26 protein-coding genes are annotated in these 41767 nt (G+C 35.8%); 20 read left to right on the top strand and 6 right to left on the bottom strand.

Annotated features, from left to right (window positions below):
• The 4 genes from RMN97_RS01035 to RMN97_RS01020 form a co-directional block, all read right to left on the bottom strand.
• The coding region (locus RMN97_RS01035; RefSeq protein WP_309612666.1) for a hypothetical protein at positions 1-2735 on the bottom strand (2735 nt) is incomplete at its 3' end.
• Between the two features lie 643 nt (positions 2736-3378).
• Positions 3379-6186, bottom strand: a complete 2808-nt coding sequence (locus RMN97_RS01030) for a T9SS type A sorting domain-containing protein (protein ID WP_309612665.1) — start codon at positions 6184-6186, stop codon at positions 3379-3381.
• 580 nt (positions 6187-6766) lie between these two features.
• A complete protein-coding gene (locus tag RMN97_RS01025; RefSeq protein ID WP_309612664.1) occupies positions 6767-7888 on the bottom strand; it encodes a GTP cyclohydrolase in 1122 nt (373 codons plus the stop codon).
• Positions 7888-8850, bottom strand: coding sequence for a transporter (locus RMN97_RS01020; RefSeq protein WP_309612663.1), 963 nt, complete (start codon positions 8848-8850; stop codon positions 7888-7890). The genes RMN97_RS01025 and RMN97_RS01020 overlap by 1 nt, the downstream gene beginning before the upstream one ends.
• 125 nt (positions 8851-8975) lie before the next feature.
• Here RMN97_RS01020 and RMN97_RS01015 point away from each other — a divergent pair, with 125 nt between their 5' ends.
• From RMN97_RS01015 to RMN97_RS00970, 10 genes are all read left to right on the top strand, one after another.
• Positions 8976-9227 (top strand): DUF4834 domain-containing protein, encoded by a 252-nt coding sequence (locus tag RMN97_RS01015; RefSeq protein ID WP_309612662.1) that lies wholly within the window; start codon positions 8976-8978, stop codon positions 9225-9227.
• Between the two features lie 57 nt (positions 9228-9284).
• A complete protein-coding gene (locus RMN97_RS01010) occupies positions 9285-11786 on the top strand; it encodes a YfhO family protein (RefSeq protein WP_309612661.1) in 2502 nt (833 codons plus the stop codon).
• A gap of 37 nt (positions 11787-11823) precedes the next feature.
• Positions 11824-11973, top strand: a complete 150-nt coding sequence (locus tag RMN97_RS01005) for a hypothetical protein (RefSeq protein ID WP_309612660.1) — start codon at positions 11824-11826, stop codon at positions 11971-11973.
• Positions 11973-12443, top strand: a complete 471-nt coding sequence (locus RMN97_RS01000; protein WP_309612659.1) for a hypothetical protein — start codon at positions 11973-11975, stop codon at positions 12441-12443. The genes RMN97_RS01005 and RMN97_RS01000 overlap by 1 nt, the downstream gene beginning before the upstream one ends.
• Before the next feature lie 4 nt (positions 12444-12447).
• Entirely contained in the window at positions 12448-13752 is a 1305-nt protein-coding gene (locus tag RMN97_RS00995; RefSeq protein WP_309612658.1) for a glycosyltransferase family 4 protein, read from the top strand.
• Between the two features lie 21 nt (positions 13753-13773).
• Entirely contained in the window at positions 13774-15240 is a 1467-nt protein-coding gene (locus tag RMN97_RS00990) for a polysaccharide biosynthesis C-terminal domain-containing protein (RefSeq protein ID WP_309612657.1), read from the top strand.
• Between the two features lie 235 nt (positions 15241-15475).
• Entirely contained in the window at positions 15476-17233 is a 1758-nt protein-coding gene (locus RMN97_RS00985) for a DUF885 domain-containing protein (RefSeq protein WP_309612656.1), read from the top strand.
• A 42-nt stretch (positions 17234-17275) separates the two neighbouring features.
• Positions 17276-18127 carry an SRPBCC domain-containing protein gene (locus RMN97_RS00980; protein WP_309612655.1) on the top strand — a complete coding sequence of 284 codons (852 nt, stop codon included), beginning with the start codon at positions 17276-17278 and terminating at the stop codon, positions 18125-18127.
• Between the two features lie 43 nt (positions 18128-18170).
• Entirely contained in the window at positions 18171-18611 is a 441-nt protein-coding gene (locus RMN97_RS00975) for a VOC family protein (protein ID WP_309612654.1), read from the top strand.
• A gap of 81 nt (positions 18612-18692) precedes the next feature.
• Positions 18693-20018, top strand: coding sequence for an amidohydrolase (locus RMN97_RS00970; protein ID WP_309612653.1), 1326 nt, complete (start codon positions 18693-18695; stop codon positions 20016-20018).
• Positions 20019-20054: 36 nt separating this feature from the next.
• Here RMN97_RS00970 and RMN97_RS00965 read toward each other — a convergent pair whose 3' ends face one another.
• Complete coding sequence (locus RMN97_RS00965; RefSeq protein WP_309612652.1) at positions 20055-20762, bottom strand: hypothetical protein; 708 nt, start codon at positions 20760-20762, stop codon at positions 20055-20057.
• A 129-nt stretch (positions 20763-20891) separates the two neighbouring features.
• A complete protein-coding gene (glmM, locus tag RMN97_RS00960; protein WP_309612651.1) occupies positions 20892-22283 on the bottom strand; it encodes a phosphoglucosamine mutase in 1392 nt (463 codons plus the stop codon).
• 179 nt (positions 22284-22462) lie between these two features.
• Between glmM and RMN97_RS00955 the strand changes: the two genes are divergently transcribed.
• The 10 genes from RMN97_RS00955 to gltB all read left to right on the top strand — a co-directional run.
• Positions 22463-23053, top strand: coding sequence for an acyl carrier protein phosphodiesterase (locus RMN97_RS00955; protein ID WP_309612650.1), 591 nt, complete (start codon positions 22463-22465; stop codon positions 23051-23053).
• Positions 23054-23062: 9 nt separating this feature from the next.
• On the top strand, positions 23063-24781 hold the full coding sequence (gene ggt, locus RMN97_RS00950; RefSeq protein ID WP_309612649.1) for a gamma-glutamyltransferase: 1719 nt from the start codon (positions 23063-23065) through the stop codon (positions 24779-24781).
• 77 nt (positions 24782-24858) lie between these two features.
• Positions 24859-26679, top strand: a complete 1821-nt coding sequence (locus RMN97_RS00945) for a chloride channel protein (protein WP_309612648.1) — start codon at positions 24859-24861, stop codon at positions 26677-26679.
• 270 nt (positions 26680-26949) lie between these two features.
• Positions 26950-29781 (top strand): excinuclease ABC subunit UvrA, encoded by a 2832-nt coding sequence (uvrA, locus tag RMN97_RS00940; RefSeq protein ID WP_309612647.1) that lies wholly within the window; start codon positions 26950-26952, stop codon positions 29779-29781.
• Between the two features lie 139 nt (positions 29782-29920).
• Positions 29921-30643 (top strand): TIGR00730 family Rossman fold protein, encoded by a 723-nt coding sequence (locus tag RMN97_RS00935; RefSeq protein ID WP_309612646.1) that lies wholly within the window; start codon positions 29921-29923, stop codon positions 30641-30643.
• A gap of 84 nt (positions 30644-30727) precedes the next feature.
• On the top strand, positions 30728-32161 hold the full coding sequence (locus RMN97_RS00930; protein WP_309612645.1) for an MBOAT family O-acyltransferase: 1434 nt from the start codon (positions 30728-30730) through the stop codon (positions 32159-32161).
• Complete coding sequence (locus RMN97_RS00925; protein ID WP_309612644.1) at positions 32161-33048, top strand: hypothetical protein; 888 nt, start codon at positions 32161-32163, stop codon at positions 33046-33048. Before RMN97_RS00930 ends, RMN97_RS00925 begins: the two co-directional genes overlap by 1 nt.
• A complete protein-coding gene (locus RMN97_RS00920; RefSeq protein WP_309612643.1) occupies positions 33045-35858 on the top strand; it encodes an aminopeptidase in 2814 nt (937 codons plus the stop codon). The genes RMN97_RS00925 and RMN97_RS00920 overlap by 4 nt, the downstream gene beginning before the upstream one ends.
• A 187-nt stretch (positions 35859-36045) precedes the next feature.
• Positions 36046-38457, top strand: coding sequence for a thiamine pyrophosphate-dependent enzyme (locus RMN97_RS00915; protein ID WP_309612642.1), 2412 nt, complete (start codon positions 36046-36048; stop codon positions 38455-38457).
• A 235-nt stretch (positions 38458-38692) separates the two neighbouring features.
• Positions 38693-41767, top strand: a 3075-nt coding sequence (gene gltB / locus RMN97_RS00910; protein WP_309612641.1) for a glutamate synthase large subunit, incomplete at its 3' end; no start/stop codon positions are given.

Here is a 41767-nt window from a genome sequence, read left to right as displayed (position 1 = left end):
AAAGCAGTTCCGCCTGTTGGTGTTGAATACCATTGTAGTGAAGCTCCTGTGGCTATTAAATTAGCAACCGTAGCCGAATTACAAAATGCTTGAGCTGTTGCTGTTGGTGCAGCCGTTGTATTTATGGTTACTGCAACCGTTGTTCGTGGACTCTCAATTAAATTAACGGTTTGTGATACATAATAGTTTGCTGTAACTAATGCTGTAGTGGATGCTAATGCTGTTCCGCCTGTTGGTGTGGAATACCATTGTAATGACGTTCCTGTGGCTACTAAATTAGCAACCGTAGCCGAGTTACAAAATGTTTGAGAAGATGCTGTCGGTGCTGTTGGTGGTGATGCAACTGTTCCTGTAGCAAAAGTAATAGTTGTAATTCCTGTACCACTATAATTTGAGGCTCCAATAGTATATGTAGTAGTCGTTTTAATTTCTGTTGGTGTTCCAGATAAAACACCATTTGATAAATTAAAACCCATCCCTATTGGTAAATTTGGTGAAATTGTATAAGGTTCTACTGAAGAAATTTTACGAATGCGTTGTGTGTAAGAATCTGCTACATAAACATTTCCCGAAGAATCAGTTGTTACCCCTACTGGAAAATAAAAAGAAGAAACATTTCCAAATCCATCTACATATTGACTTGATCCATTTCCTGCATAGGTACTTACTAATCCGGTGTTTGAAACTTTTCTAACAACTGAATTGAAATAATCTCCAATATAAAAATTAGCCGATCCATCAATAGTAATTCCTATAGGACTATTAAAATAAGCGGCAGTCCCCTGACCGTCTGCATAACCACCTAAACTTCCTGCGAAAGTGCTTACTGTTCCATCAGTAGCAATTTTTCGGATTCTATTATTTGTTGTATCAGCAACATATAAAATTCCAGTTGCATTATCGATAACTATTCCCTGCGGATTTTTAAATCTTGCTACTGTTGATGCTCCGTCAGCATAACCTGAAAGAATATACCCAGCTACAGTAGTTACTAAACCAGTACTACTTATTTTACGAATACGATTATTTTTCGTATCAGCCACATAAATATTTCCAGAATTATCAATGGTTAAACTATATGGGTTATTAAATTTTGCCGAAGTTCCTTGACCATCAAGATAACCTGCTGTTCCATCACCCGCAATAGTTGTTACTACACCTGCACTAGTTATCTTACGAATTCGATTATTAAAAGTATCTGCTATATAAATATTATCCGAAGCATCAACTGCTATTCCTTTTGGATTATTAAATTGAGCCAATATACCTTGTCCATCTAAGAATCCTGGTAGAGCAGCATCACCAGCAAAAGTTGAAACTAAACCTGAAGGTGTGATTTTTCGTATACAAGAATTAAAATCATCAATAACATAAGTTATGCCCGTTGTTGTAACAGCTACCGCAACAGGACTATTGAACATTGCCATTGTTCCTCCTTGACCATTTTCAAGTCCGCGAACAGCAGATCCAGAAAAAGTTGAAGTATCTCCTGTGGCAGCTATTTTTCGAATACAATTATTAGCTACATCCGCGACAAACACATTACCAGAAGAATCTGTTGCAATTCCTTCAGGATATTTAAATGAGGAACTTGTTCCTATACCATTTGTAAAACCAAAAGCACCATTGCCAGATAAAGTAGAAACCAAACCAGTACTAGTTATTTTTCGAATACAATTGTTGTTATAATCAATTAAATACAAATTTCCAGTCGCATCATTAGATAATCCTCTTGGAGCATTGAATTGAGCAGCTGTACCTTGCCCATTCACTAATCCTGGACTACCAGTGCCTGCAAATGTTGTTACGGAACCAGTATTTGATATTGCTCTGATTCGATTATTAGAAGTGTCACCTACATATACAATTCCAGATGAAGTAACCACTACGCCTGTAGGGTTATTAAATTTTGCAGCTGTTCCTTGGGCATCAAGATAGCCAGGAGTTCCATCACCTGCAATTGTAGTCACTGTTCCTGAACTAGTTATTTTTCTGATACGATTATTAGTTGCATCTGCAACATAAATGTTTCCAGAAGTATCTACGGTCAAACCTTTTGGGCTTGAAAATAAAGCCACAGTATTTAGTCCATCTAAAAAACCAGAAGTAGATATATTTCCCGCAAGTGTTGAAACTAATCCTGTTGATGAAATTTTACGAATAGCAAAAGAATTAATCTCAGTTACATAAACATTTTCAGATGTATCAACAGTTATTCCATAAGGGACATTAAATTGCGCAATGTTAGCTGCTCCATTTGCAAATCCGGCTACACCAGTTCCAGCATAAGTTGATACTAAGCCAGATGAAGTTATTTTACGAATGCAATTATTTTGACTATCAGCCACATATGTATTACCTGATGCCGAAACAGCTACTCCTGTCGGACTATAATATTTTGGAGAGGCAGTAGTCCCATCCATATAACCAGCAACTCCATTACCAGCAATTGTTGAAACATTTGTTCTAACAATTGGCAATCCTCCAATATTAGTTGGGGATAATGGAGCTATTGCGTTATTGATGTTATAGAAACTTTGGACTCCTGTGTAAGATATATTTGGAGCTTGTGCAAAAAGAAACGAACTTGATACTATAATAAAAAGTAAACATAAGTATCTTTTTAAATTTAACCTTAGTTCATTTTGTGGATGTGCCCCCAAAAAAATGTAATCTTCAATAGTTACATTTATCATTTTTACTGTATACAAATATGTGTCATTACTCTTTTTCATTTTCGATTTGGATTTGCAATGATAATAATTTTTAACTTTTAAATACTTTTAAATCAAAAGATTGACAAACTTTAACATTTAAAAAAAGTAGGTTTTTTATTAAAAATTATTTATCAATAGTTATTAACAAAATATTATTTTTACTATACCGTATATTTTTAACTTTTTTATTTATAATTATTATGTTCTATTAGTTAAATTTTTTAATATTTTTTAAAATTTTAATATATTTTATAAATTATAAAATTGAAGAAAATTCGTCTAATTAAGTAATTTATCCACAAAGTGTAAAAATATCTGTTGAAATACATTCTTTTTTAATTAGTAAGTATTTTATCGTTAAATGCAAATGTCACTCTTTTTGCTAAAAAGAAATTATACTTTTATCATTGTTTATTACATAATTTGAAGATGAAATATAAAACCTCATTTTTCCGAATTCTATAAAACAATATTATTCATTTAATCGTTTAAAATACAAATAAAATCGATGAAATACATTATTTAACTTATTATTAAAGAAGTATTCTTATATTTTAAACTAAAATTTAAGTGTCACAGTATCAATAATTTGATTTTTGGGCATAAAAAAACCTCTTCGTTTCCGAAGAGGTTTTTAGGTTATATTATTAACCCAATCTAATTATCGTTTAATCACTCGCTGAGTCTTTACTTCTGTACCTTGAGATACACTTACATTGTAAATTCCTGAAGGATAATTATCTCCTAGTTCGAAATTGTCAATCTCTGACATTTTCACAGAACGTGAATCAATGGTTTTTCCTAACATATCAAAAACCTTGATTTGAAGATCTTCTTCACTAACCGATATAACATTTAGCTTGAAGTTATCAGCAGTTGGATTTGGATAAACTTTAATAACAACCTTAGTAGGAGCTTGCTTAGCAACAGGAAGCGAACAATCACCAGGTAACGGTGTATTATCCGAACAACCCGCTACAGCATCAATTGTACCTACGCTTGTAGTGTCAAGTACATTATTTACATAGGAACCAAAAGTATATTTACTAACATTATCTGGTCCTGTATAAACTGCTTCAATAATGGATTTTGTATCATATTTCACAGAAACAACATAGGTAGCGCCTGGCGTTGCACCTGTCACCACATATCTTGCATCTTTATTACCGTTTATCATACTTCCAGTGAAAGTAACGCTTCCACAAGCACTTGTTGTTAACCGCACATTTTGAGTGTTTTGTATAGAAAACAGTTTGTTCAAATCACCATCATTTGATTGTTTTACAACTATTACAAAGTTACTTGAAGGAGCTACTACATTTGAATAGTAAAAGAAAACTCCAGGAATAGCATTGTTTACCGTGCGACCGCTAAGTTTAGTACAAGCGGTAGTTAATCCCGTAGCTGTACCGGTTACAAAATTACAACAAGTGGTTTGCGTTGGGAAGATATGACTCGTAATACAAGATCCTACCGTAAACGTAGCTTGACAAGTAGTTGTTAATGGTGCACAAGAACTAGTATAAGTGAAAGTAACTGTTTTTGAGTCTCCACATGCTAATGGTGCGCCTGTACTATTATTTGTTAATGAACCGTTACATCCTCCGCTAGCAGTAGCTGTAGCTAACCATGCTGCATAAGCAGCATTAACCGCTGCTTGTGTTTGGCCACCAGCAATTGAACTATTCGTCGGACAAGTCAATGACACAGTTGGTGAATTAGGAAGCGTAAATGTAGCCTGACAAGTAGATGTCAATGGCGCACAAGAACTAGCATAAGTAAAAGTAACCGTTCTTGATCCTCCACAAGCTGGTGGAGCTCCTTGACTATCATTTCGTAATGTACCATTACAGCCACCAGTTGCTGAAGCCGTTGCTAACCATGTTGCATAAGCTGCATCAACCGCTGCTTGTGTTTGACAGGCTGTAGTTGTAGTATTAGATGGACATGTCAAAGTTACAGTCGGTGAATTAGGAACCGTAAATGTTGCCTGACAAGTTGAAGGTGTTTCAGAACATGTATTGCTATAACTAAATGTAACCGTTTTTGAACCTCCGCATGCTAGTGGTGCTCCAGTGCTATTATTAGTTAAAGATCCTCCGCATCCACCACTCGCAGTTGCAGTTGCTAACCATGCTGCATAAGCTGCATCAACCGCTTCTTGTGTTTGACAAGCTGTTGTTGTAGTATTAGATGGACAAGTTAAAGAAACTGTCGGTGAATTAGGAACTGTAAATGTTGCTTGACAAGAGGATGTCAATGGCTCACAAGAACTAGTATAAGTAAAAGTTACTGTTCTTGATCCTCCACAAGCTGGTGGTGCTCCTTGACTATTATTTGTTAATGAACCATTACATCCACCACTTGCAGTAGCTGTTGCTAACCATGTTGCATAAGCTGCATCAACCGCTGCTTGTGTTTGACAAGCTGTAGTTGTAGTATTAGATGGACAAGTTAAAGAAACTGCTGGCGGAGCCTGAACTGAGAAAGTTCTTGTACATGTCTCTCTCTGATCGCAGTCATCTGTAACAGTCCAGGTAACTTCTCTACTGCCTCCACAACGTGGTGGTGCAGTTGGGTTTAAAGGTGATCTTACAGCAACTCCATTTGTCCCTCCAGAAAAACTAAATGTTCCTAACCAGGCGTTGAAAAGGGAATTAACCCCATCCTGAGTTAAACAAGACCCAGCAGTAGTAGTGGTCGGACAAGTTAATATAATAGGATTTGCTGGCGGCGCAGTAATGGTTTGTGACGCTGTAGTAACACAACCTTCTGCGGATTCCACACTTACAGTATAAGTGATACCGACTACGCTACCCGCAAGCCCAGGAAATACTCCGGTTGAATTTGTTGGCCCACTTGGTAAAAGCGTATAATTATATGTTCCAACATCCGAAAAGGAACCTATAACAGTGAGAGTAGATGTCTGACCTGCACACAAAATAGGTGAAAACGAGGCTGTGGCAGCGACTTTAGAAACCGATACTGATTTACTACAGTCACAAATTGTACGTATTGGTGCACTTTCAGTACCTATATTACTTGACGTATTTACTACATCCAATCGCAAATTAAATTCTGAAGTTGAACTCCCAGGAAATAAAATTAATGTTTGTGTTGTTCTATTCGTACCCGCATTGTAAACTACAGGACCATAACTTCTAATAAAAGCCCCTGAAGAATTAGATTGAAAGGAATACGTGAAATTCGAGTTAGTAGTAGCATTTACTAAATTTGGCGAACCACTTCTAGCTACGTCTACATTTATAATGATATCTCCCGAGGTATCATTTGGATCAGCTACAGCACAGGCTTCAAGCGGACCAATAAGGTTACACGCTGGCACTAATGTGCCTTGGGCAGAAACTTTCTGGGAAACGAATCCCATGAAAAGCATAAAAACCATAACGTAACAACAATATAGGTTGTTGCGTCTTTTTTGTAAATCTTGCAATGTTGAATTTTTCATGTTTAAATATTTAATTTGTTAAAGGTTTATAATTGAAACTGATTTGATACAAGAATACGTTTTGCTTGCGCTTCTTGAATCGGGTGGATTAATTACAGTTAACTTATATTGAAATTCCATTTTAACGCAGGATGCTGTGCTAAAAATAAATTGGTAAAAAGAAGAAATAGCAGAAGCTAAAGAGAATTAGAAAAAACACTTTTCTTTCGAGAAGTATTTTTAACAGGGTGTTTTTCATTTTGTGAAGTGTGATCCCGAATATGACAACCGGGAAAGCTAAATAAGATACTTTTTTTCATAATGATAAATGTGTTAAGATTACACAACATTATGAGTAGGGTTAGTTTAGCGCTTTGGGGTAAATTTAGAGTTCTTAAACTCTACTTTAAAGGTTAGTAAATAGGTGGTTAAGATATTTATCCAAAAGGGCATAACAAATTTATACAGATTCGTGAAAAAAAGTTAAAAAAAACACAATTATTGTACGAAATGTCAACTTTTATCGACGAACTGCACATTCTTAACAAAACTAGCGTCTTATTTGTAAAGAATTATGAATAAAACTTGATTTTTAACCCAATTATACTAACTCCAACCTATAGGTTCGTCGTCTTCTAAAAGTTACCGGATCAAAATGCTTCCACATATTATGAATGGCGTGATTGTCTTCAAGTTCAGGAGTTCTGATGCAGTTTTGAATTCCTTTCTCCGAAAAAGTAGTGTAGTATTCATTAAAGATAATAGCAGTAACGCCTTTGCTTTGATATTCCGGATCAATACCTATTAAATAGAAAAGCACGTCCTTGCTTTCTTTTTTCGCTTTAAGCAAATGATAAAATCCAAATGGAAATAACTTGCCCTTTGCTTTTTGCAATGCTTCTGAAAAACTTGGCATTACAATACTAAAAGCGACCATAGTGTCGTCTTTATCCATTACGAACTTAATATATTCCGGATTGATAAAGCTTATGTATTTTTTCTTGAAGTATTCTTTCTGAACATCGGTAACCGCAACAAAAGAAGACAAGCTAGCATAAGAGGCATTAAACAAATCAAACATTTTGTCCACATAAGGCATGATGTCCTTATTATTAGTAAAATTCAACGGCTTTAATTCGTAGCGCTTTTTGACTAATTCGTTTGCCTTTAAAAAAAGTTCGGTTTTAACATTTGAAAAAGGGAATTTATTTTCAAGATACTCTTTCTCTTTTACATAGCCCAATTGCTCTAAATGTTTTGAATAATAAGGAAAGTTATACCACGTAATCATGGAACCTATTTCATCAAATCCTTCGGTAAGCACTCCCACTTTATCCAAATTTGAAAAACCCATTGGTCCTTCAACATATTCCAAATTGTTTTTTTTCCCTAATTCGTATACTTTCTCCAACAAGGCTTTGGTCACTTGGACATCGTCGATAACATCCCACCAACCAAAGCGCACTTTCTTTTTTTGTTGATTATTGACCTCATCCCAATTAATAATCGCAGCAATTCTACCCACCACTTTATTGTCTTGGTAAGCCAAATAGAAGTTTGCTTCCGCAGATGTAAACGCCGGATTTTTGGTTTTATCAAAGGTATCCAACTCATCATTGATTAACGGCGGAACCCAATACCGATGGCTTTTGTATAAGGCAAACGGAAAAGCAACAAACTCCTTGAGTAACTTTTTTGAATTGGCTTCAACTATGGTAATCATTATTTGGTCTTTTCTAATTCTACTTCGTCTTTGCGTTTTTTGCCTTTATCTCTTTTGGATTTTTTGTCTTTCTTAGATTTCTTTTCGCCTTTTATTCTTTTATAATTAGTTTCATAATTACTATCGAAACGCCAAGCCATTCCAACATTTGCCAAAAGCAACGACGGAGTATCCTTCACATTTTTGCTAAAAGAAGCGTCCAATTGAATGTTTTCGCGAACCAGATAAGCAGCGCCAAGTCTAAAAACAGTATCAGCATACCAATCACTTTTGTATCCTTGAAATTCCAGAAATCCTGACCAGCGCATATTAAATCCTCTTGTCATAGTAGATATAATTCCCAAAGTCGGATAATCGGTCATATACTTATCGGCAATAATGTTGTTAACCCAAACCCATTTAGTTCCAAAATGATTTTGAGTAATAACCATCACTTTTGGGCTTATTTTTCGGTCAGTAGGAAACGTATATGGATTATTTCCCAAATTAAAATTAACTCCAGCATAAACCGCAACAGCCGGAATAAATTGTTTAAAGCTGAACTTGTGATTGGCTTTCCAACTATAGATATTCGGTTTGTCTTGTTTAATAAATGGATCATAAACCAAGTATTTTGCGCCAACTGTGATTTGCTTAAATCCGCCGCGAGTATCACTAACCAAAGGCGCCTCATACCAATCGTATTGATATTGTGTGTTTAAAGTGAATTCAAATTGATCAAAAAAAGCACCGTATCGTACATCGAGTTCCGTTCCAAAACCATTTGCTTCATAACGCGATAAATTATGTTCTTCTTTTATGCCATACAATCCCGCTTCCGCTTGAATTACCGTTTTCCCAACTGAAAATGCCGACATCGATTCTCCCGGTCTATTGGAATTAATTATGTCGGTATATTGTGCATACTGAGTAGCCGAAATCAGCAAAAAGCAAACTAACAGAAATGTTTTCAAATTCATCATACGTCAAGAAATTTAAGCATTACAACTTAGTCTTTCAAAAGTAGTATAATTTATTATTTATTTAAGAAGTCAAAGCGAAATTTAAATTGTGGAATTTAGTATTTTTGACAAAAAATATTTATTCAATGGAAACTGCATCTTTTCAGGGACTTATAGACGTTATTTTATTCATTATCATTTTCTATTATGTAGTGAAGTTTTTAGCGCGTTTGTTTTTACCTGTCTTAGCCAAAAAAGTAGTTGAAAAGGCTTCACAACAATTTCAGCAACAGCAAGAGAATTATCAAAACCAAAATACCACTCAAAATCAAACAAGTGAAAAGCCCAAAGAGAAAAAAATCGTTGGTGATTATGTTGATTTTGAAGAAATAGAATAATTTAGTTTTCAGTTCTTAACTATGAACCAGAAACTATAAACCATCAACCAGATTTAAATGAAGCAACTTCAAAAGTTCTATCCGCATCTATTAGCCATCATTGGTTTTATAGTTATCTCATTAGTCTACTTCTACCCTATTTTGCAAGGCAAAAAAATCTACCAATCCGATATTGCAAAATATACGGGAATGGCGAAAGAACAAATTGATTTCAGAGCCGAAAATCACACCGAACCCTATTGGACCAATTCGTCTTTTGGTGGCATGCCAACCTATCAATCGGGTGCTAATTATCCGAATGATTATATTGGAATGCTGGATAATGCTATTCGGTTTTTGCCTCGTCCGGCGGATTATTTATTCCTTTACTTTTTAGGATTTTATGCTTTGATGCTAGTCTTTAGAGTTGACCCATTAAAGGCATTTTTTGGCGCGCTCGCTTTTGGATTATCAACGTATTTGATTGTTATTATTGGCGTCGGACACAATGCCAAGGCACACGCTATTGGGTATATGCCATTTGTTGTAGCCGGATTTATTTTGGTTTTCAAAAAGAAATATTTGCATGGCGGAATTTTAACCATGCTCGCAGTTGCTCTCGAAATTACGGCAAATCACTTTCAAATGACGTACTATTTGTTACTGCTTTTGATTGTGATGAGTGGCTACTTTTTATACCGACTTATTCAGGAAAAGGATTTAAAATCATTACCGAAAATCATCGGAACATTTGTTGTTGCTGTAATTTTAGCTGTTGGCGTGAATGCCACGAGCTTGATGGCAACCAAAGAATATGCTGATTTTAGTACACGTGGCAAAAGCGAGTTAACGTTCAATGCTGATGGTTCTAAAAAAGAAAGCAACATCGCGATGGACAGAAGCTATATCACCGAATATAGTTATGGTATTGTGGAAAGTTTGAATTTGTTTTCACCGCGATTATTCGGTGGCGGCAACAATGAAAAGCTTACTGAAGATTCGCATGTTTATAATTTCATGCTCAACTATGGTGCATCTCCTGAAGAAGCTCGAGAACTTACCGATAATTATGCAGTTACTTATTGGGGCGACCAACCTCAAGTTGCTGCTCCGGCTTACATTGGCGCTGTGGTTTTCTTCCTTTTTGTCTTGGCATTATACCATGATAAACGCAAAATAAAATATGCTTTCCTTGCCGGAGCAATATTTTCTTTACTACTTTCCTGGGGGAAAAATTTATCCTTCTTGACCGATTTCTTTATTGATTGTGTTCCGATGTATGACAAGTTTAGAGCGGTTTCTTCTATTCAGGTTTTACTTGAATTGTGTGTGCCGGTTTTAGCTATTATGGGATTACAATCTTTCTTTACCAATGAAGAAAATCGTTGGAAAAGCTTATGGAAAACAGGAGCAACAACTTTAGGGATTATAGTATTGCTATTTGTATGTAAAAGCATGTTCAACTTTGCTGGCGAAATTGACCACCAATTAATAGATGCGCTAAAACAACATCCGGACAAATCATTTGGAACTCAATTCATAGATGCGTTAAGAGAAGACCGAAAAGATTTGTATTCAGCCGATTTGTTGCGTTCCGGATTCTTGATTGCCATTTCGTTTGGCGTACTTTATTTCTATATGAAAAACAAATTAGCAGCCAATACAGCCGTGATTTTGGTTGGCGTGTTTATGGTTGGCGATTTGTTCTTTGTGGATAAAAATTATTTAAGTAACGATGGACAACAATTCAGAAGTGCTTATGAAATTGACAATCCGTATCAGCCAACTCAAGCCGATTCTTTAATACTTCAGGACACAACTCATTTCAGGGTTTATGAATTAGCTGGTGGCATTTATAGTCCGCGTTCGTCTTATTTCCATAAATCTATTGGAGGTTATAGTGCAGTTATGCCAAGACGCTTTAAGGAAGTCTATGAACATTTGTTTGAAAAAAGTATGGGCGATTTGGGTAGCATTATCGACCCGCAAACACTTTCGATTACCAAAAGCATTCCCGTTATCAATGCATTTAACATCAAATATCTGATTGTTGGAACAGAAAAAGGCGATGTTCCAATTGTAAATCCGTTTCACAATGGTAACGCTTGGTTTGTGAAAGAATTGAAATATGTAAATTCAGCGGACCAGGAAATTAAGGAATTTGGAAAAATTGAAACCAAAGATTTTGCTACACTAAATGAGTACGAATTTGGTGCATGGCGAAAAACAGATCCAAAAACTTTTCCAAAAGATAGTTTAGCAACAATTAAACTCGATTTATACAAACCAAATCATTTAATCTATACTTCGAATAATGCAAATGAAGGTTTCGCAGTCTTCTCTGAAATTTATTATAAAGATGGTTGGAAAGCAACTATTGACGGAAAAGAAAGTGCTATTTTTAGAGTAGATTACACTTTACGCGGAATGGATATCCCAAAAGGAAAACGTACCATCGAATTCAAGTTTGAGCCACAGGTTGTAAAAACAGGAAGTACAATTGCGTTGTTCAGTTCTATTTTAATGTTCATCGTGATTATTGGTGGCGTTTATTTTGATAGAAAAAAGAAAATAGAGTAAAGAAAATAGATAAATTTGTTTTGTTAACTTTTGCAACATGAAAGATAAATCTAAAATTCCTGTAAAATCAAAAAAGATTGATACCAAAATGAATTCAATTTATATTGAGCGTTTAGAGCGTTTTATGGCTTTGGTTGAACTTTCCTTTGCGCTTAAAAATGCTCCTAGAATTTCTAAAGAAAAATAATGCTCCCAGAAATTGTAAATATTTGGCAAAAATTAAAAGAAAATAATGTTCGCTACTTAACTATTGGTGGCTTAGCAGTTAATATTTATGGTTATACTCGAAATACTGGCGATGTTGACCTTTTAATTGATGACACTATTGAAAACCGAAAAAATCTTCGCAAAGCTTTTGCGGCAATAGGAATTGGTGACTTTATAGAAATAGAAACGATTCAATTTGTTCCTGGATTTACCGATTTTACAATTTCATATGATTTACGTTTAGACATAATGACGTCTATTAAAGGATTAGAAAATGAAAACTTTAATACACTTTTAGAAAATGCTACGATAATATTTCTAAAAGAAACTCCAGTTTATTTTCTTGATTATGACAGTCTGATTATTGCTAAAAAAGCAACTAATCGATTGAAAGATCAATTAGATATTGAAGAGTTAGAAAAATTAAAGCGAAATAAAAATAATTCGTGAATTTGTGGTAAATCAAACAAAACCTAAAAAACTGTTAATCATCACTTATTATTGGCCGCCAGCTGGTGGTCCCGGAGTGCAGCGTTGGTTAAAGTTTGTGAAATACTTGCCCGAGTTCAACATTCAGCCGATTGTTTATATTCCCGAAAATCCTACCTATCCAATTATTGATGAAGGTTTGCAAAGTGAAGTTTCGGACAGCACCATTATCCTAAAAAACAAAATCTTCGAACCCTATGGTTTGGCTTCTTTTTTTGGCAAATCCAAAACCAAAAAAATCAGTTCCGGAATTATTCCAAATCAGAAAAAACAATCTTTTTTAGAGAAAACGTTACTTTGGGTTCGTGGCAATCTTTTTATTCCAGATGCGCGTTTTCTTTGGGTAAAACCTTCGATAACCTATCTGAAAAAATACGTCGAAGAAAATAATATAGACACGATTGTCACTTCTGGTCCGCCGCATAGTCTGCACTTAATTGGCTTACAATTAAAAAAAGATTTAAACATAAAATGGTTCGCGGATTTTCGTGATCCGTGGACAACCATTGGTTATCATAAAGCTTTGAAATTGTCTTCTTATGCCGAGAAGAAACACAAAGCATTAGAAGCAGAAGTATTGAATTCTGCTGATACAATAATCGTTACCAGTAAAACTACCAAAACCGAATTTCAGGCGATAACTTCCAAACCAATTGAAGTGATAACAAATGGTTATGATGTAGAAAAAGTTGAAAAGCAAACCTTGGACGACAAATTCACTTTAGCACATATTGGTTCGTTTCTTTCGGAAAGAAATCCAAGGATTCTTTGGCAGGCTTTGCAGGAATTGGTTACCGAAAATGCCGACTTCAAAAACGATTTCCGTTTGAAATTAATTGGAGCCACAAGTCAGGAAGTTTTGGACACAATTTCCGAATTCAAGTTGAATGATTACGTTCAAAACTTGGGTTATGTTTCACATCAGGAAGCGGTCGGACACCAACGAAAATCACAGGTTTTATTGTTAATTGAAATCAATTCCGAAGACACCAAAAGCATCATTCCGGGAAAACTTTTTGAATATATGGTTTCCGAAAGACCAATAATAGCAATCGGTCCAGAAGATTCTGATTTTGCCGAAATTATTACCTCAACCAATACTGGTGTTTTCTTTACCTATGATGAAAAGGAAAAACTAAAAGCCCTACTTTTGAAATACTATCAGGAATATCAAAATCAAAACCTGAAAGTAAACGCCGTTGGTTTGCAACAATATTCCAGAAAAAATTTGACAGAACAATTGTCAAAACTCATAACTCATAACTTATAATTCATAACTCATAACTCCAACATGGGAATCGTCCAAAGTCAATCTATTAAAAACACCATCATCACCTTCCTTGGATTCGGAATTGGTGCTATTAATGCGTTGTTTTTGTACACCAACTTTCTTGGAAAACTCCATTACGGAATTGTAGCCACAGTTCTTTCGGGCGCCAATATCATGATGCCGCTGATGGCTTTTGGCGCGCAGAATACTTTAATTCGATTCTTTTCTTCGTATAAAAATCAGAAAGAGCGCGATGAGTTTTTAACGTTCATGTTGTTTCTGCCATTGGCTTTAATCATTCCGCTAGGATTAGGATTTTACATTTTCTACGATGATATTTCACATAGTTGGATTGAGGCAAATCCAACGTTAAAACCGTTCTTTTGGCTGATTCCGGTGATAGGTTTATTCATGGCGTATTTCGAAGTGTTTTATGCTTGGGCAAAAGTGCACATGCAATCGGTAATCGGAAATTTCATCAGTGAAGTTTTGGTGCGATTTATAGTGATGCTATTGTTGATAGGCGTTCACTTTGATTGGCTTGCCAAAGACACTTTTGTCTATTGTGTTGCTCTGGCCTATTTTGTGCAATTAGTCGGAATGAAATTATATGCGATTTCGGTAAAAATGCCGGTTTTCAGATTGGTCATTCCAAAGAACGTTAAAGAAATTGTTCAATATTCTTCTTTCATTATTGTTTCCGGTGGTGTTGCTGTGATGCTGGTCGATTTTGATAAAGTTATGATTCCACAATACAAAGACATTGGTCAAAATGCATTGTATGCTGTGGCGATTTTTATCTCAACCGTAATTGCTGTTCCAAGTCGCGCTATGACACAAATCATTGCGCCAATTACAGCCAAATTGATGACCGAAAACAAACACGACGAACTCAATGATTTGTATAAAAAAAGCGCTATCAATCTGCAGGTTATTGGTGGATTTATCATGATACTGATTTTTGTCAACATCAAGGAAATGTATAACCTTATCCCAAAAGAATATAGTGGTGGAATTCTGGTTGTTTTCCTTATTGGATTATCAAAATTCTATGATGTTTTGTTAGGGAATAACAACTCGATTATTGTCAATACGAAACACTATCGAACAGTTTTGTTATTCGGAGTTTTTACTGTCGCATTGATGATTGTTCTGAACATGATTTTTATTCCGATGTATGGCATTGAAGGTTCTGCTTTTGCGACTTTGATTACGGTGATGATTTACAATACGATTAAACTTTTGTATGTGGTTAAGAAAATGGATTTGTATCCGTTTACCAATAAAACACTCGAATCGCTTGGCATCTTAGCGGTTTGCTTCGTGTTGTTTTACTTTTGGGATTTCCCTTTTCACACTATTATCAATATTGGATTGAAATCAATTTTGGTTGGTGCCTTATATGTCTATTTGAATTTCAGACTGAAAATCTCTGAAGACATTAATAGTATAATTAAGGATAATTTGAAGAGGGTGAAGTTGCTGTAATTTCATCAACTAAATCGATTCTCCTTGAATTCTTTAGATTTAGTTTGTCAGATTGAAAGTAAAAAAAATAAACCACAAATTCGCAAATTAAATTCCAAGAATAAATAATTTGCGAATTTGCGGTAAAATCTTTTTAAAATTTGAAAGTGAATAGTTTTAAACTAAATTTAAGACCAATAAAAGCAACAGATTTTTTTCGTAAATTCGTAATCCAAAATTAATCAAAATCAATCTCATGAAAAAATCCTTTGCTGCACTTTTTGTTTTGTTAACCATCACATTCGTTAGTTGTAAATCTGATCAAAAAGAAAACAACGACAACACTGACGCCAACTTCGCGTCTTTTGAAACCAAATTTCTAGACGCTTACTGGAAACAATATCCTTCAGGCTCTATAGCTCAGGGTTATGGAAAATATTATGATAAATTAGTTGTTCCAAACGCCGCAACTTTTGCAGATAATGTTGCTTTTTCTAAAAAATGGTTAGCCGATTTAGACGCTTTGGATTATGACAAATTAAGCGACAACAACAAGATAAGTTCCAACATCATAAAAAACCAATTGGAAAGCGATATTTGGTATACTACCGTTTTTAAACAACAAGAATGGGATGCTTCTGTTTATAATATTAGTGGCTCTTGTGACTACATCATCAATCAACCTTATGCGCCTTTGGATGAACGTTTGAAAATCCTAACTAAATATTTGGAGAATTCGGATGCCTACTACAAAGCGGCATTGGAGAATTTGAAACAACCAACCAAAGAGCATCTGGAAATGGCTATCAATCAAAACAAAGGCGGAATCCAATTGTTTGGAAAATCACTTACCGATTCGATTGCAGCTTCACATTTGAGTTCAGCTGAGAAAGAAGCGTTGCAAAAAAACATCACCAAAGCAACTACAGCAATGAATGATTATGTAACTGGTTTGCAAAAAATTGATGCTGATAAAAATTTCAAATTCAAAGATTATAGAATTGGTAAAAAACTATTTGCCGAAAAATTTAAATACGACTTAGCCACCAATTTTACTCCGGAACAGATTTATGACAAGGCTGTAGCCGATAAGAAAATGTGGCACAACAAAATGTATGTTACAGCAGCTAAAGTTTGGAAAAAATACTATCCAACACAAGCCAAACCAAAAGACAGCTTAGAAGTAATCCGAATGGTATTGAGCAAAATGCAGAACAATCACGCTACACCGGCTAATTTTTATCCAACGCTAAAAAAACAAGTAACCGATTTGAAAAAATTCATTATCGAAAAAAAGCTGTTCGATTTTGATACTGCTTCTACTCCAATTGTGGTTCGCTACATGCCGGAATATGCAAGAGGATTTGCACTGGCAAGCGCTGAATTTATTCCGCCCTATCAAAAAAAGGGAACAACCTATTACAACATTGATGACGTAACCCAATATTCGCCAGCTAAAGCCGAAAGTGCTTTGCGCGAAACCAATACCTATTCTTCGCAGATATTATCCATCCACGAAGCCGTTCCCGGACATTGCGTTCAAGGGATTTACAACAACAAAAAATCACCGGTTGTATTGCGTTCCGTATTCCAAAATGGTGCCATGATTGAAGGCTGGGCAGTGTATACTGAAGGCATGATGGTAGAAAACGGTTGGGGAAATCACGAACCTGAAATTGAATTGGCATTGGGTATATGGAAACTTCGTGAGTTGGCAAATGTGATTATTGATTACGATATTCAATGTCTGAACAAACCAAAAGAAGACATCGTAAAACTATTATCAAAAGAGTGTTTTCAAACCTATCAACAAGTTGAAGAGAAATACCACAGAGCTACGGTTTCACAAGTACAGCTTTGTTCTTATTTTAGTGGTGCAACGGCAATTCAGCAGTTGAGAGATGATTATAAAAAGAAAATGGGCAATAAATACAGCCTTAAAGATTTTCATGAGAAATTCCTAAGCTTTGGAAGTTCGCCAGTGAAATATATTCGTGAACGAATGCTGGAATAGTATTCAGTTGGCAGTAACAGTTATCAGTAAAAAGCAATAATCATGAAAAAGATAACCTTTTCAATTGACATCAATGCTCCCAAAGAAAAAGTATGGTATTCGCTTTGGGACGAAGAAAACTACGAAAACTGGACAAGCGCTTTTTCAGAAGGTTCGCATGCAATTTCTGACTGGAATGAAGGAAGCAAGATTTATTTCTTAGGATCAGGTGGTGGCGGTGGAATGAGTTCCAAAATCAATATCAAAGAACCTTTTAACATCATGTCCTTTAAGCACATGACCGAGATAAAGGATTTTAAGGAACTTCCGATTACGAAAGAAACAGAATCGTGGTCTGGTTCAGAAGAGCGTTATGATTTAAGTGAAAATAATGGAATTACAACAGTTACTGTAACAATAGATGTGGTAGAAAAATTTGCCAATTATTTCAGTGAAACTTTCCCAAAAGCTTTGCAGAAACTTAAAGAAATCGCAGAAAGCGAGACCAAATCCATTACAGTTAGAATTTCTACAAAAGAAAACCTTGAAAAAGTTTGGGATTATTTTACACAACCAAAACATATCGTCAATTGGAACAATGCTTCAGACGATTGGCATTGCCCAAAATCAGAAAATGATTTAAAAGTTGGCGGTACATTTACGGCAACTATGGCTTCCAAAGATGGCGCGATGAGTTTTGATTTTATGGGAACATATACTGAAGTTGCTCCAATGAAAAAATTCGTTTACACCATTGCTGACGGAAGAAAAGTAACTGTAAAGTTTGATGTTTTAGATGGAAATGTAATCCTAACCGAAAACTTTGAACCCGAAAACGTTCATTCCATCGAACTACAAAGAGGCGGATGGCAGGCAATATTAGACAACTTTAAAAAATACCTTGAAAACAATTAGCAGATAAACCTTTTAAACTTTATAAACTCATAAACTTAAAAAAATGGCATCAATTAATCCTTACCTAATTTTTAACGGAAATTGCGAAGAAGCATTCCTATTTTACAAATCAGTTTTTGGTGGTGAGTTTCCCTATATTGGAAAATTCAGCGACATGCCACCATCAGATGATCCAAATTGTCCTCCGCCATCGGCAGAAGATGCCAATAGAATTATGCACGTTTCTTTGCCAATTGGGAATACCATTTTAATGGGAAGCGACAGTCATTCACAAAGTGGTGATGTAGTTATTGGAGCGAATGTTTCTATTTCTATTAATACTGAAAGCCGTGCAGAATCCGATAGATTATTCAATGGATTGTCGGCAGGTGGAAATCCTTTTATGCCAATGTGTGATACTTTTTGGGGTGCATATTTCGGAATGTTCGTTGACAAATTTGGCATTCATTGGATGGTAAATTTTGATGAAGCTCCACAGAAATAAGAATAACAAACAAGTTCCACAAAGGCATTTCGAAAGGAATGCCTTTTTTTTTAATATATTAGCCTACAAAACTTTACAACCATGAAAACCAAACGACTTTTTTTACTTTCATTTTTCTATATTGCTCTTTTGTCTGTATCCAATATAAATGCTCAAAAAGCCAATTACACAAATGCCATTAACACCGCTGCCGACAAAATAGAATCCAAAGTTATTGCTTGGCGACACGATATTCATGAACATCCGGAACTGGGAAACCGCGAATTACGCACTGCTGCTTTAATTGCTAAACACTTGCAATCACTAGGCATTGAAGTAAAAACCGGAGTTGGAATCACAGGTGTTGTCGGAATCTTAAAAGGAGACAAACCTGGTCCAGTTGTAGCACTTCGTGCCGATATGGACGCGTTGCCGGTTGAAGAAAAAAACAATTTGCCTTATTGTTCCAAAGTAAAAACCATGTACAACGGAAAAGAAACTTCCGTAATGCATGCCTGCGGACATGATGCACACGTAGCTATATTAATGGGAGTTGCCGAGATTCTTTCGGGTATGAAAAAAGACTTGAAAGGCACTGTGAAATTTATCTTTCAGCCAGCCGAAGAAGGTGTGCTTCCAGGAGAAGAAGGAGGCGCAGCGCTTATGATAAAAGAAGGTGTACTCGAAAACCCCAAAGTGGATGTGATTTTCGGGTTGCATATGTCTGCCCAAACAGAAGTGGGTAAAATTAATTATCGTCCCGGTGGTTTCATGGCAGCTGTTGGCACAGTCAAAATAACCGTAAATGGAAAACCATCACATGGTGCCTATCCTTGGTTTTCCGTTGATCCAATTGTTGTGTCGGCGCAAATCATCAATAATCTGCAAACTATTGTTAGCCGTAATGTCAATATCACACAAAATCCTGCTGTGGTTACTATTGCTTCTATTCATGGTGGAAATCGGGATAATATCATTTCTGAAAATGTTGAAATGTTAGGTACCGTAAGAACTTTTACTGACGATGATGAAAAACTTATCTATGCACGAATCAGACAAATCGCTGAAAAAACTGCAGAAGCTGCCGGAGCAACTGCAGAAGTAATATTACCATATGACCACTACTATCCGGTTACATTCAATAACGAAAAACTAACAGCTGCTATGCTGCCATCACTACAAAAAGCTGCGGGCAAAGAAAATGTAAATTTAGTGCCAGCCATTACTGGTGCTGAAGATTTCTCTTTCTTCCAACAGAAAGTACCTGGTATGTACTTTTTTATTGGTGGCTTGCCAAAAGGAGCCGATGTTAAAGCTTCCGGTCCACATCATACGCCTTCCTTTATAATAGATGATAATGCGTTTAAAACCGGACTAAAAGCAACCTGCAATTTAGTTTTCGATTATATGGAAATGAATAAGAAATAAAGACAAAACCCTTTCCAATTGGAAAGGGTTTTCATTTTACTTGTTACTTTTTTTAGGACCTTTTTCGCCTGGTAATCCTTTTTCGTTAATCGCCATATAACTTCCGCCTTTGATTTCTATCAGGAAGTCTACCGAGCCACTTTTAGTAGCACTTCTGCCAGCAGACATTCCTCCTGTATTAGTTCCTTGCGATTGCGACATTCCCCAACTCCAGGAAGCAGTCATCGTATAGGTTCCATCGGGCAAATCATTTGGCAAATCACATTCGCCATTCGTCACCGCTAATTCTCTTTTAATGTCTTTATTTGAAACCACAAAATTAATATCCTGAACATTTACTTTACCCACACCCAAACCAGTTGAGGCAGCATCACTTGCTTCTACAACCTCTTCTATTTTTTGTGATGCTCTTCCGGAAGCTTGCCCGGTAGCCATATCTCTTGGACTTTTAACTTGCTGAACGGAATTATCTGTCGCACTAACTCTGTATTCTTTTATTATACGGATAGGTGAATATTGCCTTCTTCCTGTAGCCATTCCACTGGAGGTTTCTTTTGGTGCTGCAACACTGCTTTCAAAAACAATCGAACTCCCATCAGCTGTAGCGGCCACTCTGCATTTTACATTTTTTTTAAGATCATAACCCGCAGTTTTGGCAACGGCAGCGATTTCCTGTGCAAACATTTGATTGGTAGCAAACCCAAAAGCAATAAACGATAGCGTAAAAATAATTTGTCTTTTCATGATTTCTAATTTTAAAAGTTATCTGGATTAGTTATTCGATTCAAAACAATAATCAACCAAATTTACACAAAAAAACCACCAAAATTGATTTTTGATGGTTTCATTTCTAAAGCTTGTTTCGATACTATATTAAATCCCAGCCACTGCTTTTATCTCGTCGATAATTCGAACAGCCAAATCATCTGCTAACTGCTGCGTTTGTGCTTCCGTATAAATTCTGATAATAGGTTCAGTATTCGATTTTCTTAAATGAACCCAATTTTCGGCAAAGTCTATTTTTACGCCGTCAATCGTATTGATTTCTTCATTTTTATATTTCTCTGTCATAGCAACCAAAATTGCATCCACATCAATTTGCGGTGTTAGTTCTATTTTGTTTTTGCTCATATAATATTGCGGATACGATGCTCTCAATTCGGCAACGGTTTTGTCTTGGTTTGCCAAATAAGTTAAGAACAAAGCTACTCCAACTATACTATCTCTTCCGTAATGCGATTCCGGATAAATGATTCCGCCGTTTCCTTCGCCACCAATTATGGCATTGGTTTTTTTCATCAACTCAACTACATTCACTTCACCAACGGCACTTGCCTGATAACTTCCATTGTGTTTGTTGGTAATGTCTCTCAAAGCACGAGAAGACGACATATTCGAAACCGTATTTCCCGGAGTTTTACTCAATACATAATCGGCGCAAGCCACTAAAGTGTATTCTTCGCCAAACATTTCGCCATCGTTAGAAATGAAAGCCAAACGATCTACATCTGGGTCAACTACAATTCCGAAATCAGCTTTTTCTTCTACGACCAATTTACAAATGTCTCCCAAATGCTCCTTCAAAGGTTCAGGATTATGCGGAAAATGCCCGTTTGGTTCGCAGTATAATTTTACGCACTCCACGCCCATTTGCTCTAACAACTTCGGAATAATAATGCCACCCGAAGAATTCACACCATCAACAACCACCTTGAATTTTCTTTTAGCAACAGCTTCGGCATCCACCAACGGCAAATCCAAAACGACATCAATGTGAATATCCATATAGGCATCATTCACCGTAATTTCTCCCAAAGAATCCACATCCGAAAAATCAAAAGCTTCCGATTCGGCTATTTCTAAAATCAATTCGCCCTCTTTTCCGCTTAAAAATTCGCCTTTGGCATTTAATAATTTCAAGGCATTCCATTGTTTTGGATTATGCGATGCTGTTAGAATAATTCCACCATCAGCTCCTTCCATCGGAACAGCAATCTCAACCGTTGGTGTCGTTGACAATCCCAAATCGATAACATCAATGCCTAATCCAAGCAACGTATTCATCACCAAATTATGAATCATCGGTCCCGAAATACGGGCATCACGACCAATTACAACTTTTAATTTTCTATTGTCATTGCTATTGTTTTTTAAAAAAGTTCCATAAGCAGAAGCAAATTTCACCGCATCAACCGGCGTTAAATTATCACCTACTTTGCCGCCAATGGTACCGCGAATTCCTGATATAGATTTTATTAAAGTCATTTTGTGTTTTGTTTAGGAGTACAAATATAAAAAAGTTACTGAGTAGCTGAGTAGCTGAGTAGCTAAGTTTTTGACAAAAGTTACTGAGTGGCTGAGTGGCCGAGTTGCTAAGTTTTTTCTATATTTACGAAAACAAACTCAGTTACTTAGTAACTCAGGCACTTAGACACTCTAAATAAATGAACTTTCTAGCGCACATATATCTTTCCGGCGACAACGATTTGTTAAAAATCGGGAACTTTATGGCGGATAGTATTCGCGGACATAGTTATGATGTTTATCCAATGGAAATTCAAAAGGGAATTCTGCTACATCGTTCGATAGATAGTTTTACCGATATGCATCCCATTTATAGGCAAAGCAAGCATCGTTTACATGAAAAATACGGTCATTATTCGGGTGTTATTATGGATATTTTTTATGACCATTTTTTAGCCAAAAATTGGAAAAATTATTCTAGTGAGAACCTTCATGATTATGCCGAAAACTTCTATCTTTTACTTAAAGAAAATTACGATATACTCACCGAAAGAGTAAAAGGAATGATGCCTTATATGATTGCCCGAAATTGGTTAGTGAGTTATTCAACAATTAAAGGTTTGCAAATGATAATGTTTCATATGGATCATCGCACCAAAAACCGTGTGGATATGCACGAATCTATTGTGGAACTCCAACAATTCTACACCGAGTTTGAAACAGAATTCAAGCTGTTTTTTGAAGAATTGCGTCAGCATTGTGCAGAAAAAATAAAAGAACTGAATGACTAATTATTTTTTATGAAATCGAAGATTCACGAATTCCAAAAAAACAATTTTAAAATTATAAGTAAAAAGTATTTCTTTCTCTTTTTTCTAATTCCCTTTTCGATTTATTCCCAACAGAAAGGACTCGTAACCGAAAAAGCGATGGTCGTTTCGGCACGAGAAGAAGCTTCCAAAATTGGCGTTGACATTATCAAAAAAGGAGGCAATGCGTTTGATGCTATGATAGCAACTCAACTAGCTTTAGCCGTGGCTTATCCTTATGCTGGAAATATTTCCGGTGGTGGATTTATGGTGTACCGAAAAGCAAATGGTGATGCTGGTTCGTTAGACTTTCGCGAAAAAGCACCACAGAAAGCCAGCAAAAACATGTATCAAGATAAAGCCGGAAATGTGATTCCAAAGCTGAGTACCAATGGCGCTTTATCTGTTGGTATTCCGGGAAGCGTTGCGGGAATTTTTGAAGTTCATAAAAAGTTTGGCAAACTTCCGTTAAAAGATGTATTCCAGCCTTCAATTGATTTGGCAGAAAAAGGAATAATTGTAACCGAAAAAGAAAAATCAAAACTAGATGAATATCGTGCTGTCATCGTAAAAATTAGCGGAGATAAAACCTTATACAATAAAACATTTCAAGTTGGTGACACTATCAAATATTTAGCTTTAGCTAATACGCTGAAAGAAATTCTGAAAAACGGAAAAGACGAGTTCTATAAAGGAAATACGGCAAAAAAGTTAGTGGCATTTATGAAACAAAAAGGCGGCATTATCACAAGGAAAGATTTAGCCGATTACAAAGTCGTTTGGCGCAAACCGATACGTTTTAAATACAAAGAATTAACTATTATTTCGATGGCACCACCATCAAGCGGTGGAATTACTTTGGCACAAATCATGAAGATGATCGAACCGTATGATGTTTCGAAATTAGGTTATAATTCACCGCAATACATTCAGCTTTTGGTTGAAGCAGAACGCAGAGCCTATGCCGACAGAAACTATTTTCTTGGCGATCCTGATTTTGTCAAAATTCCGCAAAAGCAATTATTAAATGAAACCTATCTGAAAGACCGAATGAGGAGTTTTTCCTTTGAAAAAGCAACTTCTTCTGCAGATGTAAGTCACGGAAATGTTTCCGTTTATGAAAGTACGGAAACCACACATTACTCTATTGTTGATACCGAAGGCAATGCCGTTGCAGTTACAACAACCCTAAATGATGCTTATGGTTCCAAATTGTATTGCGACGAATTGGGTTTCTTTTTAAACGACCAGATGGATGATTTTTCAGCAAAACCCGGCGTTCCAAATCTTTACGGTTTGGTTGGAGCTGAAGCCAACAGCATCGCGCCAAAAAAGAGAATGCTGAGTTCGATGACACCAACCATCGTTGAGAAAAACGACAAACTTTTAATGTTGCTAGGTTCACCTGGCGGTTCCACCATTATAACTTCGGTTTTGCAGACGATTTTGAATGTCTATGAATTTAAAATGACCATGCAGCAAGCCGTTGATGCTCCAAGATTTCACAACCAATGGCTGCCTGATTACATCATGGTGGAACCCAATAAATTTGATAAAATCACCTTGCAAAATCTTATGTCTAAAGGATATAGCATCAATGAAAAATTCGCTCCTGTTTTAGGAAAAGTAGATGCCATCTTAATCCAACCCGACGGAAAACTAGAAGGTGGAGCTGATTTTCGTGGCGATGATAAAGCGGCGGGATTTTAAATTTAACTTATTTAAAAAATTAATGTTGTGAAATACTGCTTTTAAGAAGTATTTTAGCATTCCAAAGATTTGAATAAATGCCAAAGAGTAAAACTTCCTTTTTTAAAATTATATTCAGAAGTGTTTTCAGAAGAGCTGAGAATTTAATTTACCTTTTGAAAGACAAACTAAGCGAGCGAAATTTTATTTATGTAGCCAGTGTGCTTGTGGCGATTACATGTTCGTTAGCCGTAATTATTCTTAAAAGTTTTGCCCATAATATTTTCCTTTGGGCTAATGACATCAACGGATTTTTAAAACTTCCGTATATCAATAGTTTGCTGCCCGTAATCGGGATTGTATTAACCGTTTTTGTGGTTCGGAATTTTTTGAACAATCACATAGAAAAAGGTAGTTCCAAAATACTTTACGCTGTCGCCCGAAAAGGCGGTATCGTTCCCAAAAAACAAATGTATGCCCAAATCGTAACGAGTTCCTTAACTGTTGGGCTTGGTGGTTCCGCAGGATTGGAAAGTCCAATTGTAATTACAGGCGCAGCTTTTGGTTCCAACTTTGCGCAGAAATATCATTTGTCACAAAAAGACCGAATTCTTCTTTTAGCTTGTGGTGTCGCAGCGGGAATTGGAGCAGCTTTTAACGCGCCCATCGCCGGAGTTTTATTCGCCATTGAAGTAGTTTTGACCGATGTTTCGATTTCAGCTTTTATTCCCATTATTATTTCTGCGGCCACAGGTGCTCTGATGTCTAAAGTTACGTTGAGTCCGGATACAATTCTGAATTTTGAACAGACATTAAAATTTGATTACCACAACACGCCCTTTTATATTCTTTTGGGAGTTTTAGCAGGCTTTGCTTCCATTTATCACGCCCGTAATTTCCAGAAAGTTGAAAAGTTTTTTGGCACTTTTAAAAACAAAGGCTATCGCAGAGCTTTGTTTGGCGCTACTATTTTAGCGGTTTTGATTTTCTTTTTTCCAACATTATTTGGTGAAGGTTATGAAAGCATAAAAACATTGGCCTCAAAAAACCCAAACATTTTATTGGACAACACCATACTCGAACCATTCAAAAGCAGCGAATGGATTTTATTGGCGTTTGTTGGCGTAACCATGATGCTAAAAGCTTTTGCCACCGGATTAACTTTGGGCAGCGGTGGAAACGGAGGAAATTTTGCGCCTTCACTTTTTGTGGGTTCGTATCTTGGTTTTTTTGTTTCCAAAACAGTGAATCTTCTTAACTTCACACATCATTTACCAATCGCCAATTTTACCATAGTTGGCATGGCCGGAATTCTGAGTGGTTTGTTTCATGCGCCTTTAACGGCTATTTTCCTTATTGGTGAAATCACCGGCGGTTATGATTTGATGGTGCCGTTGATGATCGTTTCTTCCATAAGTTATGCCGTTTCTAAACAATTTGAAAAGCATTCGATGGATGTAAAAGCATTGGCTGACAAAGGCGATGTTTTTACCAGTGATAAAGACAAAAATATTTTGCAAAGCATTGACCTTTATAATCTCGTTCAGAAAAACTTCAAAACCCTAACACTGGAAAATTCTGTTGAAAGTGTGGTGGAAATTTTCTCCACAACCGACCAAAAAATTATTCCAATTCTTAATGAAGAAAAATCACTGGTCGGAATTGTTGCTTTTGATGAAGTCAAATCCTTTATTTTTAATCCTTATCATGTGAAGTTTTCTTCTATGAGCGAAATCATTAGCCAGCCTAAAGCCATTATTTTATTGGAAGACAAAGTAGAAAAAGTTATGAAACAATTTGAAACTACCAATGCTTCCATTCTGCCTGTAATTCAAAAAGGAAAATACTTTGGCTTTCTTTCTAAAATTGATGTTTTAGAAAATTATCGCCAGCACTTAAAAGAAATGATTATTGATTAGTGTATTGGTTTGCAATTAATAAATTGTGTCAAATAATTAACTTTTGAAGTTAAATCAAAATTCAATTAGAACATAAATGTCAGTCTGAGCTTGTCGAAGACCAAAAAAAGAGGCACTTCGACAAGCTCAGTGTGACAAATTGCAATAAATAAAGTATAAAAAACAACTATACCCAACGGTTATATATTAGATTCTTTTAACAATAACTTCTCAACTGTCTACCTAAAAATTCCTTTCAAAACACTACCTTTGCGTTTTGCAAAAAATGCTATGCTAGATACTGAAAATACGATTGAAGTTCTTGGTGCCCGTGTGCACAATCTGAAGAATATAGACATCTCGATTCCCAGAGAAAAACTGGTGGTTATAACCGGACTTTCGGGTTCGGGAAAATCGTCTTTAGCATTTGACACCATTTATGCTGAAGGGCAGCGTCGTTATATTGAAACATTTTCGGCCTATGCACGTCAATTCCTTGGCGGATTAGAACGTCCTGATGTAGATAAAATTGACGGACTTTCTCCGGTAATTGCCATCGAACAAAAAACAACCAGTAAAAGTCCACGTTCGACTGTTGGAACCATTACCGAAATTTATGATTTCCTGCGTTTGTTGTATGCTCGTGCCGGAGAAGCCTATAGTTATGTGACTGGCGAAAAAATGGTTTCCTATTCGGATGATCAAATCAAAGAATTGATTATCAAAAATTTTACAGGAAAACGTATCAATATTTTGGCGCCAATTATACGTGCCCGAAAAGGTCACTACGCCGAATTGTTCCAGCAGATTACCAAACAAGGTTTTGTAAAAGTACGCGTCAATGGTGAAGTTCAGGATTTGCTTCCGGGAATGAAACTCGACCGTTATAAAACTCACGACATCGAAATTGTCATCGACAGAATGGTAATTGAGAACACTGAAGAGAATGAAAAACGCTTGACTGAAAGCATCAAAACCGCGATGTATCATGGCGAAAATGTATTGATGATTTTGGATCAGGATACGAATGAAGTGCGTTATTTCAGTAGAAATTTAATGTGTCCAACATCTGGAATATCCTATCAAAATCCGGAACCGAATTTGTTTTCATTCAACTCGCCGAAAGGTGCCTGCGAAGTATGTAAAGGATTAGGAACTGTGCACGAAATCAATCTGAAAAAGATAATTCCAAATCCAAAATTGTCTATCAAAAATGGTGGCTTTGCTCCGCTTGGTGAATATAAAAGTTCGTGGATGTTCAGGCAATTGGAAATCATTGGCGAAAAATTCGAATTCACTTTAACTGACGCAATAGAGAAAATTTCGGATGAAGCCATGGAAGTTATTTTGCACGGCGGAAAAGAAAAATTCTTGGTAGAATCGAAAACATTAGGTATTACTAAAGAATACAAAATTGAGTTTGAAGGCATATCGCATTTCATCAAAAACCAATACGACGAAAGTCAATCGACTTCCATAAAACGTTGGGCAAAAGAATTTATGGACGAAGTAAAATGTCCGGAATGTGAAGGCTCACGTTTGAAAAAAGAAGCGATGTATTTCCGAATTCACGAGAAAAACATTTTCGATTTATCGACTATGGATATTTCAGAATTATCAACTTGGTTTGAGGGTTTGGACATTCATTTGAATGAAAAACAAAAAATCATCGCAACGGAAATCGTCAAAGAAATCAAAGACCGTTTGCGTTTTTTGGTGAATGTTGGTTTGAATTATTTATCGATAAATCGCAGTTCCAAATCACTTTCCGGTGGTGAAGCACAACGTATTCGTTTGGCTACACAAATTGGTTCCCAATTGGTTGGCGTGCTTTATATTTTGGATGAACCTAGTATTGGTTTGCACCAAAGAGACAATGAAAAACTGATTCATTCGTTAGAACAATTACGCGACATTGGAAATTCTATCATTGTTGTAGAACATGACAAAGACATGATAGAACGTGCCGATTATGTGATTGACATCGGACCAAAAGCCGGAAAATTTGGTGGAGAAATCATCAGTAAAGGAACTCCAAAAGAATTATTGAAAGAACACACCATGACAGCCATGTATCTGAATGGTGAAAAGAAAATTGAGGTTCCGAAAAAACGTCGCGAAGGCAATGGAAAATTCTTAAAATTGACTGGAGCAACAGGAAATAACCTAAAAAATGTTTCCATCGAATTACCCTTAGGAAAACTGATTTGCGTAACCGGAGTTTCAGGAAGCGGGAAATCGACTTTGATAAATGAAACGCTGTATCCAATTCTGAATGCGTATTATTTTAACGGTGTCAAAAAACCGCAACCGTATAAAAAGATTGAAGGTTTAGAACATATAGATAAAGTAATCGACATCGACCAAAGTCCGATTGGCAGAACACCACGTTCCAATCCGGCGACATATACCGATGTTTTTTCGGAAATCAGAAGCTTGTACACCATGACACCTGAAGCCATGATTCGCGGTTATAAAGCGGGTCGTTTTAGTTTCAATGTTTCGGGCGGAAGATGCGAAACCTGTGAAGGTTCGGGAGTTCGAACGATTGAAATGAGTTTCCTTCCAGATGTTTATGTGGAATGCGAAACCTGTCAGGGCAAGCGTTTCAACAGAGAAACTCTGGAAATTAGATACAAAGGAAAATCTATTTCGGATGTATTGAATATGACTGTGGATGAAGCGGTTCCGTTTTTTGAAAACATCCCAAAAATCTATCGTAAAGTTAAAACCATACAAGATGTAGGTTTGGGTTACATCACTTTGGGACAACAAAGCACCACACTTTCGGGTGGTGAAGCACAACGTATCAAATTGGCAACAGAATTATCAAAAAAAGATACCGGAAACACCTTCTACATTATGGATGAACCTACAACCGGTTTGCATTTTGAAGATATTCGTGTGCTGATGGATGTGATTAATAAATTGGTTGACAAAGGCAATTCCGTTTTGATAATCGAACACAATATGGATGTGATTAAATTAGCAGATTACATTATCGATATTGGTCCGGAAGGCGGAAAAGCCGGTGGCGAAGTGGTTGCCAAAGGAACACCGGAAGAAATTGCGAAAAACAAAAAAAGCTATACTGCACCGTTTTTGAAAAAAGAACTAAATTAGCACGCTATTTTTTAGCCCGGATTGCAATGAAAATCCTTTTTTAAATTGCCACGGGGTTAACCCGTAGCAATTTAAAAAAGATTGAAATGGAAAGCCGGAAACAGCTCCTAATAAAAAATCAGAATAAAATTAGAATAAAATGAGACAAGATTTTCAAAATGAAGATGATAAAATCCATGATAAATTAAAACAAAAACCATGGAACGAAATAAGAACTAACGACTCATGGGCGATTTTTAAAATCATGTCCGAGTTTGTGAATGGTTACGAAAGCATGGCACGAATTGGACCTTGCGTTTCTATTTTTGGTTCTGCACGAACAAAACCCGATACCAAATACTATTTGTTAGCCGAGAAAATTGCGTATAAAATCAGTAAAGCCGGTTATGGCGTTATCACTGGAGGTGGTCCCGGAATTATGGAAGCCGGAAACAAAGGCGCTCATAATGGCGAAGGAACATCAGTTGGTTTGAACATTGAACTGCCTTTTGAGCAACATTACAATCCGTATATCGATAAAGATAAAAACCTAAATTTTGACTATTTCTTTGTCCGAAAAGTGATGTTTGTCAAATACTCACAAGGTTTTGTTGTAATGCCCGGCGGTTTCGGAACTTTGGACGAATTATTTGAAGCTGTAACACTTATCCAAACCAAAAAAATTGGAAAATTCCCAATCATATTGGTTGGTTCAGAATATTGGGCAGGATTATTTGAGTGGATAAAAACGGTGATGATTGAGAAAGAACACAATGCCAATCCGGATGATTTAAACTTGATTAAAATTGTGGATACCGAAGATGAAGTTGTTGAGGCTTTGGATAATTTCTACAAAAAATATAATTTGAGTCCAAACTTCTAATGTTTATTTTGCCACAAATTACACAAATTTCCACAAATTAATTTGTGCTAATTTGTGCAATTTGTGGTTTAACTTTTTATAAAGATGTTTTTCAACTCGCTACATTTTGCCATTTTCCTACCAATAGTTTTTCTGTTGTATTGGTTCATGCCAAATAAATCAAAGACTTCCCAGAACTATATTCTTATACTAGCGAGTTATTATTTTTATTCCTGTTGGGATTGGAGATTTTTATTTCTGTTACTTTTTTCAACGGTAGTAGTTTATTTTGCAGCGATTAAAATTGAAAATAGTGTTTCTACTACTTCCCGAAAAATTTGGCTTTGGTCGACCGTTATTCTTAATCTAAGTTTTCTTGGAATTTTTAAATACTATGATTTTTTTGTTAGTTCGTTTACCGATTTAACAAACAGTTTCGGCTTGCATTTGAATCCCTATTTACTAAAACTAATACTTCCTGTTGGAATTTCATTTTACACTTTTCACGGTTTATCATACATCATCGATATTTATTTTAAACGAATTAAAGCCGAACACAATTTTGTTGATTATTCATTATTTGTGAGCTATTTTCCTTTATTAGTTGCCGGACCAATTGAAAGAGCTACGCATCTATTGCCGCAATTAAAAGTAAAAAGAGAATTCAATTTCGAAAAAGCCAAAGAGGGAATCTACCAAATCATTTGGGGTTTGGTCAAGAAAGTGGTTATTGCTGATACGTGTTCGATGTATGCCAATGCCGTTTTTGAGAACTACAATTCTATGAACTCCTTGTCATTAATTCTGGGAGCAGTATATTTTGCTTTCCAAATCTATGGCGACTTTTCCGGGTACTCCGATATTGCTTTAGGAACTTCAAAACTGTTTGGAATCGATTTATTGAAAAACTTCGATTATCCTTATTTTTCTAGAGATATTGCTGAGTTTTGGCGCAAATGGCACATCTCACTTACCACTTGGTTTAGAGATTATATTTATATACCATTGGGCGGAAGCAGAGGTTCAAAACTATTTCAAATCCGAAATGTGTTTGTCATCTTCTTAATCAGTGGTTTTTGGCATGGTGCCAACTTTACCTATATCGCTTGGGGATTTATCAACGCTATGTATTTTATTCCGCTGTTGGTTTTAAACCGAAATAGAAACAATATTGAGGCCTTTACACTTTCTTTCAATTTGAGTTCATTACGAATTCTGTTCAACATTCTAATAACATTTACAATCACCTGTTTGGCTTGGATCTTTTTTAGAGCCAAAACAATTACCGACGCAATTTTGTATATCAAACGAATGGTAACCGATAGGCATTTTGCTCCGCAATATTTAAGCATCAAACGGTACAATTATGAAATTCTAATTATGATACTTTTATTCGTCATGATCGAATGGAATAATCGTTATAAAATAGAACCGCTTTCGGGAAAATTCAGTTGGCTGAAAGTGAGTTTGAGCATCATAGCCATCATCGCTTTAGGCATATTCACCGATTATAAAAACTTTATTTATTTTCAATTCTAATGAAAAAGTTTGTTGTTTATATTGGTAAACTTCTAATCCTCACAGTGCTTTCAGCAGTGTTGTTGGACATTGCCTATACAACAGTTTTTCTTAAATCGACGCAACGAAACAAGATTCAGCACATCATTACTTCAAAAGATAAAAACTTTGACGTGCTTTTTATGGGTTCATCGCGTACACAAAATCATATGGTTGCTAAAGTCTTCAACGACAAAGGCATCAAAGCGTTTAATTTAGGAATGAGCGGCTCCAAATTAGACGAAACAACTTTGCTTTTGAAACTAATGTTGGAACGAGATTTTAAAATCAAAAACATCATTTTAGATGTCGATTTGAATCTCAACAGCAATGCGTATTCCGTCGGCGTTCGCGCGATGTACATGCCTTATCTGCATTCTTCGAAAACCATTCAGCAGCATTATCAAAAGATTCCAGATTATAATAAATTGTTTTATATCCCGTTTTATAGGTATATTGAGAACGATGCCAAAATTGGTTTTAGGGAAATGTTCTTTACATTGGTTCACGAAAAATCAAATTCGTTGGATAATTTTGGCTATTATGCCTTGAAAAGTAAGGGGAAAAATATGAGTTATGACCTTACAGATTACAGTCCGAAACGAAATAGTGCCTACGAAGAAATAAAAGTCATTTGCAAAAAAAATAATATTCATTTAATAGCTATTGCCACGCCAATGTGCCAAGGTTCAGACAGCCAAAATTATTTTAATAGTATAAAGTCAGTTTATCCCGAAGTATATAACTATGAAGACAAAGTGACTGACGACAACTATTTTTCTTCATGCGGTCATATGAATATCAAAGGAGCAACGCTTTTTACAACCATTATTTTAAACGATTTCATCCAACATAAATTCCAAAATTGAAAAAATCTCTAATCATTATATTGCTCATTAGTCAGACCATTTTAGCGCAACATCATTCCAAAATGATTGTGGAAGTTGACAACGAAAAGAAGGAATTGACAGTTAATCAGGAATTGACATTCTTCAATCAAACCAATGACACATTGACCAATATCGTTTTGAACGATTGGATGAATGGCTATTCGTCAAAGAATACTCCATTGGCAGCACGATTTTCAGATGAGTTTGGAAGAAGTTTTCATTTGGCCAAAGAAAAAGAAAGAGGTAGAACTAGTGTTATTACTATTACTGATGGAAGCCAAACTTTGTTGACCTGGGAAAGAGATAAAAACTATCCCGATGTTATTCAAATTCGACTTAAAGAAAAGTTGCTACCCAATAAAAAAGCAATCTTTATGCTTAGTTATACTGTGAAAATTCCAAGCGATAAATTTACAAAATATGGCTATAGCGAAAACGGTAAAATGTACCTTAAAAACTGCTTTCTTATTCCGGCGCGATACGAAAATAAAGGGTTTGCCAGATATGACAATTTAAATTTAGACGATTGTGCCAACGCGCTTTCTGACTATGATATTGTTGTCAAAGTTTCACAAAATTTTGATTTGTTTTCAGATTTGAATGAAGTACAAAAAGAAACTGTAAACGGTTTAAACAGCTACCAACTGAAGGGTGAAAATCGTCTTGATTTCAATCTGTTTGTGGATGAGAAAAAAGATTTTGAAATCTTTAAAAACGGCACTTTTGAAGTTGTTTCTAATTTAAAAGATGATAGGTTAAACGATATTCAAAGAGCCATAGTAATTGATAGAATTGTGAATTATGTTTCAGAAAATCTAGGAAAATTTCAACAATCAAAAGTAACTGTTGCTCAAGCTGATTATGATAGAAATCCTTTTTACGGATTAAATCAATTGCCTTTTTTTATCAGCCCATTTCCAGATGAATTTTTATATGAAATTAAGTTTTTAAAAACCTATCTGAACAATTATTTGCACAACACTTTACAGCTTGATCCACGAAAAGATAACTGGATTTATGACGGAATTCAGGTCTATATCATGATGAAATATATAGAAGAATATCATCCTGATAGCAAAATGATGGGAAGTGTTGCCAAATTAAAATTATTGAAAGGGTATAATCTGGTAAGCCTTAATTTTAATGGCCAATATAGCTATTTATATATGCTGATGGCACGTAAAAACCTAGATCAGCCATTGTCAAATCCAAAAAATACACTAATCAAATTCAACGAAAAAATTGCCTCAAAATACAGAGCTGGATTAAGTTTTAGGTATTTAGACAGTTATCTTCAAAACGATGTAGTTCCAAACAGCATCAAACAATTTCTTGTTTTAAATACTACGCAGCAAACGCAACGAAAGGATTTTGAGAACATCTTAACCTCAGGCACTAGTAAAAACATTACTTGGTTTTTTGATAAAATAATCGATTCCCGAGACATTATTGATTTTAAATTTGACAAGGTTACCCGAACCAAAGACAGCGTTAGTTTTTCATTAAAAAACAAAACTGAAACCAATGTTCCTATCTCGGTTTATGGCATAAAAGATAAAAATATAGTCTATAAAAAATGGTTCGATAACGTTGCTTCTGACAGTGTTTATACTATTCCAAGAAATGATGCTGATAAAATTGTTATCAATTACAAAAATGAGGTTCCTGAGTTTAATCTTAGAAACAATTGGCATTCATTACACGGATTACGTCTTAACAATCGCCCGATAAAATTCAATTTTATGAAGGATTTGGAAGATCCGTATTACAACCAAATTTTATATGTTCCAACTTTGGAATACAATTTATATGATGGTTTGCTTCCCGGATTTCGTTTTCACAACAAAACCATTTTAGACAAACCTTTCATTTTTGATGTCAATCCAACGATTTCAACCAAAACAAAGAGTTTTTCGGGAAAAGGATTTGTCTATCTAAACCAATTCAATCGCGACAGTAATTTGTATCATATCCGTTATATGATGAGTGGACATTACCTGCATTATGCACCTGATGCTTATTATAAAAAATTAGCACCAACTGTTTTCCTTAATTTCAGACCAGATGATTTTAGAGACAACCGAAAACAGACTATTGTCATAAAAGAAATCATTGTAGACAAACAAAAGACAGCTTTTACAGTAAGTGAAAACAGCGAAAACTATCAAATTTTTAATGCTAAATATATCGATACTAAGACCGAAGTAACTAAGCATTTTTCGTTTTTAGGTGATTTTCAATATTCGAATGTCTATGGGAAACTGGCTGCTGAAATACAATATAGAAAGCTTTTTGACAACAACCGTTCGCTGAATCTTCGCTTGTTTGCCGGAACCTTTTTGCATAATAAAACTACTTCAAACTATTTTGATTTTGGTTTAGACAGACCATCCGATTATCTTTTTGAAAGCGAATATTTAGGTCGTTCTGAAACTACCGGATTGTTTAGTCAGCAATCTATTGTTGCCGATGGTTTTTTTAAGTCAAAACTGGAAACGAGAACCGCGAATCGTTGGATGACAACTCTTAATGCGAATTATAGTATATGGAGTTGGATTGAAGGATATGCCGATGTTGGTTTTATAAAAAACAAAGACGTCAACCCAAAATTTGTATACGATAGTGGAATTCGATTGAACCTAGTTACCGATTATTTTGAGTTATTTTTTCCTATTTATTCTAATAATGGCTGGGAAATTGGAGACAAAAACTATGGAGAAAAAGTTCGATTTATCATAACATTCCGACCGGAAACACTCATCAATCTTTTCACTAGAAAATGGTTTTAAAAACAAGTTAAGTTGTACATATATTGAACATTTGTATAAATATTTGATTTTTTATTAAATATTTTTCATCTAAACTTCTTTTTAGAACATTTAAATTACAGATAATTAAATTATATTTTCGAGTCATAATATAAATTTATTACTTCTTTTTATTTAAATTTGTTTCGTCACGAAATATTTTCCTTCTATGTCTGAAACTACATCCAAAACTGAAATTACATTTGAAGACTTCAAACAGGAAGTTTTAAATGATTATAAAATTGCCACAATAAGTAGAGAATGTAGTCTTTTAGGTCGAAAGGAAGTACTAACCGGAAAAGCAAAGTTCGGAATCTTCGGTGACGGAAAAGAAGTGCCACAATTAGCTATGGCAAAGGCATTTCAAAACGGTGATTTCCGCTCTGGTTATTATCGTGACCAGACTTTTATGATGGCAATTGGTGCCTTATCTATTCAACAATTTTTTGCCGGTTTATATGGTCATTCCGATTTAGAGCATGATCCAATGAGTGCCGGAAGACAAATGGGCGGCCATTTTACCACACATTCAATCGATGAAAACGGTAATTGGAAAAACCTAACCCAACAAAAAAATTCAAGCGCTGATATTTCTCCAACTGCTGCTCAAATGCCAAGATTATTGGGATTAGCACAAGCATCAAAAATATATAGAAACGTTCGCGGATTAGAAAACTTTACCAATTTCTCAAACAACGGAAATGAAGTTGCTTGGGGAACCATTGGTAATGCTTCCTCTTCGGAAGGGCCTTTTTTTGAAACCATCAATGCAGCTGGCGTTTTACAAGTTCCAATGGTAATCAGTGTTTGGGATGACGAATACGGAATTTCGGTACATGCCAAACATCAAACTACTAAAGAAAGTATTTCTGAAATTCTAAAAGGTTTTCAGCGTGATGAGAATAATAAAGGTTACGAAATTTTAACTGTCAAAGGTTGGGATTATCCTTCTTTAGTAGCAACTTACGAAAAAGCAGCCGAAATTGCCCGTGAAGAACATGTTCCGGTTTTAATTCACGTACAGGAATTGACACAACCACAAGGACATTCGACTTCGGGTTCACACGAACGTTATAAAGACGCTGACCGTTTATCTTTGGAAACCGAGTTGGATTGCGTGACTCAAATGAGAACTTGGTTACTTCAAAATGATTTGGCTACAGCCGAAGAATTAGATGCGATTCAAACCAACTCAAAAAAAGAAGTTATAGAAGGTAAAAAAATGGCATGGGCAGCTTTTATTTCCCCGATGAAAGAAGAACAACTGGAATTAATTTCGTTATTAAAAAGCATAGCAATTTCAAGTGCTAATAAAGTTTTTATCGAAAGACAAGCCGTTGATTTAGCATCTATAAAAGAACCTATCCGTAAAGAAATTTTAACGGTTGCCCGTAAAGTTTTGCGATTGCTTGTTAATGAAAATGGTAGACCGGAATTAGCAACTTGGATAACAAATTACATCAACAAAATCCGACCCAAATTCAGCTCACATTTATTTTCTCAATCAGATATAAATGTATTCAGCGATGCTGGCACAGAAGTACCTGCGAATTATGACGATGCTGCTGAGGAAGTAGATGCGCGTTTATTATTGCGTGATAACTTTGACGCACTATTCAATAAATACCCTGAATTGTTGATTTTTGGTGAAGATGCCGGAAACATTGGTGATGTTAACCAAGGATTGGAAGGCATGCAGGAAAAATATGGAGAACTTCGTGTGGCCGATGTTGGTATTCGTGAAGCTACTATTCTCGGACAAGGAATCGGAATGGCAATGCGTGGTTTACGCCCAATTGCCGAAATTCAATATTTAGATTATTTATTATATGCCATTCAAATCATGAGTGATGATTTGGCAACACTACAATACAGAACACGAGGCAGACAAAAAGCGCCTTTAATTATCAGAACTCGTGGACATCGTTTGGAAGGAATTTGGCATTCGGGTTCACCAATGGGAATGATTATCAATGCGATTCGCGGTATTCACGTTTTGGTGCCTAGAAACATGACTAAAGCAGCTGGTTTTTATAATACTTTGTTAGAAACGGATGAGCCGGCTTTAGTGATAGAATGTTTGAACGGTTATCGTTTAAAAGAAAAAATGCCAACCAATTTAGGGGATTTCAAAACACCAATCGGAGTGGTAGAAACCATCAAAACCGGGAATGATATTACCATTGTTTCTTACGGTTCAACACTTAGAATTATAGAACAAGCAGCAAAAGAATTACTTGAAGTTGGTATTGATGTAGAAATTATCGATGCACAATCGCTGTTGCCATTTGACATCAAAAAAGATTGTGTAAAATCAGTTATGAAAACAAACCGCTTGTTAGTAATTGATGAAGATGTTCCTGGTGGCGCATCTGCTTATATTTTGCAGCAAATTATAGACGAACATAATGGTTACCAATATTTGGATAGCCAACCACAAACGCTGACTTCAAAAGAACATCGTCCGGCATACGGAACTGATGGAGATTATTTCTCAAAACCATCGGCAGAAGATGTCTTTGAAAAAGTTTATGCCATTATGCACGAAGCAAAACCGGATAAATTTCTTAAGTTATATTAATGCTAAACCTAACAGGTTTCTAAAACCTGTCAGGTGTAAAACAAACAACACAACTTTAGTTTATTAAGTAATTTCCTTTATCCTATTTTGTGTAAATAGTAAAATAACTATCAAAAAATAGATAATTGATAATTCTACAACTATTTTATTATTGTTTTGATAAAAGTTAACACTTTCTTTCTATTTGTTGTTTTATATTTAATCATTTTGATAAATTAGTAAAAATTTATCAATAATGAAAGTCGAAGAACAAGGCCTTTACTTGCCCGAATTTGAGCATGACAATTGTGGCGCAGGATTTATTTGCAATTTAAACGGAATAAAAACCAATGATATAATTCACAAAGCACTCGATATTTTAATAAAATTAGAACATCGCGGTGCCGTAAGTGCAGATGGTAGAACTGGTGATGGTGCCGGAATTCTGTTTGATATTCCACATGATTTCTTTAAAAAAGTATGTCCATTTGAAATTCCGGAACCAAGACAATACGCGGTCGGAATGGTTTTTTTACCTAAAAGTGTCAATCAGGTTGCTTTCTGTAAAACAACATTTGAAGATGCCATTAACGAACAAAACCTAAAAATTATTGGTTGGCGTGATGTTCCTGTAGATGTTTCCAATCTTGGCCAAATAGCCGCAGAAAAAGAACCAACTATCAAGCAGGTATTTGTGAGTAAAAATGACTTAGACCTCACCGAGCAACAATTCAATGCCAAACTATTTGCAGCCAGAAAAATTGCTGAACACGTCATTATAAATTCCAAAATTTCAGAAAGCCATCGCTTCTATTTTACCAGTTTTTCTACTACAACCATAATCTACAAAGGGCTTTTAATGCCAGAAGACATTAGTCGCTATTACACTGATTTGGCTGATGACGACTTGGTTACCCGACTTGCCTTAGTGCATCAACGGTTTTCAACCAATACGTTTCCTTCATGGGAATTGGCGCAACCGTTTCGCTACATGTGCCACAACGGAGAAATCAATACGCTTCGTGGAAATATTAGCCGCATGCGTGCCCGCGAAGAATTAATGAAAAGTGATGTTTTTGGAGAAGACATAAAGAAATTATTCCCAATAATTTTAGAAGGAAAATCAGATTCCGCTTCGATGGATATGGTTATCGAATTATTGCTGATGACCGATCGCTCTTTGCCCGAAGTCATGATGATGGTTGTGCCCGAAGCTTGGGAAAAACACCAAACCATGTCAGAAGACAAAAAAGCATTCTATGAATACAATTCGTGTATCATGGAACCATGGGACGGACCAGCATCCATTCCGTTTACCGATGGAAATGTAATTGGTGCTTTACTCGACAGAAATGGTTTGCGTCCATCACGATATACGGTAACCAAAAGTGGTTTTGTAATTATGTCATCAGAAATTGGTGTACTCGATATCAAACCGGAAGACGTTGTACAACACGGAAGATTAGAACCTGGAAAAATGTTCCTGGTAGACATGAACAAAGGACGAATTATTGAAGACGAAGAAATAAAAAAAGCCATAGTTACCAAACGTCCATACAAAAAATGGTTAAACGAGAATCTGTTACAACTGGCTAAAATACCCTACACTAACAATCCAATTCCGGTTGAAACGGTAGCTTTCGAAACCCGACAACGCTTGTTTGGATACACCATTGAAGATTTAAAAACCATTATAAATCCAATGGGAGAAAGTGGTGCTGAAGCCATTAGCTCAATGGGAAATGACACGCCGCTTGCCGTTTTATCAGATCAACCTCAATTATTATACAACTACTTCAAACAGCAATTTGCACAGGTTACCAATCCACCATTAGACGGAATTAGGGAGGAAATTATTACTGATATTAGTCTGGCTATTGGTGGCGATTTCAACATATTTGATATTGAACCCAAGCATTGCAAAAAACTAAAAATCCAAAATCCCGTTATTTCCAATGAAGATTTGGATAAAATTAGAAACATCAATCATGTCGATTTCAAATCAGTAACTATTTCAACTTTGTATGAAATTGAAAAAGGTGTCAATGGTTTGGAACGCGGTCTAGAAAAATGTGTACAAGCCACTTTCAAAGCGGTTTCAGAAGGATGCAATATTGTAATTCTTTCGGATAGAAATGTAAGCGAAAAAATGGCGCCAATTCCGATGCTTTTGGCTTGTTCTTATATTCATCATTCTCTAAATATTCTGAAAGTACGCTCTAAATTTGGAATTTTAATTGAATCTGCAGAACCAAGAGAACCACATCATTTTGCGCTATTATTTGGTTATGGCGCCAGTGCTATCAATCCATATATGGTAAACGAAATTATTCATGAACAAGTAAATCAAGGTTTCATTACCAATGTAAAAGCAGACTACGCCATTAAAAATTACAATAAAGCGATTGCCAAAGGAATTCTAAAAATCATGAATAAAATTGGAATTTCGACCTTGCATTCCTACAGAGCGGCTCAAATTTTTGAAATCCTGGGATTAAATAAAAAGTTCACTTCAAAATATTTCCCAAATACGCCTTCACGAATTGAAGGAATTGGTTTGATGGAAGTTGAAAAAGAAGTCAAAGAAAGATACAAAAAAGCATTTCCAAATTCTGAAATATCCAATTTATTGCCACTCGAAATAGGAGGCATTTACAGATGGAGAAGAACTGGTGAAAAGCACATGTTCAATCCAACAACCATTGCAAAACTCCAGCAAGCCGTTAGATTAAACAGTCCGGAAAGCTATACCGAATATTCCAAAATGGTTAATGAACAAAGTGAAAACCTCATGACGATTCGTGGTTTATTTGAATTTAACAATTACGATCCAATTTCGATTGATGAAGTTGAACCTTGGACAGAAATCGTAAAAAAATTCAAAACCGGCGCCATGTCTTATGGCTCTATCAGTCAGGAAGCACATGAAAATTTGGCCATTGCCATGAACCGAATTGGGGGAAAAAGCAACTCAGGTGAAGGTGGTGAAGATGCAAAACGGTTCCAAAAAGACACTAACGGAGATTCCAGAAATAGTGCTATCAAACAAGTAGCATCGGGAAGATTTGGCGTTTCAATCAATTATTTGACCAACGCCAAAGAAATTCAAATCAAAATGGCTCAAGGTGCAAAGCCCGGAGAAGGCGGACAATTGCCTGGCGAAAAAGTTGTGCCGTGGATTGCAGAAACCCGAAATTCAACGCCTTATGTTGGACTGATTTCTCCGCCGCCACATCACGACATTTATTCGATAGAAGATTTATCACAATTGATTTTTGATTTAAAAAATGCCAATCGCGAAGCACGAATTAATGTGAAATTGGTTTCCGAA

Source organism: Flavobacterium sp., assembly GCF_031381455.1.
GTDB lineage: Bacteria > Bacteroidota > Bacteroidia > Flavobacteriales > Flavobacteriaceae > Flavobacterium.
Note: the sequence above shows the minus strand (reverse complement) of the source record. Positions and strands in the feature narration are given on the sequence as shown.

Bases quoted from the DNA above. Each gene is read 5' to 3' on its own strand.
- RMN97_RS01030 (WP_309612665.1), bottom strand. From the start codon at position 6,186: ATGAAAAATTCAACATTGCAAGATTTACAAAAAAGACGCAACAACCTA.
- RMN97_RS01025 (WP_309612664.1), bottom strand. From the start codon at position 7,888: ATGATTACCATAGTTGAAGCCAATTCAAAAAAGTTACTCAAGGAGTTT.
- RMN97_RS01020 (WP_309612663.1), bottom strand. From the start codon at position 8,850: ATGATGAATTTGAAAACATTTCTGTTAGTTTGCTTTTTGCTGATTTCG.
- RMN97_RS01015 (WP_309612662.1), top strand. From the start codon at position 8,976: ATGGAAACTGCATCTTTTCAGGGACTTATAGACGTTATTTTATTCATT.
- RMN97_RS01010 (WP_309612661.1), top strand. From the start codon at position 9,285: ATGAAGCAACTTCAAAAGTTCTATCCGCATCTATTAGCCATCATTGGT.
- RMN97_RS01005 (WP_309612660.1), top strand. From the start codon at position 11,824: ATGAAAGATAAATCTAAAATTCCTGTAAAATCAAAAAAGATTGATACC.
- RMN97_RS01000 (WP_309612659.1), top strand. From the start codon at position 11,973: ATGCTCCCAGAAATTGTAAATATTTGGCAAAAATTAAAAGAAAATAAT.
- RMN97_RS00990 (WP_309612657.1), top strand. From the start codon at position 13,774: ATGGGAATCGTCCAAAGTCAATCTATTAAAAACACCATCATCACCTTC.
- RMN97_RS00985 (WP_309612656.1), top strand. From the start codon at position 15,476: ATGAAAAAATCCTTTGCTGCACTTTTTGTTTTGTTAACCATCACATTC.
- RMN97_RS00980 (WP_309612655.1), top strand. From the start codon at position 17,276: ATGAAAAAGATAACCTTTTCAATTGACATCAATGCTCCCAAAGAAAAA.
- RMN97_RS00975 (WP_309612654.1), top strand. From the start codon at position 18,171: ATGGCATCAATTAATCCTTACCTAATTTTTAACGGAAATTGCGAAGAA.
- RMN97_RS00970 (WP_309612653.1), top strand. From the start codon at position 18,693: ATGAAAACCAAACGACTTTTTTTACTTTCATTTTTCTATATTGCTCTT.
- RMN97_RS00965 (WP_309612652.1), bottom strand. From the start codon at position 20,762: ATGAAAAGACAAATTATTTTTACGCTATCGTTTATTGCTTTTGGGTTT.
- glmM (WP_309612651.1), bottom strand. From the start codon at position 22,283: ATGACTTTAATAAAATCTATATCAGGAATTCGCGGTACCATTGGCGGC.
- RMN97_RS00955 (WP_309612650.1), top strand. From the start codon at position 22,463: ATGAACTTTCTAGCGCACATATATCTTTCCGGCGACAACGATTTGTTA.
- ggt (WP_309612649.1), top strand. From the start codon at position 23,063: ATGAAATCGAAGATTCACGAATTCCAAAAAAACAATTTTAAAATTATA.
- RMN97_RS00945 (WP_309612648.1), top strand. From the start codon at position 24,859: ATGCCAAAGAGTAAAACTTCCTTTTTTAAAATTATATTCAGAAGTGTT.
- uvrA (WP_309612647.1), top strand. From the start codon at position 26,950: ATGCTAGATACTGAAAATACGATTGAAGTTCTTGGTGCCCGTGTGCAC.
- RMN97_RS00935 (WP_309612646.1), top strand. From the start codon at position 29,921: ATGAGACAAGATTTTCAAAATGAAGATGATAAAATCCATGATAAATTA.
- RMN97_RS00930 (WP_309612645.1), top strand. From the start codon at position 30,728: ATGTTTTTCAACTCGCTACATTTTGCCATTTTCCTACCAATAGTTTTT.
- RMN97_RS00925 (WP_309612644.1), top strand. From the start codon at position 32,161: ATGAAAAAGTTTGTTGTTTATATTGGTAAACTTCTAATCCTCACAGTG.
- RMN97_RS00915 (WP_309612642.1), top strand. From the start codon at position 36,046: ATGTCTGAAACTACATCCAAAACTGAAATTACATTTGAAGACTTCAAA.